Origin of the sequence: Frigidibacter sp. ROC022 (genome assembly GCF_024723735.1) — a bacterium.
In the GTDB taxonomy this organism is placed as follows: Bacteria; Pseudomonadota; Alphaproteobacteria; order Rhodobacterales; family Rhodobacteraceae; genus SLM-1.
Window position 1 is genome coordinate 554,532 of record NZ_JANQDU010000003.1, and the last position, 56,277, is coordinate 610,808.

The 56,277-nt window shown below is 67.8% G+C and carries 53 protein-coding genes (2 of these 53 running past the window's edge); 22 read left to right on the forward strand and 31 right to left on the reverse strand.

The features are described 5' to 3' along the window. The 10 genes from sdhA to NUW50_RS14550 all read right to left on the reverse strand — a co-directional run. Positions 1-1,679, reverse strand: partial view of a succinate dehydrogenase flavoprotein subunit gene (sdhA, locus tag NUW50_RS14505; RefSeq protein WP_258289850.1) — the 5' portion only. The gene continues 130 nt to the left of window position 1, outside the view; only the first 1,679 of its 1,809 coding nucleotides appear in the window; the start codon lies at positions 1,677-1,679; its stop codon lies beyond the left edge, outside the window. A 479-nt stretch (positions 1,680-2,158) separates the two neighbouring features. Then, complete coding sequence (locus NUW50_RS14510; RefSeq protein WP_258289851.1) at positions 2,159-3,193, reverse strand: histone deacetylase family protein; 1,035 nt, start codon at positions 3,191-3,193, stop codon at positions 2,159-2,161. Next, the gene (locus NUW50_RS14515) at positions 3,190-3,672 is read right to left on the reverse strand and encodes a GNAT family N-acetyltransferase (protein WP_258289852.1); all 483 of its coding nucleotides are present in this window, start codon (positions 3,670-3,672) and stop codon (positions 3,190-3,192) included. The genes NUW50_RS14510 and NUW50_RS14515 overlap by 4 nt, the downstream gene beginning before the upstream one ends. Before the next feature lie 3 nt (positions 3,673-3,675). After that, positions 3,676-4,602, reverse strand: a complete 927-nt coding sequence (locus NUW50_RS14520; RefSeq protein WP_258289853.1) for a 3-keto-5-aminohexanoate cleavage protein — start codon at positions 4,600-4,602, stop codon at positions 3,676-3,678. Positions 4,603-4,605: 3 nt separating this feature from the next. Continuing rightward, complete coding sequence (locus NUW50_RS14525) at positions 4,606-5,949, reverse strand: aminotransferase family protein (protein WP_258289854.1); 1,344 nt, start codon at positions 5,947-5,949, stop codon at positions 4,606-4,608. A 12-nt stretch (positions 5,950-5,961) separates the two neighbouring features. Beyond that, on the reverse strand, positions 5,962-6,723 hold the full coding sequence (locus tag NUW50_RS14530; RefSeq protein ID WP_258289855.1) for an amino acid ABC transporter ATP-binding protein: 762 nt from the start codon (positions 6,721-6,723) through the stop codon (positions 5,962-5,964). A 16-nt stretch (positions 6,724-6,739) separates the two neighbouring features. Then, a complete protein-coding gene (locus tag NUW50_RS14535; protein ID WP_258289856.1) occupies positions 6,740-7,396 on the reverse strand; it encodes an amino acid ABC transporter permease in 657 nt (218 codons plus the stop codon). A 30-nt stretch (positions 7,397-7,426) separates the two neighbouring features. Further along, positions 7,427-8,074 carry an amino acid ABC transporter permease gene (locus tag NUW50_RS14540; RefSeq protein WP_258289857.1) on the reverse strand — a complete coding sequence of 216 codons (648 nt, stop codon included), beginning with the start codon at positions 8,072-8,074 and terminating at the stop codon, positions 7,427-7,429. A gap of 12 nt (positions 8,075-8,086) precedes the next feature. Beyond that, entirely contained in the window at positions 8,087-8,878 is a 792-nt protein-coding gene (locus NUW50_RS14545; RefSeq protein WP_258289858.1) for a creatininase family protein, read from the reverse strand. Between the two features lie 79 nt (positions 8,879-8,957). Then, entirely contained in the window at positions 8,958-9,746 is a 789-nt protein-coding gene (locus tag NUW50_RS14550; protein ID WP_258289859.1) for a transporter substrate-binding domain-containing protein, read from the reverse strand. Positions 9,747-9,885: 139 nt separating this feature from the next. On the opposite strand from NUW50_RS14550, the gene NUW50_RS14555 reads away from it, so the two are divergent. Both NUW50_RS14555 and NUW50_RS14560 read left to right on the forward strand, forming a co-directional pair. After that, positions 9,886-10,845, forward strand: a complete 960-nt coding sequence (locus tag NUW50_RS14555) for a LysR family transcriptional regulator (RefSeq protein ID WP_258289860.1) — start codon at positions 9,886-9,888, stop codon at positions 10,843-10,845. A 24-nt stretch (positions 10,846-10,869) separates the two neighbouring features. Beyond that, positions 10,870-12,090 carry a bifunctional alpha/beta hydrolase/OsmC family protein gene (locus NUW50_RS14560; RefSeq protein ID WP_258289861.1) on the forward strand — a complete coding sequence of 407 codons (1,221 nt, stop codon included), beginning with the start codon at positions 10,870-10,872 and terminating at the stop codon, positions 12,088-12,090. Positions 12,091-12,153: 63 nt separating this feature from the next. Here the strand turns inward: NUW50_RS14560 and NUW50_RS14565 are convergent, their stop codons facing one another. The 13 genes from NUW50_RS14565 to NUW50_RS14625 form a co-directional block, all read right to left on the reverse strand. Beyond that, positions 12,154-15,423, reverse strand: a complete 3,270-nt coding sequence (locus tag NUW50_RS14565; RefSeq protein ID WP_258289862.1) for an efflux RND transporter permease subunit — start codon at positions 15,421-15,423, stop codon at positions 12,154-12,156. Beyond that, the gene (locus NUW50_RS14570; RefSeq protein ID WP_258289863.1) at positions 15,416-16,384 is read right to left on the reverse strand and encodes an efflux RND transporter periplasmic adaptor subunit; all 969 of its coding nucleotides are present in this window, start codon (positions 16,382-16,384) and stop codon (positions 15,416-15,418) included. The genes NUW50_RS14565 and NUW50_RS14570 overlap by 8 nt, the downstream gene beginning before the upstream one ends. Continuing rightward, positions 16,384-16,584: a YgaP family membrane protein gene (locus tag NUW50_RS14575; RefSeq protein WP_258289864.1), complete on the reverse strand. Its 201-nt coding sequence runs from the start codon at positions 16,582-16,584 to the stop codon at positions 16,384-16,386. The genes NUW50_RS14570 and NUW50_RS14575 overlap by 1 nt, the downstream gene beginning before the upstream one ends. 155 nt (positions 16,585-16,739) lie before the next feature. Beyond that, entirely contained in the window at positions 16,740-17,156 is a 417-nt protein-coding gene (locus tag NUW50_RS14580; protein ID WP_258289865.1) for a CBS domain-containing protein, read from the reverse strand. Further along, positions 17,153-17,338 (reverse strand): (Na+)-NQR maturation NqrM, encoded by a 186-nt coding sequence (nqrM, locus tag NUW50_RS14585; RefSeq protein WP_258289866.1) that lies wholly within the window; start codon positions 17,336-17,338, stop codon positions 17,153-17,155. The genes NUW50_RS14580 and nqrM overlap by 4 nt, the downstream gene beginning before the upstream one ends. Positions 17,339-17,347: 9 nt before the next feature. After that, a complete protein-coding gene (locus tag NUW50_RS14590; protein WP_258289867.1) occupies positions 17,348-18,328 on the reverse strand; it encodes an FAD:protein FMN transferase in 981 nt (326 codons plus the stop codon). Between the two features lie 3 nt (positions 18,329-18,331). Beyond that, a complete protein-coding gene (nqrF, locus tag NUW50_RS14595; protein ID WP_258289868.1) occupies positions 18,332-19,555 on the reverse strand; it encodes an NADH:ubiquinone reductase (Na(+)-transporting) subunit F in 1,224 nt (407 codons plus the stop codon). Further along, complete coding sequence (gene nqrE / locus NUW50_RS14600; RefSeq protein WP_258289869.1) at positions 19,552-20,154, reverse strand: NADH:ubiquinone reductase (Na(+)-transporting) subunit E; 603 nt, start codon at positions 20,152-20,154, stop codon at positions 19,552-19,554. The genes nqrF and nqrE overlap by 4 nt, the downstream gene beginning before the upstream one ends. Continuing rightward, the gene (locus NUW50_RS14605) at positions 20,151-20,816 is read right to left on the reverse strand and encodes an NADH:ubiquinone reductase (Na(+)-transporting) subunit D (protein WP_258289870.1); all 666 of its coding nucleotides are present in this window, start codon (positions 20,814-20,816) and stop codon (positions 20,151-20,153) included. Before NUW50_RS14605 ends, nqrE begins: the two co-directional genes overlap by 4 nt. After that, positions 20,816-21,616 carry an NADH:ubiquinone reductase (Na(+)-transporting) subunit C gene (nqrC, locus tag NUW50_RS14610; RefSeq protein ID WP_258289871.1) on the reverse strand — a complete coding sequence of 267 codons (801 nt, stop codon included), beginning with the start codon at positions 21,614-21,616 and terminating at the stop codon, positions 20,816-20,818. Before nqrC ends, NUW50_RS14605 begins: the two co-directional genes overlap by 1 nt. Beyond that, positions 21,609-22,442: an RnfABCDGE type electron transport complex subunit D gene (locus tag NUW50_RS14615; protein ID WP_258289872.1), complete on the reverse strand. Its 834-nt coding sequence runs from the start codon at positions 22,440-22,442 to the stop codon at positions 21,609-21,611. Before NUW50_RS14615 ends, nqrC begins: the two co-directional genes overlap by 8 nt. After that, entirely contained in the window at positions 22,439-23,755 is a 1,317-nt protein-coding gene (locus NUW50_RS14620) for a hypothetical protein (protein WP_258289873.1), read from the reverse strand. Before NUW50_RS14620 ends, NUW50_RS14615 begins: the two co-directional genes overlap by 4 nt. Before the next feature lie 22 nt (positions 23,756-23,777). Then, complete coding sequence (locus NUW50_RS14625; protein WP_258289874.1) at positions 23,778-24,872, reverse strand: cytochrome c3 family protein; 1,095 nt, start codon at positions 24,870-24,872, stop codon at positions 23,778-23,780. Positions 24,873-25,511: 639 nt separating this feature from the next. On the opposite strand from NUW50_RS14625, the gene NUW50_RS14630 reads away from it, so the two are divergent. Beyond that, positions 25,512-27,002: a class I adenylate-forming enzyme family protein gene (locus tag NUW50_RS14630; RefSeq protein ID WP_258289875.1), complete on the forward strand. Its 1,491-nt coding sequence runs from the start codon at positions 25,512-25,514 to the stop codon at positions 27,000-27,002. A 157-nt stretch (positions 27,003-27,159) separates the two neighbouring features. Further along, a complete protein-coding gene (locus NUW50_RS14635) occupies positions 27,160-27,789 on the forward strand; it encodes a porin family protein (RefSeq protein WP_258289876.1) in 630 nt (209 codons plus the stop codon). Positions 27,790-27,852: 63 nt separating this feature from the next. On the opposite strand, the gene NUW50_RS14640 is transcribed toward NUW50_RS14635, so the two are convergent. Beyond that, a complete protein-coding gene (locus tag NUW50_RS14640) occupies positions 27,853-29,289 on the reverse strand; it encodes an AMP-binding protein (protein WP_258289877.1) in 1,437 nt (478 codons plus the stop codon). Between the two features lie 147 nt (positions 29,290-29,436). Here NUW50_RS14640 and NUW50_RS14645 point away from each other — a divergent pair, with 147 nt between their 5' ends. Genes NUW50_RS14645 through NUW50_RS14655 form a run of 3 tightly spaced genes read left to right on the forward strand, consistent with a single transcriptional unit; the run spans position 29,437 to position 33,838 of the window. Next, positions 29,437-30,873, forward strand: coding sequence for a class I adenylate-forming enzyme family protein (locus NUW50_RS14645; protein WP_258289878.1), 1,437 nt, complete (start codon positions 29,437-29,439; stop codon positions 30,871-30,873). 28 nt (positions 30,874-30,901) lie between these two features. Next, positions 30,902-31,876 carry a tripartite tricarboxylate transporter substrate-binding protein gene (locus NUW50_RS14650; protein ID WP_258289879.1) on the forward strand — a complete coding sequence of 325 codons (975 nt, stop codon included), beginning with the start codon at positions 30,902-30,904 and terminating at the stop codon, positions 31,874-31,876. Positions 31,877-31,900: 24 nt separating this feature from the next. Beyond that, the gene (locus NUW50_RS14655; protein WP_258289880.1) at positions 31,901-33,838 is read left to right on the forward strand and encodes a tripartite tricarboxylate transporter permease; all 1,938 of its coding nucleotides are present in this window, start codon (positions 31,901-31,903) and stop codon (positions 33,836-33,838) included. Positions 33,839-33,866: 28 nt separating this feature from the next. Here NUW50_RS14655 and NUW50_RS14660 read toward each other — a convergent pair whose 3' ends face one another. From NUW50_RS14660 to NUW50_RS14670, 3 genes are read right to left on the reverse strand one after another with little or no spacing between them, the layout of a single operon-like run. Next, a complete protein-coding gene (locus NUW50_RS14660; RefSeq protein ID WP_258289881.1) occupies positions 33,867-34,568 on the reverse strand; it encodes an RNA polymerase sigma factor in 702 nt (233 codons plus the stop codon). Next, the gene (locus NUW50_RS14665; protein ID WP_258289882.1) at positions 34,565-35,092 is read right to left on the reverse strand and encodes a plastocyanin/azurin family copper-binding protein; all 528 of its coding nucleotides are present in this window, start codon (positions 35,090-35,092) and stop codon (positions 34,565-34,567) included. Before NUW50_RS14665 ends, NUW50_RS14660 begins: the two co-directional genes overlap by 4 nt. Beyond that, positions 35,089-35,508 carry a hypothetical protein gene (locus tag NUW50_RS14670; protein WP_258289883.1) on the reverse strand — a complete coding sequence of 140 codons (420 nt, stop codon included), beginning with the start codon at positions 35,506-35,508 and terminating at the stop codon, positions 35,089-35,091. Before NUW50_RS14670 ends, NUW50_RS14665 begins: the two co-directional genes overlap by 4 nt. Positions 35,509-35,710: 202 nt before the next feature. On the opposite strand from NUW50_RS14670, the gene NUW50_RS14675 reads away from it, so the two are divergent. The 10 genes from NUW50_RS14675 to NUW50_RS14720 all read left to right on the forward strand — a co-directional run bounded on the left by NUW50_RS14675 (position 35,711) and on the right by NUW50_RS14720 (position 46,636). Next, positions 35,711-36,163 (forward strand): RbsD/FucU family protein, encoded by a 453-nt coding sequence (locus NUW50_RS14675; protein WP_258289884.1) that lies wholly within the window; start codon positions 35,711-35,713, stop codon positions 36,161-36,163. Positions 36,164-36,177: 14 nt separating this feature from the next. Further along, a complete protein-coding gene (locus NUW50_RS14680) occupies positions 36,178-37,116 on the forward strand; it encodes a ribokinase (RefSeq protein WP_258289885.1) in 939 nt (312 codons plus the stop codon). 99 nt (positions 37,117-37,215) lie between these two features. Further along, positions 37,216-37,521: an antibiotic biosynthesis monooxygenase family protein gene (locus tag NUW50_RS14685; RefSeq protein ID WP_258289886.1), complete on the forward strand. Its 306-nt coding sequence runs from the start codon at positions 37,216-37,218 to the stop codon at positions 37,519-37,521. A 63-nt stretch (positions 37,522-37,584) separates the two neighbouring features. Further along, positions 37,585-38,757, forward strand: a complete 1,173-nt coding sequence (locus tag NUW50_RS14690) for an RsmB/NOP family class I SAM-dependent RNA methyltransferase (RefSeq protein WP_258289887.1) — start codon at positions 37,585-37,587, stop codon at positions 38,755-38,757. Between the two features lie 156 nt (positions 38,758-38,913). Next, on the forward strand, positions 38,914-41,157 hold the full coding sequence (locus tag NUW50_RS14695; protein WP_258289888.1) for an ATP-binding protein: 2,244 nt from the start codon (positions 38,914-38,916) through the stop codon (positions 41,155-41,157). Positions 41,158-41,371: 214 nt separating this feature from the next. Continuing rightward, on the forward strand, positions 41,372-42,433 hold the full coding sequence (gene recA, locus NUW50_RS14700; protein ID WP_258289889.1) for a recombinase RecA: 1,062 nt from the start codon (positions 41,372-41,374) through the stop codon (positions 42,431-42,433). 180 nt (positions 42,434-42,613) lie between these two features. After that, a complete protein-coding gene (alaS, locus tag NUW50_RS14705) occupies positions 42,614-45,268 on the forward strand; it encodes an alanine--tRNA ligase (RefSeq protein ID WP_258289890.1) in 2,655 nt (884 codons plus the stop codon). Between the two features lie 2 nt (positions 45,269-45,270). Then, on the forward strand, positions 45,271-45,561 hold the full coding sequence (locus NUW50_RS14710; protein ID WP_258289891.1) for a DUF1330 domain-containing protein: 291 nt from the start codon (positions 45,271-45,273) through the stop codon (positions 45,559-45,561). A gap of 2 nt (positions 45,562-45,563) precedes the next feature. After that, a complete protein-coding gene (locus NUW50_RS14715; RefSeq protein WP_258290157.1) occupies positions 45,564-46,046 on the forward strand; it encodes a DUF6314 family protein in 483 nt (160 codons plus the stop codon). After that, positions 46,031-46,636 carry a biotin transporter BioY gene (locus NUW50_RS14720; protein WP_258289892.1) on the forward strand — a complete coding sequence of 202 codons (606 nt, stop codon included), beginning with the start codon at positions 46,031-46,033 and terminating at the stop codon, positions 46,634-46,636. Before NUW50_RS14715 ends, NUW50_RS14720 begins: the two co-directional genes overlap by 16 nt. A gap of 50 nt (positions 46,637-46,686) precedes the next feature. On the opposite strand, the gene NUW50_RS14725 is transcribed toward NUW50_RS14720, so the two are convergent. After that, the gene (locus NUW50_RS14725) at positions 46,687-47,868 is read right to left on the reverse strand and encodes a cytochrome P450 (protein ID WP_258289893.1); all 1,182 of its coding nucleotides are present in this window, start codon (positions 47,866-47,868) and stop codon (positions 46,687-46,689) included. A 59-nt stretch (positions 47,869-47,927) separates the two neighbouring features. Between NUW50_RS14725 and NUW50_RS14730 the strand changes: the two genes are divergently transcribed. From NUW50_RS14730 to NUW50_RS14750, 5 genes are all read left to right on the forward strand, one after another. Then, on the forward strand, positions 47,928-49,655 hold the full coding sequence (locus tag NUW50_RS14730; protein WP_258289894.1) for a sensor histidine kinase: 1,728 nt from the start codon (positions 47,928-47,930) through the stop codon (positions 49,653-49,655). Beyond that, positions 49,652-50,887, forward strand: coding sequence for a sigma-54-dependent transcriptional regulator (locus NUW50_RS14735; protein ID WP_258289895.1), 1,236 nt, complete (start codon positions 49,652-49,654; stop codon positions 50,885-50,887). Before NUW50_RS14730 ends, NUW50_RS14735 begins: the two co-directional genes overlap by 4 nt. 251 nt (positions 50,888-51,138) lie before the next feature. Then, positions 51,139-52,143 carry a TRAP transporter substrate-binding protein gene (locus NUW50_RS14740; RefSeq protein ID WP_275982130.1) on the forward strand — a complete coding sequence of 335 codons (1,005 nt, stop codon included), beginning with the start codon at positions 51,139-51,141 and terminating at the stop codon, positions 52,141-52,143. Positions 52,144-52,218: 75 nt separating this feature from the next. Continuing rightward, the gene (locus NUW50_RS14745) at positions 52,219-52,911 is read left to right on the forward strand and encodes a TRAP transporter small permease (protein WP_258289896.1); all 693 of its coding nucleotides are present in this window, start codon (positions 52,219-52,221) and stop codon (positions 52,909-52,911) included. A 3-nt stretch (positions 52,912-52,914) separates the two neighbouring features. Then, complete coding sequence (locus NUW50_RS14750; RefSeq protein ID WP_258289897.1) at positions 52,915-54,312, forward strand: TRAP transporter large permease; 1,398 nt, start codon at positions 52,915-52,917, stop codon at positions 54,310-54,312. Between the two features lie 72 nt (positions 54,313-54,384). Here NUW50_RS14750 and NUW50_RS14755 read toward each other — a convergent pair whose 3' ends face one another. The 3 genes in view from NUW50_RS14755 to NUW50_RS14765 are tightly spaced (at most 47 nt apart) and all read right to left on the reverse strand, a layout consistent with a single transcriptional unit that may run on beyond the window. Beyond that, a complete protein-coding gene (locus tag NUW50_RS14755) occupies positions 54,385-54,720 on the reverse strand; it encodes a cupin domain-containing protein (RefSeq protein ID WP_258289898.1) in 336 nt (111 codons plus the stop codon). A gap of 47 nt (positions 54,721-54,767) precedes the next feature. Next, positions 54,768-56,273, reverse strand: a complete 1,506-nt coding sequence (gene trpE, locus NUW50_RS14760) for an anthranilate synthase component I (protein WP_258289899.1) — start codon at positions 56,271-56,273, stop codon at positions 54,768-54,770. 1 nt (position 56,274) lies between these two features. Then, positions 56,275-56,277, reverse strand: the 3' portion of a protein-coding gene (locus NUW50_RS14765; RefSeq protein ID WP_258289900.1) for a peptidylprolyl isomerase. Its footprint extends 1,857 nt past the window's final position; 3 of the gene's 1,860 nt are visible here — the last part of the coding sequence; its start codon lies beyond the right edge, outside the window; its stop codon occupies positions 56,275-56,277.

The following is a 56,277-nucleotide window of genomic DNA, read 5'->3' on the forward strand; positions in this document are numbered from 1 at the left end:
GTGTGCTTGCGCCAGTTCTTGTCGTCGCGGTCGGGGAAATCCTCGTGCGCATGGGCGCCCCGGCTCTCCTTGCGGGCCTCGGCGCCGTAGATGATCGGCAGCGCGTTGGCCATCAGGTTCTCGAGTTCGAGCGTTTCCATCAGGTCGCTGTTCCAGACCATCGACCGGTCGGTGACCTTGAGGTCGCTCATGTCGTTCCAGACTTCGGAAATCTCTTCGCAGCCCTGCTTGAGCGAGGCGCTGGTCCGGAACACGGCGGCGTTGGACTGCATCGAGCGCTGCATCTTCAGCCGCACTTCCGCGGTCGGGCTCTGGCCATTGGCGTGCCGGACCTTGTCGAAGCGGTCCAGGATATTGTCGATCTGCGCCGGGGTGGCCTGCGGCGTGGCGGACTGGCGATCGACGACCTCGCCGGCCCGGATCGAGGCAGCGCGGCCCAGCACCACGAGGTCGAGCAGCGAGTTGGTGCCGAGCCGGTTGGCGCCATGCAGCGAGGCCGAGGCCGCCTCGCCACAGGCCATCAGCCCCGGCACCACCGCATCGTGATCCTTGGGCGTCGGGTTCAGCACCTCGCCCCAGTAATTGGTCGGAATCCCGCCCATGTTGTAATGGCAGGTCGGGATCACCGGAATCGGCTCCTTGGTGACATCGACGCCGCAGAAGATGCGCACGGTTTCCGAGATGCCGGGCAGCCGCTCGTGCAGGGTTTCCGCCGGCAGGTGGCTGAGGTTCAGATGGATGTGGTCCTTCAGCGGCCCGACGCCGCGGCCTTCGCGGATTTCCATCGTCATGCAGCGGCTGACGACATCGCGGCTGGCCAGGTCCTTGTAGGTCGGCGCATAGCGTTCCATGAAACGCTCGCCTTCCGAGTTGGTCAGATAGCCGCCTTCGCCCCGCGCGCCCTCGGTGATCAGCGGTCCGACGCCGTAGATGCCGGTCGGGTGGAACTGGACGAACTCCATGTCCTGCATCGGCAATCCGGCGCGGGTGATCAGACCGGCACCGTCGCCGGTGCAGGTATGCGCCGAGGTGCAGGAGAAATAGGCCCGCCCGGCGCCGCCGGTGGCCAGCACGACCATCTTGGCGTTGAACACATGAATCGTGCCGTCGTCGAGCTTCCAGGCCACCACGCCCTGACACTGCCCGTCATCGGACATCAGCAGGTCCAGCGCGAAATACTCGACATAGAACTCGGCGTTGTGCTTCAGGCTCTGGCCGTAGAGCGTATGCAGCATCGCGTGGCCGGTGCGGTCGGCGGCGGCGCAGGCGCGCGAGGTGGGCGGGCCTTCGCCGAATTCCGTCGTATGGCCGCCGAAGGGTCGCTGGTAGATCTTGCCATCCTCGGTGCGGCTGAAGGGCAGGCCGTAGTGTTCGAGCTCGTAGACCGCGCGCGGCGCCTCGCGGGTCACGTATTCGATCGTGTCGTTGTCGCCCAGCCAGTCCGAGCCCTTGATCGTGTCATACATGTGCCATTGCCAGTGGTCGGGGCCCATGTTGGCCAGCGAGGCGGCGATGCCGCCCTGGGCCGCGACGGTATGGCTGCGGGTCGGGAAGACCTTGGTCACGCAGGCGGTGCGCAGACCCTGTTCGGCCATCCCGAGCGTGGCGCGCAGACCGGCGCCACCGGCCCCAACAACGACGACATCATAGTCATGTGTCTCATATTCATATGCAGCCATGACGGAGCTCCTTCTCGGGGTGCGATGCTGGGGAGGGCGAAAGGGTCGGGGCGGACGGCCCGGGTCTGCGGTGCGGAGGCGATGAAAGCGGTCGGTCGCGCGTCGCCATGATCATCCCTCCTGCCGCCGTTGCGCGCCGGGCCTTGGTTGTGCGTGCCGGCCATGGCGCTGTGCCGCCCTTCATCGCCCGGTCTGCCCGGGCGCGCAGGGACATCGGGGCCGCGCCTGCTGGTCGCCTGCCGGCGCCGAATCTGGACGAAATGCCTGTGACGGCGGATCGGCGGTGCGATTGGGGCAGCATGTCATGCGGCTGTGCTGATGTCTCACGCATTAGTTATGAGGTTCTGGAGGTGGCCGCAAGGCGCTTTTCGGCGACCCCGGCGGCGGGCGCAGCGATTTGTCCCGGGACCGGGGCGGGGCGGGCGGCTGCCCGGCAAAGGCAGCCCCCGCGCCGGGGCGTGATGGTGCTGCGGCGTGGGTCAGCCCCGGCCGGCCGCGTCCTGATAACCGGTCAGCACAGCGGTCAGATTTGCCCCGAGGTCGTCGCAGATGTAGCCGCCTTCCTGCACGAAGAGACAGGGCAGCCCGAGCCCGGCGATCCGGGCGCCGATCCGGGCAAAGCCGGCCCTCGTCACCGCCAGCCCCTTGAACGGGTCGCCGATGTAGGCATCCAGTCCGAGCGCCACCACCACCACGTCGGCGCCGAAGGCCCGGACCCGTTCCAGCGCCGTGTCGAGCGTCGCGAGATAGGCGTCGTCCCCGGTGCCGCGCGGCAGCGGCAGGTTCAGGTTGTAGCCCAGCCCGTCGCCGGCGCCGCGTTCATGCGCCTGGCCCCAGAAGAACGGATAGAAGCGTTCGGGGTCGGCATGGATCGAGACGGTCAGCACGTCGCTGCGGCGGTAGAAGATGCCCTGGGTGCCGTTGCCGTGGTGCACGTCCACATCCAGGATCGCAGGGCGCAGCCCCTGGCCGCGCAGGCGTTCGGCCGCGATGCCGGAGTTGTTCAGAAAGCAGAACCCCCCGGCCAGGTCGCCAAAGGCGTGATGTCCGGGCGGGCGGGCCAGTGCATAGGCCGAGGTCTCGCCGGTCAGGATCAGGTCGGCCCCGGTGATGGCGCTCTGCGCCGACCAATAGGCGGCCTCCCAGGTGCCCTCGGCGATCGGGCAGGCGGTGTCGGCCTGATGGAACCCGGCCTGACCGACGGCGGATTTCGGGTAGCTGTCGGTGCGGCTGGCGGGGTGGATGTTGGGAATGACCTCCGCGCCGGCGCCCTCGATCCGCTTCCAGCGGGTGTGGATGTTCTTCAGAAAGGTCAGGTATTCCGGCGAGTGCAGCGCCGCGATCGGGCCCGGCCCGGCATCCTGCGGCGGCTCGACACTGCATCCGGCCTCTCTTGCGCCGGTCAGCAACCGCTCGATCCGCTCGGCCTGTTCCGGGTTCGGCAGGATGGCGCCGTTGGCCATGAAATGGCGCGGCTGGTGCTTCCACTGGCGCTCGTCGAAGATGGCTTTCATCGGGTCTCTCCCAGTCTGTCCAGCGCCGCGCCGGTCAGGATCATGTTGGTGTCGCCGGACTGGGCGGCGAAGCCGAGCCGGTCATAGACGGCGCGGGCGCCCGGGTTGTCGTCATAGACGGTCAGCTTCAGATAGTGCCCGGTCTTGCGGCGCCGGCCTTCGCGCAGGGTCGCGGCCAGAAGCCGCCGCGCAAGACCCTTGCCGCGGACCTCGGGCGCGACCCAGAGATCGCTGACGAACAGCCCCGCGCCGCCGTAGATCGTCGAGAACACCGGCGCCGCCAGGGTGGCGCCCATCGGCCGGTCGCCGCGCCGGGCCAGCAGCGCCAGGAACGCCGCACCCGGATCGCAGAGGGCCTGGGTCAGCAGGTCCGGCCCGGCGCGGTAGCTGTCGTCCAGATCGGCGGCCAGTCGGCGCAGGGCGGAGTCGAGAAGCGGAATGTCGGCCCTTGTGACCGCAGCGATGGCAATTTCGTCCATGGCTCAGATTCCCGTCCGGTCGCCGCCCTTGAGATGCAGCATCGCACGGGCCTCGTCCGGGCTGGCCACGCTGCGGCCCAGCTCTTCGACGATGCGGCGGATCTTTTCAACCTGTTCGGCATTGTTGCGCGCCAGCACCCCGCGCGAGATCATCAGGCTGTCCTCCAGCCCGACGCGAACATGGCCGCCGAGAATGGCCGCCATGGTGATCAGCGGCATCTGGTGCCGCCCCGCCGCCAGCACCGAGAAGGCATAGTCGTCCCCGAACAGCTTGTCGGCAATCAGCTTCATGTGGGTCAGGTTCTCGGGGTCCGGCCCGATCCCGCCCAGCACGCCGAAGACGAACTGGATGAACAGCGGTCCCCGCACCAGCCCGCGATCCACGAAATGGCGCAGCATGTAGAGATGGCTGACGTCGTAGCATTCGAACTCGAACCGGGCGCCGCGCCGGGTGCCCAGCTCGTCCAGGATATGCGCCATGTCGCGCGGCGTGTTCTTGAACACCAGGTCGTCCGAACCTTCCAGGAACGGCTTTTCCCAGTCGTATTTCCATTCGCTGATCCGCTCCGCCGCCGGGTAGAGGGCGAAGTTCATCGTGCCCATGTTCAGCGAGCACATCTCGGGCTCGGCCAGTTTCGGCGCCGCCAGTCGGTCCTCCAGGCTCATCGTCGCGCTGCCGCCGGTCGAGATGTTCAGCACCGCGTCGCAGCGCTGCTTGATCTGCGGCAGGAAGGCCATGAAATGCCCGGTATCCGCCGAGGGGCGGCCGTCTGCCGGATCGCGGGCGTGCAGGTGCAGGATCGCGGCCCCGGCGGCCGAGGCGCCGATGGCATTGTCGGTGATCTCCTCGGCGGTTACCGGCAGATAGGGCGACATCGACGGGGTGTGGATCGAGCCGGTGACGGCGCAGGTGATGATGATCTTCGACATTGGCTATCCCCGCACCGCGCCGGACAGGTGCGGGATTTCGGCCATGTAGCTGGCCAAGGACCGGTCGAGCCGGTCGGTGATGTCGTCAAGCTGCGCCTCGTTCACGATCATCGGCGGGCAGACCAGGAAGTGATCGCCCGCGGTTCCGCCTCGGCTGCGCCGGGAATAGATGATCAGCCCGTTGTCATAGGCGATGTCGACCAGCCTTGAATGGGCATTCAGCTCGGCGGGCAGGGGGGCCTTGCTGTTGCGGTCGGCCATCAGTTCGAAGGCGGTCAGAAGCCCCTTGCCGCGCACGTCCCCGATCAGCGGATAGCGCTGCATCAGGCCGCGCAGCCTTTCGGTCAGCTTGACGCCCATCCGCGCCGCGTTGCCGGTCAGGTCGCGGGACTCGATCTGCTCCAGCACGGCGCAGCCGGCGGCACAGGCCAGCGGGTTGCCGGCATAGGTGAAGCCATGGACGAAGCCGCCTTCGCGCATCACGGCCTCGACGATGTCGTCCCGGGCGATCATCGCGCCCAGGGGCACATAGCCGCCGCCGAAGCCCTTCGAGATCGCGATCAGGTCGGGGGTCACGTCCCAGTGCTCGGCGCCGAAGAAGCGCCCGGTGCGGCCGCCGCCGGTCATCACCTCGTCATGGATCAGCAGGACGCCATGCCGGGTGCAGATGTCCCGAATCCGCTGCATGTATCCGGCGGGGGGCACCAGGGCCCCGGTCGAGGCGCCGCCGACCGGCTCGACGATGAAGGCCAGCACGGTGTCGGGGCCTTCCTCGAGGATCTTCGCCTCCAGCATATCGGCATAGTGCCGCCCGGTCTCCGGGTCGTCGGGATCCAGCCCGTCGAGATAGGCGCGTGGCGCCGGCACCTTGGGCATCCGCTGCATCATCGGATCGAAGGGCGCGGTCATCGGCGCATAGCCGGTGATCGCAAGGGCTCCCAGGGTGCAGCCGTGATAGCCGGGATAGCGCGAGATCACCTTGAACCGCTGCGACTGGCCCCGGGTCAGCGCATATTGCCTGGCCATCTTCAGGGTGCTTTCCACCGCCTCGGACCCGCCCGAGACGAAGAACACCTTGTTCAGACCCTCCGGGGCCAGCGCCGCCGTCATCGCCGCCAGCTTCTCGGAGCTTTCGGTCTGGAAATGCAGCCGGTAGCCGAAGGTGGACCTGTCCATCTGGTCCCGCATCGCCTGCAGCACCGCCGGGTCGGAATGGCCGATGTTGCTGACCATCGCGCCGGACGAGCCGTCGATGTAGCGCTTGCCCTCGGTGTCCCACATGTAGATGCCCTCGGCCCGGTCGAGCATGGGGCGGGGCGATCTGGTCTGATAGAAGAGGTTGGTCATCGGGGCACGCTTTCAGCGACTGAGGTGCTTGCGCAGGAAGTTCCGGGTCCGCTCGTGGGCGGGGTTCTGGAAGATCACCGAGGGCGGGCCTTCCTCGACCACCACGCCCTGATCCATGAACAGCACCCGGTCGCAGACCGAGGCGGCGAAATCCATCTCATGGGTCACGATGATCATCGTCATGTGCTCCTCGGCAAGCTGCTTCATGACCAGGTTCACCTCTTCGACCAGTTCCGGGTCGAGCGCCGATGTCGCCTCGTCGAAGAGCATCACCTTGGGTTTCATCGCCAGGGCTCGGGCGATCGCGACCCGCTGCTTCTGCCCGCCCGACAGCCGCGACGGGTATTCGTCGATCTTCTCGGACAGGCCGACCTTGGCCAGCTGTTCCTCGGCCAGCCTGTCGGCCTCGGCCTCGGACAGGCCCTTGAGCATCCGCGGCGCCAGGGTGATGTTGCCGCGCACCGTCAGGTGCGGGAACAGGTTGAAGTGCTGGAACACCATGCCGATGTTCTGCCGGACGTGATTGACATGGGCCTCGTACTGCCGGTGCGGCAGTTTCTTGTTGACCTGCACGTCCTCCAGCCAGACCTCGCCCGAGCTCAGCGGGTCCAGTTCGTTGATCGCCCGCAGCAGCGTCGATTTGCCCGAACCGGAGGGGCCGATGATCGCGACGATCTGACCGCGCGAGACGGTCAGGTTGATGTCCTTGAGCACTTCCAGAGAGCCGTAGCTCTTGGCGGCGTTCTTGATGGTGACGAAGGCTTGGTCGGTCATCGGAAGGCTCCCGGTCTCATCGCGAGGCGGCAATGCGGCGTTCCAGGCGGCGCAGGCCCGCCTCCAGCGCGAGGTTGACGATGTAGTAGCAGACGGCGGCGGCAAGGTAGAATTCGAAGGGTCGGTAGGTGCGGCTGATCGCCTGCTGCGCGGCCAGCGTCAGTTCCATCACCCCGATCACCGAGACCAGCGCCGAATCCTTGAGCAGGGCGATCATGTTGTTGCCCATCGGCGGGATCACGGCCCGCACCGCCTGCGGGATCACGATCCGCCGCAGGGTCTGGCCGCGCGACAGGCCCAGGGTGCGCGCGCCCTCGTACTGGCCCTTGTCGACGGCCAGGATCGAGGCCTGGATCAGCTCGGAATTGTAGACCGCGAAATGCAGCCCCAGCCCGATCACCCCGGCGACGAAGGCGGGCAGGTCGATGCCGATCTGGATCAGCCCGAAATAGATCAGGAACAGCTGCAGCAGCAGCGGCGTGCCCATGAAGAGAAAGGCGAATCCGCGCACCGGCAGGCGCAGGGTCCAGTGCCCGTAGAGCGCGATGACGGCAAAGACGATGCCGCCGAAGAAACTGAGAATCCCGGCGCAGACGGTGATCGCCACGGTCCAGCCCGCGCCCATCAGGAGGATGCCGAAGTAGTCGGGCAGCACGCTGAAATCAAGCCCCATGGCGGCGGCCCCTCGTGTTGCTGCGGAGGCTCATGCGATCCGCGCCCGGCGGTCCAGCCAGTTGATCCCCTGGCCGACGACGTAGATGATGATCATGTAGAGCACGCCCGACAGCAGGAACATCTCGAACGGCTTGTAGGTCGAGCCGATGAAGCGCTGCGCGGTATAGGTGAGCTCCACGACCGAGATCGGCGCCACCAGCGCGGTGCCCTTGATCAGCGCGTTGATGTTCACGCCCAGGGGCCGGATCATCATTCGCGCCGCCTGCGGCAGCACCACCTTGCGCATCGTTTCCCAGCGGCTCATCCCCAGGGTCCGGGCCGCCTCGGTCTGGCCACGGTCCACGGACTGGATGGCGCCGCGGATGGTCTCGGTCATGTAGGCGCCGATATTGACCCCCAGGGCGATGGTCCCGGCGGCGAAACTGTCCAGCTGGATGCCGATCTGGGGGCCGCCGAAATAGAGGATGAATATCTGGATCAGCGCCGGGGTGCCGCGGATCACGCTGACATAGGTGGCGCCGATGGCGCGGAACAGTCGAAGCCGCGAGAGCCGCGCCGCCGCGCCCAGGGCGCCGCAGACCAGGCCCAGAATGGCGGTCAGCACCGAGAGCTGCACCGTCACCCAGGCGGCTTGCAGGAAGAAGGGATAGACCCGCAGGATCAGTTCGGTGTCCAAGCCCTTGCCCTTTCAGTGATGGTCGTGGCGCGGCAGGATCGGCAGCGCACGGATTTCGCGGATCAGGGCGGTGGTTTCCTCGATCGCCGTCGCCAGGAATTTCTCTCCGGTCCCGGCATCCGCCACGGTCGGGTCGCCCATCGTGCCGTCGGGCGAGATTTCGGACCACCAGCGCATCAGCATCGCGCCGCCGCCGCCGCCCGCCAGGTCGAGATTGAAGAACCGGCTCTTCGGATCATGCAGGTTCTGCGCCTCCGACTTTCCGACATGCACCCGCTCGGGGTGCAGGGACATGTACATCGCCGCCTCGAATTCCCCGGCATGGGCGATGCCGCCGATCGCGGACTTGCGCAGCGCGTTTATCCGCTCCGACATCAGGTTCCAGTACGAGGCCGAGACGCAGATGATCCCGGTCTCGATCACCGTCTTGCGCGCCGCCAGGTCGAGACAGGGGTGGTTCGAGCCATGCGAGTTCAACAGCAGGATGCGGCGGAACCCGTGATGGGCCAGCGATCTGGTGATGTCGGTGACAAAGGCGATCAGTGTCTCGGGCTGAATCCAGATGACGCCGGGAAAGTCCTTGTGATGCTCGTTGAAGCCATAGGGCACCGGCGGCATCACCAGAACCTCGTCGGGCGCAGCCCTTGCCACCCCTTCGGCGACCGCCATGCCCAGCACGGTATCGGTGTCCAGCGGCATATGCGGGCCGTGGTCCTCGGTCGCCGAGACGTTGAGGATGACCACGCGATCCTTGTCGGCGTCGCGCACCTCTTCCCAGGTCAGATGGCCGTAGCTGGTTGTCATTGCAGGTTCCTCGGGCGGCATCCATCCTGCCGGGCGCGGGGCCCGGCAGGCAGATCTCCGTCGGCCGGGCAGGGCCGGTTCAGCGGATGTCGCCGCCGACCCATTCGTTGGCAATCGCCAGATAGGTGCCGTCGGCCATCATGTCGTCCAGCGCCTTCTGCATCGCGGCGGCCAACTCGGGGTTGCCTTCGCGGATCGCGATGCCGGCGCCGATCGGCTCGGCATCCGGGTCGTCGATCATCGCCAGATCGTATTGCCCGGCCTTCATCGCCAGCATGACCGGGATCGAGTCGTTCACGATGGCGTCGACCCGGCCGTTGTCCAGCTCCAGCAGCAGCTCGGGCAGGCCCTTGTAGGTGTTGATGTCATAGCCCTGGGCGCGGGCCCATTCCTCGTGCGTCTCGCCCAGGGTGACGCCGACCTTGGCATCCGCCAGCTGCGCGACGGTGGTGATCGGCGAGCCGGACTTGGTGAAGATCGCCCGCTTGGTGTTGTAATAGGGGCCGACGAAGTCGATCACCTTGTCGCGCTCTTCGGTGATCGACATCGAGCCGACGACCGCATCGTATTTGTTGGCCAGCAGGCCGCCGATGATGCCGTCCCAGGCGGTGGTGATGATCTCCACCTCCAGTCCCATGCGCTTGGCGATCTCGGTGCCGATGGCCGGGTCGAAGCCGACCACCTCGTTCTGTTCGTTCACGAAGTTGAACGGCGGATACTGACCGCTCATCGCGATCTTGAGCACGCCGCGCTCCTGGATGCTGGCCAGTTCATCGGCGAAGGCGGCCATCGGAGCGAGGCTCAGCCCGGCAAGGGCGGCGGTGCCCAGCAAGAGGCCGCGGCGCTGGATGTTCATGGGGTTCTTCATGGCGGTTTCCCTGTTCTTGTCGGCTTGTTTCGCTTCGGACGGCCAGAATCGCGGCCCGAAGACCTTATGCCCGGCAGGTTGCGCCGCGGTGATCCATAGGGCAAATAGATAATGAAAATTCCGACAATAGATCACATCTATGCTTAAGCGATATGAACAACGCTTCCCCTGGACCCTCGACTGGAACCTGCTGCGGACCTTCATGGTCGTGGTCGACGAAGGCGGGATCACCCCCGCGGCGCATTTTCTGGGCCTGAAGCAGCCAACGATCAGCGCCGCGCTGAAACGGCTGGAGGACATTACCGGCCATGTGCTGGTCAACCGTTCGCCCAAGCATTTCAGCCTGACCCCCTGGGGCAGGGTGCTGCATGCCGAGGCCAGCGCGATCTTCGGCACCGTCACGCAATTGCCGGACCTGATGAGCGGTCTCGAGGAAGAGGTCACCGGGCAGATCGCCATCGCCGTCGCCAGCCATGTCGTCTCGCCGCATCTCGACGGGGTGCTGGAACGTTTCAACGCGCGCTATCCGCGGGCCAGTTTCACGATCTCGACCATGGACAGCGCCGAGGTGACGGCGCGGCTGCAGCAGAATCGCGTCACCTTCGGGGTCTGCCTGTTCCAGCGCCCGCCGGACGGGCTCGAGACCCGGATACTCTACCGCGAGTATTTCGGCCTGTTCTGCGGCCCGCCGCACCGGCTGTTCGGCCGCAAGGACATCGACGTTTCGGAACTGCGGGACGAGAACACCGTCTCGTTCCAGACCGATGAACTGGACGGGCCCTTGGCGGGGGTGGCGCAGATGCGGCGCCGGCTGGGGATGCGGTCCGAGCCGAAGGGCCTGTCATCGAGCCTGCACGAGGTGCGCCGGATGATCGTCGCCAATATCGGCATCGGCGCGCTTCCGATGCATGTGGTGCGCCGCGATGTGGAGGCCGGCCTGCTCTGGCAGGTTCCGCCCTACACATCCCTGCCGGCGGTGGATATTCACATGCTGACCAATGCAAGACGCAGCATGAACCGGGCCGAGAAGGCGCTGCTGGCGATGCTCAACGCCGAACTGGACGCCGTGCCCTTGGCGGAGCGCACCTACGGCGCCTAGGGTTCCGGAAACACAGGAGACGACATGCCGACCGAACGCATCGAATTCAAAGGCCATTCCGGCGACATGCTGGCGGCCCGGCTGGACTTGCCCGACGGGCCGGTGCGGACCAGCGCCGTTTTCGCGCATTGCTTTACCTGCTCGAAGGACCTCCACGCCGCCCGCCGCATTGCCGGGCGGCTGGCGGCGCAGGGGATCGCGGTGCTGCGGTTCGATTTCACCGGGCTGGGCCATTCCGGGGGCGAATTCGCCAATACGCATTTCTCCTCGAACGTGGCAGATCTGGTCTGCGCGGCCGACTATCTGGCCGAACGGGGCATGGCGCCGCAGCTCCTGGTCGGCCATTCGCTGGGCGGCTCGGCCGTGATCGCGGCGGCGTCGCGGATCAAGGGCCTGCGGGCGGTGGCCACGATCGGCGCCCCCTTCGATCCGTCGCATGTGTCGAACAACTTCGGCGCCAAGCTGGACGAGATCGCCGAACGCGGCGCCGCCACCGTCACCCTGTCCGGGCGCGAGTTCACGATCCGCAAGGCGTTCCTGGACGACATTGCCGGAACGGCGCTCGGCCCGTCGCTGGCCCATCTCGGCGCCGCGCTGCTGGTGATGCACGCGCCCAGGGACGAGACGGTGGGGATCGACAATGCCAGCGAGATTTTCCGGGCCGCCCGGCATCCGAAGAGCTTCGTGACCCTCGACGGCGCCGATCACCTGATCACCCGGGAAAAGGACGCGATCTATGCCGCCGACATCATCGCGACATGGTCGGCCCGTTATGTCGAGCCGCGCCCGCTGCCGGAGGCGGCCGAGGTGCCCGAGGGCGTGGTCCGGGTGAGCGAGCATGACCCGGGCGGCTTCCGGCAGGACGTGGCGCTTGGCCCGAGGCACCGGATGCTGGCCGATGAACCGGTCGCCGCCGGCGGCACCGATACCGGCCCGAACCCCTATGAATTCCTGTCCGCCGGGCTTGGCGCCTGCACCGCGATGACGATCCGCCTCTATGCCCGCCGCAAGGGGATACCGCTCACCCATGTCTCGGTCGATGTCAGCCATGACCGGGACCATGTGAAGGACTGCGAGGACTGCGAGGAGAGCAAGACCATGGTCGATGTCTTTACGCGTGTGGTCGAGGTGCAGGGCGAACTGACCGGGGAACAGCGCGCCTCGCTGCTGCGGATTGCCGACATGTGCCCGGTGCATCGCACCCTGAAGGCGGCAAGCGTCATCCGGACCGAGCTCAAATCCTGACAGGCCATTGGCATTTCGGCGCCGGTCGCGGGACCGGCGCCGAAGGGTCTTCGGCCCGAAGGCTCAGTCGATCCGGTTGCCCTTGAGCGCCAGGTAGATCGCCGGGATCACCAGCACCGTCAGCAGTGTCGACGAGGCCAGGCCGAAGAGCAGCGAGATCGCCAGCCCCTGGAAGATCGGGTCGCTCAGGATCACCGCGGCGCCGATCATCGCCGCGATCGCGGTCAGCAGGATCGGCTTGAAGCGGATCGACCCGGCCTCCAGCAGAACGTCACGCAAGGCGCGGCCCGGGCATCGGGCGTTCTTGATGAAGTCCACCAGCAGGATCGAGTTCCGCACGATGATCCCGGCCAGCGCGATGAAGCCGATCATCGAGGTCGCGGTGAAGGGCGCGCCCAGCAGCCAGTGGCCGCCGAGAATCCCGATGAAGGTCAGCGGGATCGGGGTGAGGATCACCAGCGGCAGCCGGAACGAGCGGAACTGCGCCACCACCAGGACATAGATGCCCAGCAGCGCCACCATGAAGGCCGCCCCCATGTCCCGGAAGGTGATCCAGGTCACGTCCCATTCGCCGTCCCAGAGCAGCGTCACGACGGATTCGTCGGCCGGCTGCCCGTGCAGGCTGATCTGCGGTTTCGGGAGGTCGCCCCAGTCGGTCGCGTCGATCGCCTCCTGCACCGCCAGCATTCCGTAGAGCGGCGCCTCGAAGGTTCCGGCAAGCTCGGCCGTGACCATCTCGGCCGGGTAGGCATTGTGGCGATAGACCGGGTACGAGGCGATTTCCGACCGCAACCGCACGACATCGCCCAGTTCCACCACGCCGCGATCTCCCGGCAGGGCATTGGCCGGCACCGGCACGCCCAGCACCTCGGGGCTCATCACCCTCTGGCCCTTGGGCCGTTCGATCACGATCGGGATCGGCGCCCGGCCTTCGCCACGATGCGAATAGCCCACGGTGCGGCTCTGGTTCAGCAGCGCCAGCGTATCGAAGATATCGCCTTCCTCGACATGGTAGTATTCCACGTCGTCACCCGAGAGCACCGCCCGGACCCGGCGTGCCGGCTGTCCGAAACTGTCGTCGATATCGACGATAAAGGGAACCGAGGCGAAGATCTCCTTGAGCTTCAGCGCAACCTGGCGGCGGGTTTCGGGATCGGGGCCGTAGATTTCCGCCAGCAGCGTCGCCAGCACCGGCGGGCCGGGCGGGGTCTCGACCACCTTCAGGCTGGTGCCTTCGGGCACCGAGAGTTTCGCCAGCCGCTCGCGCAGGTCGAGCGCGATGTCATGGCTTTCGCGCTCGCGTTCCTCTTTCGAGTCCAGGGCCAGATGCACGTCGCCCAGTTCCGGCGACTGGCGCTGGAAATAGTGCCGCACGAGGCCGTTGAAATCGAAGGGCGCCGCGGTGCCGGAATAGGTCTCGGCCGCGATCACCTCGTGGATTTCCAGCGCCGCGCGGGCAACGTCATGGGCCACCGCATCCGTCGCTTCCAGCGAACTGCCTTCGGGCAGGTCGATCACCACCGAGATCTCCGACTTGTTGTCGAAGGGCAGCAGCTTGACCGTCACGTCCTTGGTGTAGAACAGCAGCGTCGAAGCCACGGTCAGCGCCAGGGTGACCAGCAGGAACAGCCAGGCCGTGAAACGGCTGGCCAGCACCGGCCGGGCAATGGAGCGGTAGAGCAGCCCCAGCTTGCCGCCATGCGCACTCTCGTGATGCGCCACCGGGGCGCGGCCGGCGATCTTGATCATCAGCCAGGGCGTGACGATCACCGCGACGAAGAACGAGAAGATCATCGCCGCGCTGGCATTGGCCGGGATCGGGCTCATGTAGGGGCCCATCAGCCCCGAGACGAAGAGCATCGGCAGAAGCGCCGCGACCACGGTGAGGGTGGCGACGATGGTCGGGTTGCCGACCTCGGAGACCGCGTCGATCGCCGCCTTGGTACGGGCCCGGCCGTCCTTCATTCCCCAGTGCCGGGTGATGTTCTCGATCACCACGATCGCGTCATCGACGAGGATCCCGATCGAGAAGATCAGCGCGAAGAGCGACACCCGGTTCAGCGTGTAGCCCATGGCATTGGCGGCAAAGAGCGTCAGCAGGATCGTCACCGGGATCACCACGGCGACCACGATCGCCTCGCGCCAGCCGATGGCCAGAAGGATCAGCGCCACGATCGACAGTGTGGCGAGCCCGAGGTGGAACAGCAGTTCGTTCGATTTCTCCAGCGCCGTCTTGCCGTAGTCGCGGGTCACATGGATGGCCATGGAATCCGGGATGACGGTGCCCTGCAGCTCGTCGACCGCCGCGAAGATGCTCTGGGTCACAAGCACCGCGTTGGCACCGGCCCGCTTGGCAAAGGCCAGGGTGACGGCGGGCACCCGCTCGACCCCGTCCGGGCCGCGGGTCACGGATGACACCAGGGCGGTCTCGGGGTCCGAGACGAAGGCGACGTCGGCCACGTCACGGACATAGACGGTACGGCCGTCGCGGGTGACCAGCGGCAGGTTGCCGATCTCCTCGGGCGTGGTCAGCGTTTCGCCCGCGACCAGCTGAATCTGCTCGCCGCCGTCGCTGATGGTTCCGGTCGGGAACGACCGGTTGGCCTGACCGACCTTGCCGGCAAGCTGCTGCAGGGTGACACCGTAGAGCGCCAGCTTGTCGGGTTGCGGTGCGATCCGAAGCCGGGTCTCGGCGCCGCCGACGATATAGGACAGTCCGACATCGTCGATCTTGGCGACCTCGACCTGCACCTCCTTTGCCACGCGGGTCAGGTCGGCGGCGCTGATTCCGGTGACTCCGGGCGCCGGGGTGAGGGTGACGGTGGCGACCGCGACATCATTGATGCCGCGTCCCACGATCAGCGGTTCGGGAATGCCGACCGGAATCCGGTCCAGATTGGCGCGCACCTTTTCGTGCACCCGGAGGATCGCCGCATCGGCATCGGTGCCGACCAGAAAGCGGGCGGTGACCATGACCTGGTCGTCCATGCTCCGGGAATAGACATGCTCGACCCCGTCGATGGCGCGGACGATGGTTTCCAGCGGCTCGGTGATCAGCTTGGTGGCGTCCTGGGCCTTCAACCCGTCGGCCTGCACGAGGATGTCGACCATCGGCACCGAGATCTGCGGTTCTTCCTCGCGCGGGAGCACGACCAGCGCCATCAGGCCGACGACGATCGCCGCCAGCAGGAACAGCGGCGTCAGCGGCGAACCGATGAAGGCCCGGGTCAGAAAACCGGCGATGCCCAGCGTGCGCGGGATCGGGTTGGTCGGTTCGGGGACGCAATCGTCGCCATCGGGCGCGGGGGCGGGGGGGCGCGTCGGATCACTCATCGTTCAGCACCAGAACATCGCCGGACCGCAGGCCGGATACGATTTCGACCAGGGGCTGGCCCCCGGCATCGACAGGTCCGCCGGGCACCACGACCCGTTCGATCGGGCCATCGGCGCCTTCGACGGTGAGGAAATCGAGCCCCTCGCGATGGCTCAGCGCCTCGGCGGGCACCGCCAGGGTGCTGCGCTGGCCGACCGCCAGCCGCACCGCGACCCTTGCGCCGGTGAAGCGCGGGTCCAGCCCGGCAACCTCGATATCGGCCTGCACCCGGCCGCCCGCGATCAGCGGGTAGACCTTGGCCAGCCGCCCGGTGGCGGCGTCGGCGCCGTCGCCGATCACGATCGAGTCGCCCTCGTGCAGGCTGTCGGCATAGCGCTCGGGCACCTGGAGGCGCAGGAAGAAACCGCCCGAGCCGACGGTGGCGATCGGTTCGCCCGGCATGATGACCTCTCCGGTCGCGACCGGCACGCTCAGCACGATGCCGTCGGCCGGTGCCAGAACCGAGCCCTCGGCCTGGGTCTGGGTCACCCGGTCGCGATCGGCTCGCAGCGACAGCAACTGGCCGTTGACCACATCGACCTGGGTGCGCAATGCGTCCAGCCGCTGCGCGGTCGAGACGCCTTTCTCGACCAGCGCCTCGCCGCGCGCCAGTTCGGCTTGGGCGTTCTCGAGCTGGGCTTCCGCGGCCTCGATCTGGGCGTCGATGGCGGCCAGCTGATAGGCCAGCTTGTCATCCTCGACCAGCCCGATCGGGACGCCGGCCTGAACCGTGTCGCCCTCGGTCACCTCGAGTTCGCTTATCGTGCCGCCGATACGGGCCCGGGCCGGAACCGTTCGGCGGGCCTCGACGGTGGCATAGACGGATTTCCATTCGGTCACATCGACCGCCTGCACCACCATGGTCTCGGCGAGGGCAGGGGTGGCCAGCAGCCCCAGGGCCAGCAAACTCGCGCGGATCATCAGAATGCCTTTCCTGCGGGAACCCCGAGGGCACGGAAGGCAATCGCCGCCGGGCAGAACCCGGTGAAGGCCGATTGCAGCATGTTGAGCCCGGCAAAACCTGTGAGCAGCAGCCAGTACGGCGACACCAGCCAGGTCAGCAGGGCCGAGGTGAGAACGACGATACCAGCAAAGGCGAGAACAGCACGGTCGAGTGTCATGGTAGTGATCCTGATCCTGATTGTGGTGGTGGCGCGATTCGCCACGTTGGGGTCACCCTATTTGAAAAGACGGTGATGGGTCTGTGACAAGGTCACCGGCCCGCCACGATCGCGTCCCTGTCGCGGGCGGGCTGCCGGTGCCCGGTCCGGTCCGGCTAGCCGCCGCCGGGGATCGCCGACCAGTTCTCGGCCAGCGCCCGCAATACATCGGCGCGGCTGACCTGGCCGACCAGCCGCCCGGCCTCGGTAACCGGAAAACGGCGGTACTCGCTGCCGAGAAACCGCTCGGCCGCGGCCAGCAGGTCCATGCTGCCGTCGATCGTCTCGGGGTCGCGGCTCATGAACTCGGCGACCGAGGCGCCGGGGCTCTGGTGATAGGCGGCATGGAGCGCGGCGCGCAGGCAGTCCTTCTTGGACAGGACGCCGACCAGTGCGCCCTTGTCGTCCACCACGCAGGCCCCGGAAATCCCGTGTTCCAGCAGCAGCGACATTGCCCGCAGGATGTCCATCTCGGGTGTCAGCACGATCAGCTTGCGGGCCATGATGTCGGCGATGCAGGGCAGGTGGGTCATCTCGCGTCCTCCTCCGGGGCGGCGTCGGCGCCGCGTTTCCGGCAGCCCGCGCAGGCTGCCCCCGGCACGCAGGCCAGACCGCCGCAGGACCCCTTGATCGGTGGCCGCCCGAACAGAACGCCCAGCGACAGGCCGAGGAAGGTCAGCGCGATCCCGGCGAAGGTGATGAGGAAGATGGCCATGGCTGTCTCCTATCCGATGATCCGGTCGGCAAAGCCGCCGGTGAAGGTGGCCGCCAGCCCGGCTCCGTCGCGGGCCAGGAACAGCGCCGGGATGCCTTGCGCTTCGGCCAGTTCGGGGCCGGCCTCGGCGCCGAGTGCGAACAGCGCGGTGGCCAGGGCGTCGGCGGTCATGCCCCGCGGCGCGAAGACCGAGACCGAGGTCAGGGCGGTCTCGGCGGGCCGGTGCCGGGCCGGGTCAATGATGTGGCCGTAGCGGTGGCCGCCCGCGACATAGCTGTTGATCTTGTCGCCCGAGGTCGCCAGCGCCTCGCCCGCGAGTTCGACGACATGCAGATGGCCGGCACGCCCCGGGCGCGGGTCCTCGATCCCGACCTTCCAGGGGCGGCCCTGCGGGTGTGCGCCTAGCCCCGCCACCTCGCCGCCGATCTCGATCAGGAAGTCGCGCTGGCCCAGACCCGCCAGGGTCGAAACCGCGCGGTCCAGCGCATGGCCCTTGGCGATGCCGCAAAGGTCGAGGCTTTGCCGCGGGTCGGCCTTGCGGGCCGCGTCGGCGGAAAGCTCCAGCCCGGCAAAGCTGCCCTCGGGCGGCTGATGGATCGGGCCGAAGCCATAGCGCCCGACCAGCCCGCCAAGCGTCGGGTCGAAGGCGCCGCCGGTCAGTGCGGCGATCCGTCGGGCCTCGCGCAGGTTCGCCAGGGTCGCGCCCGAAAGCGGCAGCCAGTCGGCGGTCTCGGTCAGGTTGAACCGGGTGATCTCGCTGTCATGCCGATAGGGCGACATCGCCGCATCCACCGCGCCGACCACGCCGACCATCGCCGCCGCGATCGCGGCACTGTCGGCCTCCGCGGCCAGCCGCACCCGCCAGTCGGCGCCGAAGGCCGGTCCGCTGATCTCGATCAGCTCGCCGCTGTCGGCCCGGGTCTCCCGCGCCGTGGCCATCGCCGCCAGCGCGGCGGCGCCGAAGATGTAATCGCGTCGGGTCAGGCGCATCGCTCAGCCTCCGAAATCGTCGTTGAATATCCGCTCGGGGTCCACGCCCAGAGCGTCCAGCATGTTCAGCACCGCGCGGATCATCAGCGGCGGGCCGCAGAGGAAGTAGTCGCAGTCCTGCGGTGCCGGATGCTCGGCCAGGTAGAGCCGGTGCGCGACCTCGTGGACAAAGCCGGTGGCCCCCTGCCAGTCGTCGCCCGGCGCCGGATCGGACAGTGCGGCGGTCCAGTGGAAATTCGGATGCTCGGCCTGCAGCCGGTCGAATTCCTCCTGGTAGAAAAGGTCCACCTTGCTGCGGGCGCCGTACCAGAAGCTCATCTTGCGGGTGGTCTTCTGGCGCAGGAGCTGGTCCGAGATGATCGCCCGCAGCGGCGCCATGCCGACCCCGCCGCCGATGAAGACCATCTCGCGGTCGTTGTCCTGCGCCGCGATCGAGCCATAGGGACCCTTCACCGGCACTGCGTCGCCCGGCTTCAGGCCGAACAGCCAGGACGAGACCACACCCGGCGGCAGGCCCGGCGGGCTGGGCGGCGGCACCGCCAGCCGGATCAGCAGGGTGATCTGATCGGCCGGCTCCAGCGCGTTGCTGGCGATGGAATAGGCGCGGGCGACGGTCTCGCTGCTCTCGGAGGTCAGCGCGGGCAGGCCCATCTGCTTCCAGGCCTCGACATGTTCCGGTGCGACAGAGACATCGGCAAAGCGCATCCGGTAGGGCGGCGCCTCGGTCATCACGAAGGCACCGGGGGTGAAGCTGAAGTCGCTGCCCTCGGGCAGGGCCAGCACGATCTCGCGGATCAGTGGCGCCACCGAGCGGGTCGAGCGTACGGTGCAGGCATAGCTCTGCGCCGAGAGCAGGCTTTCCGGAACCGAGACCGCCAGGTCGCTGCGCAGGGTGGTCTGGCAGGCCAGCCGCATGCCGGAGGCGATCTCCTGCCGCGACAACAGCGCCTCTTCGGTGGGCAGGGCCGGGCCGCTGCCTTCGGTGATCTTCAGCCGGCACTGGCCGCAGGTGCCGTTGCCGCCGCAGGCGGCCGGCAGGGCGACCCCCGCCTCGGCAAGGGCGTTGATCAGCCGGCTGCCCTTGGGCGCGGTGATCTCGCTGCGCTGGTTGAGCCGGATCGTCACCGTGCCGCGCGGCAGAAGCGCCATCCGTGCCAGCAATACCAGCACCACCAGCATCAGCACGATGCCGACGAAAACCGCGGATCCGAGAAGCGCTTCGGTCATGGCAGTTCCACCAGGGCAAAGCCACCGAAGGCCATCGCGATCAGCCCGGTGGTGATGAAGGCCAGCCCCAGGCCGCGCAGCCCCTCGGGGGCATCGGCATAGCGAAGCCGCTCGCGGATCGCGGCGAAGGTCAGGATCGCCAAAGCCCAGCCGGTGCCGCTGCCCAGGCCCCAGACCAGGCTTTCCGGCAGGGAATAGCGCCGCTCGACCATGAACAGGCTGCCGCCGAGGATGGCGCAGTTGACGGTGATCAGCGGCAGGTAGATGCCCAGGCTGCGGGCCAGCGCCGGCACGAAACGGTCGAGCACCATCTCGAGTATCTGGACCACCGCGGCGATCACGCCGATGAAGCTCATCAGCTTGAGAAAGCTCAGATCGGCCTCGGGAAGCCCGGCCCAGGCCCAGGCGCCTTCGATCAGCAGGCCCTGAAAGATCAGGTGGTTGATCGGCACCGTCAGGGTCTGCACCACGATCATCGCCAGGCCGAGACCAAGCGCCGTATCGACCCGTTTCGACACCGCCAGGAAGGTGCAGATGCCCAGGAAGAAGGTCAGCGCCAGATTGTCCTGGAAGACCGAATGGACGAAGATCTCGATCATCGGCCGGCCTCCCCGGAGTCAGACGACAGGATCGGATAGTCGTCGGCCTCGACCTGCTCGGGCCGCAGGCTGCGGATGATCCAGATCAGCAGGCCGATCAGCACGAAGGCACTGGGCGCCAGAAGCATGAAGCCCAGGGGTTGGAACCAGCCGCCCTCCGAGGCCAGCGGCAGCACCTGCCAGCCGAACAGGCTGCCCGAGCCCAGGGGTTCGCGGATCAGCGCCACGAGCATCAGGATCAGGCTGTAGCCCAGCCCGTTGCCGATGGCATCCAGCAGGCTGGCCCCGACCGGGTTGCGCAGGGCAAAGCTCTCGGCCCGGCCCAGCACCACGCAATTGGTGACGATCAGCCCGACGAAGATCGACAGGCGCTGGCTCATCTCGAAGGCGAAGGCGCGCAGGAACTGGTCGGCGACGATGACCAGCGAGGCGATGATGGTGATCTGCACCACCAGCCGGATCGAGGCCGGCAGGTGGTGGCGGATCAGGCTGATGGCGGTGCTCGACCCGGCCAGCACGGCGATCAGCGCCAGGCTCATGGTCAGCGCGGTGGCGAGCGATGTCGTCACCGCCAGCGCCGAGCAGATGCCGAGGATCTGCAGGGTGATCGGGTTCTCGTCGATCAGCGGCGCGGTCAGGGTGCGCAGACGCGGGTTGGACATCAGAACTCTCCCGCTTTCAGACGGGCCAGGAACGGCCCATAGCCCATGGGACCGACCCAGAACCGCACCAGGTTTCCGACCCCGCCCGAGGAATAGGTGGCGCCGGTGATCGCATCGACCTCGTTCGGCCCCTCGGCGCCGGCGACCACCTTGATGGCGATCGCGCCGCCGGCATCGGTCAGGCTCTTGCCGGCCCAGAGCGCCTGCCATTCCGGCTCGGCGATCCGTGCGCCCAGCCCGGGCGTGTCGCCCTGCTCGTAGATGCTGAGGCCGGCGATCGTGTCCAGGTCGCCCTCCAGCGCCAGATAGGCGCGGATGGTCGATTGATAGCCCTGGCCGTAGACCGGCAGCACCACCAGCGCCAGGCCGTCGGCATTGCGCATCAGATAGACCGGGGCCAGGTTCGGCCGCCGTCCGATCCCGGCGATGTCGGCTTCGGGCGGCAGCGCGATGCTGAGAGCGGCATCACTCTGCGCGGCGATGAAATCGTAATCGGCCGCGGCGATGTCGGGGTCGATCGCGCCGCTGTCGAGATCGACGACCACCTGTTGCAGGCTTTCGGCGCCGGTCTCGCGCAGGATATTCGCCAGGCCGGGCAGGGCGGCGATCATGCCGGCCAGCTGTTCTTCCCGCGCGGCGTCGAGTTGTGCCTGCTGGCGCGGCTTCAGGGCGATCGCGGTGAACGAGACGGTGGTGGCCGAGACCAGGGCGACCAGGAAGGCGACGCCCAGGGTCTTGGTCAGGCTCTCGTTCGGCAGGGCCAGGAAACGGGCCCAGAGGTTGCGGCGCGGCTCAGCCATGCTTGTGCCTCCGGTTGCGGTGGCGAAGGTTCTGCCAGATCGCCAGCTGGTCGAGAAGCGGTGCGAAGATGCTTGCCAGGAGGGCCGCCGAGACCATCGCCTGCAGCGGCATGGTCCCCAGGGTGGCTTCCGCGCTCAGCGCAAAGAGCGCCGCCAGCGCCCCGCCGAGCAGGCCATAGGTCCAGCGTCCGAGCCGGGTCGAGGCGCCGGCGACCGGGTCGCCGATCAGGAAGACCAGCCCCAGCATCAGGGCCGGACTGGTCAGCCCCTGCGCCAGCGCCGCGGGTCCGGCGAGCAGCAGCGCCAGAAGCGCGGCGCCAAGGCCGAAGCCCGCAACCACGCGCCAGGAGAGAAGCCCCAGCCAGATCAGCCCGGCGCCCGCCGGCAGTGCCGCCAGCGCCACCGGCCCGCCCAGGTCCAGCGGTCCGATTCCGGGGAAGGTGATCAGCAGGAAGGACAGGCCGACCACGGCGGGGCTGAGGAAGCCGCGCCCGCGGGCGCCAAAGATCAGCGCCCCCATCACCAGGCCGAAGCTCAGCGCCAGCCCCTGTTGCCAGAGCGGCACCCCGGCCGGGACCAGCAGCGCAAAGACCAGCGCCGACTCGATCCCGTCCCAGCTCATCGCCCGCTGCCGAAGCCGGGCAAAGACCGCCTGCCAGGCCAGGGTCAGCGCCAGGGCCAGCAGCAGCGGTGGCAGCAGCGCCGCGCCGCGGCTCAGCCCCGCCGCCAGCAGCGGCAGCACCAGCGCCAGGCACAGCGCCAGCGTCACCCGATGGGCATCCCACGGGCGGCTGATCCGGGGCAGGGGCGTGTCGGAAAGGCTCATGTTCCGGCCTCCTCGGCCAGACGGTCCAGCATCCGCCGCAGCAGCGCGCCATAATCGCTGCCCGAGACGCAGTGCCAGCTCAGCAGGGCCATGTCCTCCTCCAGCAGTTCCAGGCAGCCCAGCCGCTCGGCACTTTCCACGTCGCCCACCGCCAGCGCCCGCATCAGCGGCACCGGCAGGATGTCGAAGGGGAAGACGCTCTCGAATGTCTCCATCGGCAGCAGCGCGGCGCTGCCGGGGGCGGGGCGCGGCAGGCGGGCCAGCAGCCGTTGCCAGAGCGGCGGCAGCGGTGCGCCCTTGGTGGCCGGGCCGGGCAGGGTGACCTGAAGGTCGTGGCGCCCGAGGTAATCCTGATCCCGCCCGTCGAGGATCGACCCCGACAGGGGCCGCGGATCGCCATCCTCGCGCAGGCCGCGGGTCAGATCGGCCAGTTCGGCGCCCAGAGGTGCCCGGACCAGCCGCGGCTCTGCCAGGTCGGGGCCGGAAAGAGAGACCATCCGCTGCCCCGACACCCGGCCGGTCTCCAGCAGATGACCGATCGCCAGCACCTCCTGATAGCCGATCTGCCAGACCGGATGCTCGGGCGTGGCCGGATGAAGGTGGTGAATCTGCGGCCCGGGCTGTCCCGAGGGATGCGGGCCCGAGACCTCGACCACCACCAGACCCGGCGCCGGGTCGGCGAAATCCGCGGCGGGCGGCTGGCAGAGATAGACCGGGCCTCCGGTCAGCCGGGGCAGGGCGGCGAGCCCGCGCTGGAACCGGTCCAGCTGCCCCGCCAGAACCGCGACCGGATCGGCGCCCCAGGGGCTGGTCTCGGTGGCGCTGACCAGGATCGCGGCGGGGCGGGCCTGCGGATCGGGAACACGGCCGAAGGGGCGGGCACGAAACCCGGCCCAGGCGCCGCTTTGCAACAGGAGATCGCGCAGCGCCTGCGCCTCGCTTGCCGCGGAGCCGTGATCGAACGTCAGCGCCGGTTGCGCCGCGCCGTCCTCCTCGACCGAGATCACCAGCGTTTCCAGTCGCCGCCGCCTGCCGCGCAGGACATGGGCGACGGTTCCGGCCACCGGCGAGGTCAGGACGATTTCGGCGTGATGCCGGTCGCGGCAGATCGCCTGTCCGGCGACCACCCGCTCGCCGACCGTCACCTGCGGGTCGAGCGTCAGGCCCGGATAGTCGCGGGCCAGCAGGGCGACGGAGTCCACGGCGCGGGTCTCGACCGGACCCCGGGCCATGGCGGCGCCGGGGATCAGGTCGCGCCCGCGGCGCAGCATGACCTGCCGCACCGGGCCGGATGCTCGGATGCTCGTATCCATCGGGTCCGCTTTCCTTGTGTCGTCAGGGGCGAACAAGGCCGGTCATGTCCACGTCGGCGACTTCCGCGAGGCTCTCGATGCTGTCGTAGAGAAGCTGGATCGCGTAATGCGCGTTATGCGCGAAGGCGCCGTGATCCTTGGCGACATACTGATAGTTGTAGGCCGCCCGCAGCAGCCGCGGGGTCCAGCTCTGATAGCGGTTCGGGAACACCGCCTCGTCGGCACCGGCCAGGCCGTCGCCGTCCAGGTCGTTGAAGAAATAGGGATAGGCGGCATCGGAATAGGCGACGGGCTTGCCCGTGACTTCGACCGAATAGGTCAGCATCGCCGCCATCAACCGGCCGTGCAGCGCGTCGATCACGGTGCTGATCCCGGCGCTCGTCTCGCCGGTTCCCAGGATGTCCGCCGGCGTGGTGCGGATCGCCCGGAAGTCCTCGGCGCCCTTGTGACAGGTCACGCAGGACTCGAGCTTGACCTCGGTCGTATGCGGGTCGTGGCACGAGGTGCAGCTGTTCAGATCCTTCACATGCATGAACTGGCCGGCATAGTCGCGGCCCTCGTACTGATAGCCGCCCCGCGCCACGCTGCCCATCAGGGTCGCGGCCGCGGCGGCGTAATGGCTGTTGATGAAGCTGAGCTCGGCCGACACCTCGTCGTCGTCCAGACCGGCCAGCGCCTGGCCGACCTGATCGGTCGAGGCGCGGCCCTGGTGACAGACCAGGCAGGCGGTCGAACTGCCCATTCCGGCCACTGTCTCGCCGCTGGGGAACAGCACGGACTCCAGCGTCTTGACCCCGGGGGCATGGCAGGCGCCGCATTCGACCTTGGTGCCGATCGGCACCGGGTGGTCGATCATCCCGGCCTCGGCGGGCGGGGCCGCGACATATTCGGCAAAGCCGGTGGTCGAGTGGCAGACCGCGCAGTCGCCCGGCACCTCGCCTTCGCCGTCCCAGTGCTTGAAGGCCTCGGCACTGCCATCGGCATGCGGCGAGGCCAGCCAGGCCTGCATGATCTCGTCCGGCGTCGGGGCGGTTTGCGCGGCCGCGGTCCCGGTCGAGGCCACTGCGGCAAGAAAGGCCAGGAAGGAGGAGGCCACCCAGGTCTCGAATCTTTGCATCTCTATGCCCTTTTGTTGGATTTCGCGCTGTTGAGAGAATCCTATCACATCAGATTAGCGTTCAAGTTGATCCATGTCATAGGTCCGCCTCGAAAATCGGGCCCGCCGGCGGGAGTTCCCGTCGGCGAGGCTCCCGGACTGACGCGCTCCCCCGGACCGGCCGCGGGGCCGCCGCGAAAGGGCGGGCATCGACGATCATGGGCTTGGGCTGGCGGCGGCGGGCGACGGCACGCCGGGCGAATTGCCGGAGGCAGCGCGGAGCCAATGCTGGAAGGGGCAACAGGCAGATCGGCGCATTGGTCAGCCCGGCCGGGACTCTGGCCCGCGCATGATCGTCCCGGGCGACCCGATGGCCCGTTTCGCGGCGTTCCCGTCCTGTGCAAGGCCCCCGGCGCCGAGGCGGCGGATGACCGTGCCACATGGGTTCGCGCCTCATTGCGAATACCAGCCATGCAGGCACTTCAAGGTTCCGCCACCGGATCGAGGCGGCGGGTCGGTGCGCTTTGCGCGTCCCCCTGGCCCCGGGCCGGCCGCAGCGCCCGCCCGGTCAGCCCTTCCCCCCGGACCTCGCGGGGCGATTGACGCCCGGGGTGGAACAGGTCAACTTCGCCGAAATCTTCGCCATTCCGGGACTCTGACGTGACCAATACAACCGACACGAATATCGGCCTCTACTATCTGCGGGCGGTCGGTTCGGCCCCCGATGCGCCAGCCGTGATCAGCGCTCAGGGCACCGTCAGCCACGGTCAGCTTGCCGAGGCCAGTCTCGCGATGGCCCTCGGGCTGCAGGATCGCGGGATGAAACAGGGCTCCACCCTGGCGATGCGGACCGGGGATCCGGCCGTCGCATTGGCGAGCCTGCTGGCGACGGCGTTGCTCGGGGCCCGCTGGATCTATGCCCATGCCAATCTGGTCGGCAGCGACCGGCTCGACATCGACATGATCCTCGATGACGGCAGCCAGCCGGGCGAGTCGCCTGCGGGCGCGGTGCAGCTGGACCAGAGCTGGTTTGCCCCGAGGGCCCCGGAGGGTGGCGGCCCCCGCCCCTTGCCATTCACGGGGTTTCGCAGCCCCGAGGACATCTGGATGATCAGCCAGACCTCCGGCACCACCGGAACGCCGAAACTGGTGGGGCTGCCCTATCGGGTGATGATGGCCCGTCTCGAAGCCAATGCCGCCCGTCTGGACTGGCGCGGCCTGCGGCTGGCCAGCCTGTTCCCGCCGACATCGCCCTTGTGGCTGACCTATGCGCTGACCGCGCTGCTTCATGGTGGATCGGTGCTGGCCGGGACCCCGCCCGAGAACTGGCCGGAGGCAAAGGCGGGATTCGTCGTGTCCTCGCCCGCGCAGGCCCAGATGGCCCTGGGGGAACTGGTCCTGCCGCGCAAGCTGCCGTTGATCCAGGTGTCCGGAGGGCCGGTGTCCGATGACCATGTCTTGCATCTGCTGCAGTCCTTCGAGGAAGTCTGGGTAGGCTATGGCTCGACCGAGGCGTTCAATGCCATGGCCAATGTCAAGACGCTGGACCCGGATGGCCAGCTTCGGACCCGGACGGTGCTGGCGCCGGATGTGCGGGTAGAGGTGGTCGACGACGCGGACCAGCCGTTGCCGGCGGGGCAGGAGGGGATCGTGCGGGTGACCAATCCCTATGTCGCGCCGGGCTATATCAATGCCCCGTCCGCGACGGCCGGCAGCTTCCGCGATGGCTGGTTCTACCCCGGCGACATCGGCCGGTGGGAACCGGACGGGTCGTTCTCGGTCCTCGGTCGCAACAACGAGCAGTTCAACCTGGGCGGGCAGAAGCTGAACGCGCCGCTGATGGATTTCGCGCTGATGTCGGTGCCGGGCGTGCGCGATGCGATCTGCTTCATGCTGCCGGGTGTCGAAGGGACCGCCGGTCTGCGGGCTTTCCTGAGTGTCTCCCCCGAGGCGGACCAGACCGAGGTTCTGGCCGAGGCACGGGTGGCGCTGATGAAACTTGGCGGCCTGGCCGCGGTGCCGGAGCGAATCCTGTTCCTGGACAGCCTGCCGCGCAATGCGAACGGCAAGGCCGACCGCCGCGCCTGCGTCCGCCTGCTCGAAGAGGGAAGGGCGCGAAATCGGGCAGTTACGCCGCCAAAGGGGCCGTAACAGGCAACCATGGCCAACGGTCTGTTGCGCTCGGGCTACAGTGCCGTGCCAAACCGCAGTTGTGCCGAGAATCTCGTCTCGCTAAGGTGGTCGAGGTAAGTGTAATGTTTCATCTAGATTTTATTTGGACGTCACCAGAACAGGAATGGGGATTCGAATGTCGAAAGCCGAAAAAGCTATGCGGATGATCGGTAGCAGCAGCGTTGTACTTGCCAGTGCGGCCGGCTTTGCGCATGCCCAGGATGTGGACGGCTTCTATGGCGGCGTCGGGGTCGCCATGACGTCGGGTGACGCCGAGGGCAATGGCGGGGCCTTCTACGGGACCTATTCCCTCTCGGGTGGCGCGCTTGGATCGGCCTTTGCCGGTTACAACGTGGTCTCGGGCAGCGGTCTTGTCTTCGGTGGCGAGATTGCGGTCACCCAGGGTGGCTCGATCGAAGTCGGCGGCTTCTACTCCGCGAGCAGCGTCAGCATGGGGCCGATGATCGATCTGAAGGCCCGCGTCGGGAAGGTCTTCGGCTCGACACTGGTTTACGGTGCGCTCGGCTACTCGCTGGGTTCGATCGAAGACTACTATGGCGGCGGCGAGAAGATCGCGAAGCTTGGTGGTGTGAGCCTGGGCGGCGGCTTTGAAACGCCGATCAGCGAAAACGGCTTCATCGGTGGCGATGTCACGATGCGGAAGCTGAAACCGCAGGGCGACAACGACTATGGTGAACCCAGCGAAAACTATATCGACTCGGTCGACTCGACCACGATTTCGGTCCGGATCGGTTTCCGCTTCTGATTGATCGACATATCGGTCGCAACAGGGCCACACCGGAAGGTGTGGCCCTTTTCGTTGGCTTTCTCAGCCTTGCTGGAACATCTGCCGCAGGGCCCCGGCATCGACCTTGCCGGTTTCGGTCAGCGGCAGTTCCGCAAGCTTGAGCGTGCGGATGACCTTGAGCCCGAGGAACCTTTTCAGGGCGGCCGTCAGATCGGTTTCCGAGATGGCTTGCTCGGAGACATAGGCCACGCCAAGCCGCTCCAGACCGCCCTCGTCGGTCAGCACGACGGGTTCGAGGGCCGCGCCCGGGAAGGCTTCTGCCAGCGCCTGCCGCACGGCGGCCAGCGAAAACTTGTTCCCGCCGAAGTTCACGATCTCCTTGGTCCGTCCGACAACGAAATACTGGTCGCCCTCGCGGCGCAGGATGTCGCCGGGGAAGAACCAGCCGTCGATGAAGCCGGTGCCTTCATCGCTCGTCTTGCCCAGATAGCGGTTCGGGAGGCTGCCGGTGACCGGGCGGAACCCGACGATGCCCTCGGTCGCGTCGGGCAGCGGGTTCAGTTCCTCGTCGAAGAACCCGACCTCCAGATCGGTTCGCAGGAACTCTCCGATATAGCTCGGGGAGAAGGTCATCGGGGCCTCGTATATCCAGCGGAAGCAGGGCCCGACCTCGGCCGACCCGTAGCCCAGATGCACCCGGGCCGGGCAGACCTGCGAAAAGGATTCGAGCAGCTGGCGACCCGCCTGCGCACCGCCGATGCGGATGTCTCGCACACTGCCCAGATACTGACCCACCCGCGGCAGTCTCAGCATCGCCTGCAACACGGCGGGCGAGGTTCCGAGCGTATCGACATGATAGAGGTCGATCCAGGGCAGGGCGTTGGCCGAACCCTCTGCCAGCGCCACGACCGAACCGCCGGCCAGCAGGGTCTCGAGCTGCAGCGAGACCGACAGGCCGGAATGGCAGGTCAATGTCGAAAGCAGCCGGCGGGTGGACAGATCGACCTTGCCGCAAAAGGCATTCGCATCGCCGATCCGCGCCCGCTCGGTTTCGGGCGAGCAGATGAACTTGGGCGTGCCGGTGGTGCCCGACGAACGAAAGACAAAGGCCCCGCCGCCGGGCTCCGCGGTGTAGTCGGGCAGCGGCAATGTCCCGAGGGACGCGAACCAGCTCTGCTCGATCACGATCTGCCGTTCCGGTTCGAGGAGGGCGATCGGTTCGGTGCTCAGCATTCTGTCGAAGTCGAGCCCGGCGGCAAGCACCGGCCCGGGCGTCGAGAAGATCACCGTCAGTTGGCGCAGCGACAGCAGCAGGCAGAGCGCGATGCAGAATTCGGGCCGGCGGCTGGTCATGACGATGGTCTGGCCCGGACGCACCCCGCGGGTGGTCAGTTCGACGTCCAGAAGGTGGACCAGATGCAGAATGTCCTCGAAGGACATCTGGCTCTTCTCGGTCAGAAGCGCGATCTTCTGCGGATTGCCCGTGGCGCGTTGCGCAAATCTGGAAATCAGGGTCATCGGACGGGCGCTCCTTGCTGCAATTCCGGGGCGCAGGTTGCCCGAACCTCCCCCATCGTCAACCCCTGCACGGCTTGATTCGGGTCGGTTGCCGGGGTTGTCTCTGCTATGCGGCACAACTAAGGTTAAGTGCAGGCAGAGGGGCACATGGGGCAGAGCTTTTCCGAGGTCTTCGAGGCGGTGTGCCGGGACGACGGGAACAGGATCGCGACGGTCGATCCTGCCGGAATTCCCGTCAGCTTTTCCAACTTTTTTTACACGGTTCTCGCCTTTGCCGAGGCCCTGCAGGGGCATGGCGTGGCGAAGCGGGATCTGGTGGCCGTGCATGTCGATGATGCGATCGTCAGGTCGATGCTGACCCTGGCGCTCCTGCGGCTCGGCGCCACCGCCATGGGCGCAGTCGGGGCCGATGGCAGCCTGGGTTTTTCCCCTGACTGGCATCTGGTCGAGGCCGGGAAGCCCGGCACAGGGGGCGCCGACATCGTCGTCGGGCCCGAGTGGATCCGGTCGCCCACCCGCTTTGTCCCGATTGCCGGGGGCGGCCGGCTGATCCGCAACACCTCCGGCACCACCGGCCTGCCCAAGACGCGCGTCGTGGCGGACGAGGACATCCTCTTCAGGGTGCGGCGCAGCACCAGATTGCGGGGCCAGCCCGAGGGCGCCGTCTTCATCGGCTATGCCCCGAGTTCGACCCCGTTCTTCAATCACATGGCGCGATCCTTGCTGGCCGGGGTGGCGCATATCCATCCGCGTGACGACGATGCGACCTCGCTGCAGCTGATGGATGCGGTCGGGGTGACGACGGCCTATCTGTCGCCCTGGAACTACCGCCGGATGCTGGCGGCGATCGAGGCGGGAGCCGTCCGGCCGCGGGCGCTGCGCCGGATCATCACCGGCGGCGGCGAGGTGGCGCCGGCGGCGGCGATACGGGGCGAAGAACTGTTCGGCGCCGAGGTCTACCTGAGCTACGGCAGCAACGAGACCGGCTCCATCGCCCATGCCCGGCCCGCGGAACGCCCCGACCTGCCGGGCTATCTCGGCAAGCCCTACAGCGACCTGGACCTGCGCTTTCAGAACCCGGACGGCAGCCCCGCCGATCCGGCCGAGGGTGGCGAGCTGTGGCTGATGTCGCCGCCGGAAATCCGGGTGCTGGAATTCCCGTCGGGAAAGCCGGTGGCCGGCTCCGATGGCTGGGTCTGCACCGGCGACATCTGCCGACTGCTCCCCGATGGCAGCCTTCAGTTCCTGGGCCGAAGCTCGGAGCTGCTCAATATCGGCGGCAACAAGGCCGCGCCGCAGCGGTTCGAGGCGCTCGCCCGCGCCGTGCCCGGGGTTTCCGAAGTCGTGGCCTTTCGTCTGCCGGAGCCGGGTGGCGGTGACAGGCTCGGCCTGGCGGTGGTCCCGGGACTGGGTTTCGATGCCGGGACTTTGTCCGACCACATGAGCGCACAGCTCGGAGAGACCTTTCCCTTCGAGATCGTGATCCGCGATTCGCTTCCCGTTTCCGCCGCCGGCAAGACCGACCGTCGCCGGCTCACCGCCGACCATGGCGACCCCTCTTCACAGGTCGCTCCACCCCCCTGAATCCGATTGAAAAGGAATGAATATGCCCATGGCCTCCAGGTTTGTCGTCAGCGCCTTTTGCCTGATGCTCCCCGCATTGTCTGTCAGTGCAGAAGACGTGACGATCCGTGTCGGCTATGGCCCCGGCGGTTCGTACGATTCAATGGCGCGCGTGATCGCCGATCACCTTGGCGACCATCTGCCGGGCTCGCCCAATGTCGTGGTCGAGAACCTGCCCGGCGCCGGCAGCCTGAAACTGGCGAAGCTGGTCATGGAAAGCACCGAGACCGACGGCAGCCAGATCGCGACCATCAGCTCGGCGCTGGCGCTGGCGCCGGTCTTCGATCCCGACAACCGGGCCTATGACCCGCGGCAGGCGCATTATCTGATCAGCATGACAAGCGCGGCTTCCTATTGCATCACCCCCAAGGCCTCGGGGATCGACACGCTCGACGCCTTCCTGACCGGAGAGTTCAAGGTCGGCGCCACCGGCAAGGCCAGCACGACCTATGTCTTCCCCGCGGCGATCAAGAAGGCGCTCGACACGAATTATCAGATCGTCACCGGCTTCGGCAGCGCCACCGAGATCGACCTGGCGATGGAGCGCGGCGACATCCAGGCGCGTTGCGGGATCGGCATGAGCAACCTGTTCAACGGCGACATGCTCGAGCGCTACAACGTGATTACCGAACTGTCGCGCGAACCGAAGCACGAGATCGACGGCGTGCCCTTCCTGCTGGACAGGATCAGCGATCCGGAAACCCACGAGGCGATGAAGCTGGTGCTGTCCTCAAGCTCCATCCACCATCCCTTCGTCGCCCCGCCCGCCACCTCGGAAGAGGCGCTGGACGACCTGCTGGCGGGCTTCGCGGCACTGGCAACCGACGAGGACTTCCTGGCCGATGCCAAGAAGCGCGGGCTGTACCTGTCCATGACCGACGGACCGACCGTCGAAGCCAAGATCGCGGAGTACCTGGCCAGTGATCCGGCGGTCCAGGATCTGGCCCGGGAACTGGTGCAGTAACGCAACCCGGCCCCGGTTCCGCCAATGGATGTCCTGTTTGCCGCCATGGGCGATCTCTTCGTGCCCATGCGCCTGGTCCTCATGTTGTGCGGGGTGGTCTTCGGTCTTGTGATCGGGGTCATCCCGGGACTGGGCGGGCTGTTCGGCCTGACGATCCTGATTCCGCTGACCTATACGCTGGACCCGGTGGCCGCCTTCGCGCTGCTGCTGGGGATGGCCTCGGTCACCACCACCTCCGACACCATCCCGGCGGTGCTGATCGGGGTTCCGGGGACCGTCGGCGCCGCGGCGACGGTGATGGACGGCCATGCGATGGCCAAGCAGGGCAAGTCCGCGCGGGCGCTCGGTGCGGCCTATTCGGCCTCGCTCGTCGGCGGGCTGTTTGGTGCGCTGCTGCTGGCCATGGCCCTGCCGGTGCTGCGGCCGCTGGTGCTGCTGCTGAACTTCGGCGACCTGTTCGCGATCACGGCCTTCGGGCTGACGATGGTGGCCATGCTGTCTGGGCGGGCCCCCCTGAAGGGCATGGTGGCGGCGCTGGCCGGCGCCCTGATCGCATTCGCCGGGCTTGACCCCTATGAAGGCGTCGAGCGCTGGACCCTGGGCCAGATCTACCTCTGGGACGGGGTGCCGACGCCGATCGTCTTTCTGGCGATCTATGCGGTGCCGGAACTGGCTGGGCTGCTGCAGCGCGGGCGGATTCAGGTGGCCGATGCGGTCGAGGATGCCGGCGGCAAGCGCCAGGGGATCGGCGATACGCTGCGCAACCTGCCGCTGGTGCTGCGCAGCGGTGGAATCGGTGCGCTGCTGGGGGCGGTGCCGGGCGTCGGCGTGACGGTGATCGAGTGGATCGCCTATGGCGATGCGGCGCGGCGTCCGGGCAAGGGACCGGTCTTCGGCGAGGGCAATGTTCGCGGGGTCATCGCTCCCGAAAGCGCCAACAATGCCAAGGAGGGTGGCTCGCTGATCCCGACGCTGGCCTTCGGGGTGCCCGGATCGGCCTCGATGGCGCTGCTTCTCGGGGCCTTCATGCTGCACGGGCTGGTGCCCGGCCCCGACCTGCTGCGCGACGAGGCGCCATTCGTGGTCTCGCTGGTCCTGACCATCGCGCTGGCCAATCTGGTCGGCGCCGGTCTCTGCCTGGCTCTGACCCGGCCGCTGTCGCGGCTGGCGCTGGTTCCGGCGCCGGTGCTGGTGCCGGTGGCGCTGGCCTTTGTCGGGCTGGGCGTCTTCCAGACCGGCCGTGACCCGCGCGATTTCATCACGCTTCTGGTCTTCTCGGCCCTGGGGCTGGCGATGAAGCGCTATGGCTGGTCGCGGCCGGCCTTCACCCTGGGACTGGTCCTGGCCCCCAATCTGGAGCGGTTCTTCTTTCTGTCCTGGCAGATTTCGGGCTGGTCCTGGCTGGCGCAACCGCTGGTGATCCTGTTGCTCGGCCTGTCGGCGCTGCTGCTGGGCCGGCAGGTCTATCGCTTCAGCCGCGAAACCCCGGGTGTCGATGTTGCCGAAACCGGCCGTGGCGATGCCGCCCTGGGGCTGCTGCTGGCGCTGCTGGCGGCAGGCGTGCTCGGCATGTGCCTGACCCTGCCGATCGAGGCGGCGATCTTCCCGGCGCTGGTGGCCGGGCTGATGCTGGCGGCGATGCTGGTGATGGCGCCGCGTCTCTGGCGGGCCTGCCGGGTGCGGTTGCCGGGAGAGGCCGCCGGCGTGGGCTCGGACCTGCGGTTCCTGATCGGCGGCGCCGGCGGGCTGGCACTGCTCATCATGGCCCTTGGGCATCTGGCGGGACCGGCCTGCTTCATCCTGCTGTCGGCGCTCTGGCTGCGGCGCCCCGGACCGTTCGGGGCGGTGCTGGCGGCGGCGTTCGCGACGCTCGTGTCCTGGGCGGTCTTCGACCTTCTGGCCCGGCAGTCCTGGCCCGAGCCCTGGATCGGCTCCCTGTTCCAGGGGCTGATGCCGGGCTGAGCCTGCCCGCCGGGCATGGATGGCCGGGCTATGGCCCACTCCGCTTTTTCAATTCGGCGACGACGCGGTCGGCCATGGTCGCGCAGCGGGCGCCGTCGAAGGGGAACACCGATTCAAACCCGCCGTCGATCCGGCTTTCCAGAGCCCTGCGCAGACGCCGACGGGCGCGGAACAGCCGCGTCTTCACCGTGATCGGGTTCAGCGACAGGTCCTCGGCGATCTCCCGCAGCTTCAGGCCCTCGGTCTCGTGCAGCAGGAACGGCAGGCGCAGCTCGGGCGGCAGTTCGGCAATCGCGGTCTCCAGCAGGTGCCGGATCTGCGACCGGCCCAGCGAGCCTTCCGCCGTTTCGGCGTTGCGCCCGGGAAAAGCCAGGATCTGCGGGCTCTCGGTCTCGGTCACGGTGTCGTATCCCTCTTGTGGGCGGGCACGGCGCGCCAGCATCCGGGCGTTGTTGATGGTGATCCGGGTGATCCAGGTCGAGAACCGTGCCCGGTTCTCGAATTCCGCAAGCCGGGTGAAGGCGGCGAGATAGCTGTCCTGCACCACTTCCTCGGCTTCGGCATCGCTCGCGACGATGCCGCGGGCGATGCGGAACAGCCGCGGGTTCAGGCGACGGATCAGCTCGCGCACCGCCGGTTCATCTCCCTCGCGCGCCGCCGCGACAAGCTCGGCCTCGGGAACCGCGCCGGGGGCAGGGGCGGCGGTGGACAGGGCTGGCACTGCGTTCATCGCGATTCCCCCTCGATCCGGCCACGGCTGAGGATCTCCGCGACGGGTGGAAGCGTTTCCAGCACCTCGGGCGAGACGTCTTCGGTGTCGGTCGCGGCATCTTCCCAGCCCGGATCGCCGGGCCGGCCCACGACGATGCGCCCGGCCATGCCGGCCATTTCGTGCGGGATGCAATAGTAATCATAAACCCCGGGTACATCGAGCACCACCTCGAAGCTTTCCTCGGGCAGGAGGAAATCGCTGTCCCAGGCCGTTGCCGCAGAGGGGATCCGCCGGGCACGGTCGTAGTTGTCCGGATGATAGGCGGTGGCGGTGTGGCTGTTGCCGGGATCGCGGTTGACGAAGCGCAGGGTGGTGCCCGGCGCCACCGCCAGGCCGCGCGGGGCGAACCAGATCCGCTCGCCGCGCGCGGTGCCGCGCATCTCGATGACCTCCACCGGGGCGGCCCGCAGGGCGGGGGCGGCAAGGAGGGCGGCGCCAAGGCCACCCCCCAATGCCAGGAACTGACGGCGGGCGACGCTCATTTCGCCAGACGTCCCTTGGCGTCTGCATCATGGTACAGCACGACATGGGCGTGCGGCTTCTCGACCCCCGGATGACCGGCGTTGTAGTAGATGTCGACGCTGCTGACCGTGTGCAGACCGATCCCCAGCCCGTCAAAGACGGTGCCGTTCTGCAGATCGTCCAGCGGCGTCATGTAGACCGTGGCCGAGAGCATGCCGTCATGGTCATAGGCCAGGAAGGGCCCGGCGGGCAGGGTGTCGGGATCGACGAAGAGGGTGCCCAGACCCGGCAGGAAGGCCGGCAGCGGCAGCACGTCGCTGACCTGCACATAGGGCGCGCCGGGGGGCGCGGCCTTCAGGGCTTCGGTGTCATGCGCCAGGACCGGGCTGGTGGCGAGCCAGGCCGTCGCAGCCAGCAGGGAGAGGTAGAATTTCATGGGTTGTCCTTTCCGGTTGATCAGAGTGCCGGTTTCCGGCGCTCGACCCATTGGATGCGGCAGCGCGAAGAAGGTTCTCGGGGTTCCCCAAAAAAAACTTGACCTCTTCCGGTGCAGCCCGGTCGCTGCCCCTTCCGTCCCGCCCCGAAATCCGCCAAACCTGACCCGTTGCCCTTGGGGCAGGGATCAGGGAGGACCGCCAATGCTGAAAGGAATCGACCCGCGCCTGAGCGCCGAGGTGCTGCACGCGCTCTGTGCCATGGGACATGGCGATACCGTCGTGCTCTGCGACACCAACTTCCCCGCCACCTCGGTCGCCGCCGAGACCACCTGGGGCAGCCTGTTGACCATGGAGAACCTGAGCAGTGCCGAAGCTGCCGAGGCGGTGCTCTCGGTCTTGCCGCTCGATACATTCGTCGATGATTTCGCCGCCAGGATGGAAGTTGTCGGCGCAGCCGCCGAAATTCCGCCGCCGCAGGTCGAGGTCCAGGCCGCGATCGACGCCGCCGAGGGCCGGCCGCGGCCGATGGTCTCGATCGAGCGCTTTGCCTTCTACGAGGCCGCCAAGCAGGCCTTCGCGGTGATCCAGACCGGCGAGCGGCGGTTCTACGGCTGCATGATCTTCCGCAAGGGCGTGATCGCGCCGGACAGCTGAGCAGGGGGAACGGCATGGCTTCGGTCGTCATTCTGGGGATTTTCGTCGCCGACACCGCCTATCGTGCGCCGCGGCTGCCGAAGATCGGCGAGACGCTGCTGGGGCAGGGGTTCGCGCTCGGGCCGGGGGGCAAGGGCTCGAACCAGGCGGTGGCGGCGGGGCTGGCGTCCGGGGCGGATGGTCCCGAAGTGCATTTCATCACCCGCACCGGCGAGGACGATTTCGCCCGGCTGGCCGATCAGGTCTGGGCCCGGGCCGGGGTCCGGCCCGCCGTCACCCGCGATCCGCAGGCCTATACCGGGGCCGCCTTCATCTTCGTCTCGACCGAGACCGGCGACAACGCGATCATCGTGGCGCCGGGCGCGGCGGCCGATCTCGGCCCCCGGGATGCCGAGGCGCAGGCCGGGCTGATCGGCGGCGCCACGGTCTTTGTCACCCAACTCGAACAGCCGCTGCCCGCCGCCCGCCGGGCGCTGGAACTGGCCCGGGCCGGGGGCGCGGTGACGATCCTCAACCCGGCCCCCGCCGCGGCGCTGCCCGAGGGGTTTCTGGCGCTTTGCGACTGGGTCACCCCGAACGAGACCGAAGCCGAGGCCCTGACCGGCATCGCGGTAACCGATCTCGCCAGCGCCGAAGCCGCGGCACGGGCGTTGATCGGGCAGGGGGCCGGGGGCGCGGTGATGACGCTGGGCGCCCAGGGGGTGCTGCTCGTCGATGCCTCCGGTGCGCGGCATATCCCGGCCTTCAGCGCCGGCGCGGTGGCCGACACGACAGGCGCCGGAGACGCGTTCAACGGCAGTTTCGCCCTGGCGCTGGCCGAGGGCCGCCCGCCCGCCGAGGCCGCCCGTTTCGGCTGTGCGGCGGCAGGGATTTCGGTGACCCGGCCCGGCGCCGCGGCCGCGATGCCCGACCGGGCCGAGATCGACGCGCTGCTGCGCGGTTCGGCTGGTTGACAGCTGGCAACGGCGAAAATCGGCGCGGCGGGCGTTCCGGTCGGCGGCGAAAGCATCTAGGGATTGGCCGACACGAGGCCCAGGAGAAAGGCGCGAGATATGATTATCGAAATGGTGACGATCCGGATCAAGCCGGACACGGCGGCGGCGTTCGAGGCCGGGGTCTCGAAGGCGCGGGCGGTGTTCCGCCGGGCTCCGGGCTGTCTGGGGATGGAGCTTGGCGCCTGCATCGAGGAACCGGGGCTCTACCAGCTGCTGATCCGCTGGGAAACGCTGGAGGCGCATATGGAGGGCTTCCGCAAGTCGCCGCTGCTGCAGGAATGGCGCGATCTGGTGCAGGACTGCTTTGCCGTGCCGCCTTCGGCGCTGCATTACGCGATCCCGATGGACGCCGAGCTGTTCTGAGCCGACCGGGTCGCGCCGGCGCCTTGCATTGACAATTCGCCGCCCCGGAGCTTTGAGCGCGCCATGACCCCTGCTGCCCGCCTTTCCGCCGCCATCGAGGTGCTTGACCGCATTCTTGCGGGCGCCGCGCCGGAACCCGCCCTGACCGGCTGGGGCCGGGCTAATCGCTATGCCGGGTCGGGCGACCGGCACGCGGTGCGCGACCGGGTCTATCAGGCCCTGCGCCGGCGCCGCTCCGCCGCATGGGTCGGCGGCGCCGAGACCGGGCGCGGGCTGGTGCTGGGGCTGTTGCGGCTTGCGGGCGAGGCCCCCGAGACGCTGTTCACCGGCGATCGTTTCGCGCCGCCGCCGCTTTCCCCCGGCGAGGCCGGGCAGCCGCTGGACAGCGCGCCGGACCCGGTGCGGCTGGATGTGCCGGACTGGCTCTGGCCGCAGCTGAGCGACGATCTGGGGGATGATCTGGTGCCGGTGCTGGAAGCCTGCCAGAGCCGCGCCCCGGTCTGGCTGCGGGTGAACCGGAGCCGGGCCAGTATTGCCGAGGCCGCCGCCAGCCTCGCCGCCGAGGGGATCGCCACCCGGCCGCATGATGACTTTGACTGTGCTCTTGAAGTAATTGAAAATACACGAAAAGTGTCCAGATCGATAGCCCTGTCCGAAGGTCTGGTCGAATTGCAGGATGCCGCCAGCCAGGCGGTGACGCTGAGCCTTGGCGATCTCGCCGGGCTCGACGTGCTGGACTATTGCGCCGGGGCCGGCGGCAAGGCGCTGCATCTGGCCGACCTGGGCGCCAAGGTCACCGCGCATGACGTGGCCCCGGGGCGGATGCGCGATCTGGAGCCGCGCGCCGCCCGCGCCGGCCTGTCGATTGCCCGGGCCGCCACCGCGGCGCTGCCGGGGCTGGGGCCCTGGCCGCTGGTGCTGGTCGATGCGCCCTGTTCCGGCTCGGGCACCTGGCGCCGCGACCCGATGGCGAAATGGGCGCTGACCCCCGAGCGGCTGGCCGAGCTGGGCCGGGTGCAGGCCGAGGTGCTCGACGCCGCCGCGGCACTGACCGCGCCGGGCGGCAGGCTGGCCTTTGTCACCTGCTCGATCCTGTCCGCCGAGACCCGCGCCCCGGTTGAATCGTTCCTGTCGCGCAGCCCGGGCTGGCAGAGCCGGCTGCGCCGGACTTTCCTGCCCGGACCAGCCGGAGACGGGTTTTCCGTTGAAATCCTTGCGCGGGCACAGCAGGCTTGATGCAACTCCTGGTGGCGGGCGGAGATCGCTTAAGCGACGGTTAACGATATTCGTCCTCCATGGACCAAGGCTCGAATCACACCTTGGGGGGCATCGGTGACACCAACCGCGCTATCGCCGCATTCGCTGACACGCGCCGCCGTCCGGCTGAACCCCATGGCCATTCCGCTGCTCCTGGTCTCGGTCGGCGCGATTGCCGCCGGGGCCTATCTGCCTGACCGGTATGTCGGCCTGGTCTCGGTCGAATCCGGGGCGGTGCTGCTGGGGGTGACGCTGGTGGTCCGCTATCTGGCGCGGCGCTATCTGCGGGCCCGCAAGAACCTGTTCGATACCGTGGCCGGGTTCCTGGAACATGATGCCTCGCCCAGTTTCACCACCGACAGCGAAGGCCGGATCGGCTATCGCAATCCGGCGGCGGTGCAGCGGTTCGGCGGGGCCGACGGGCAGACGCTTGTCGCGGCACTGGGCGATACCTTCGCATCGCCGTCGGCGGTGCTCTACCGGTTGCAGAGCCGGGCCCAGGGCAAGGGCGCGGCGCGCGAGGATGTGGTGATGCGGCGCGGCCATATCCGGCTGTCGGTGCATCGGCTGGGGCCGGACGGCTTCCTGTGGCGGCTCGAGGATCTGGTCGAGCGGGGCAGCGTCAAGGCGCCCGAGTCGATCGGCCTGCCGATGCTGACGGCCTCCAAGTCCGGCGCCGTGCTCTACATGAACGACGCGATGCGGCGGCTGGCCGGCGGGCGCGAGACGACGCTGGACCGGGTGTTCAACGATCTGCCGCTGCGCCCCGGCCAGGTGCATGAGGTGGCCACTGCCGAAGGCGGCCGGCTGCGCTGTCGGGTGGCGGAATTCTCGGGCCCGACCGGACGGCGCGAGATCTACCTGTTCCCGGCCGAGGCCGAGGATGACGCCTCAAACTGGTCGCTGGCCGACGACTTCCCGGTGCCGATGCTGAAGCTGACCGCCGAAGGGCGGGTGCTGATCGCCAACCGCCGCGCCCGCGACCTGCTGGGGCCGGGGACGCCCGAGGGCCGGTCGATGTCGGAACTGGTCGAGGGGCTGGGCCGCTCGATCACCGACTGGATGGGCGAGGCCGCCCGCGGCCAGGGCCAGAAACAGCCGGAAGTGGTGCGGGTCCGGCGCGATGACCGCGAGCTCTACCTGCAGGTCCGCCTCGGCCGGGTCGAGACCCCGAAAGGGGCCGAACTGGTGGCGGTGCTGAACGATGCAACCGAGCTGAAGACGCTTGAGGCGCAATTCGTACAAAGCCAGAAGATGCAGGCCATCGGCCAGCTGGCGGGCGGGGTGGCGCATGATTTCAACAATCTTCTGACAGCGATTTCAGGGCATTGCGACCTGTTGTTGCTGCGTCATGACGCCACCGACAGCGACTATGCCGACCTGATCCAGATCAGCCAGAACGCCAATCGGGCGGCGGCTCTGGTCGGGCAGCTGCTGGCCTTCTCGCGCAAGCAGAACCTGCAACCGCAGGTCCTGAACCTGCGCGACGTTCTGGCCGATCATGCGCATCTTCTGAACCGGCTGGTGGGCGAGAAGGTGCGGCTGGAACTGGACCCGGCCGACGGGTTGCCGACGATCCGGGCCGACAAGCGGCAGTTCGAACAGGTGATGATGAACCTCGTGGTGAATGCCCGCGACGCGATGCCTTCCGGCGGCACGGTGCGGATCACCGCCGAGGCGCGGACCCTCACCGAAGAGATGAGCCGCGACCGTGCCACGGTGCCGGCGGGGGACTATGTGGTGATCCGGGTCGCCGACGAGGGCACGGGCATCCCGCCCGACAAGGTCTCGAAGATCTTCGAGCCGTTCTACACGACCAAGAAGACCGGTGACGGAACCGGGCTGGGCCTGTCCACCGCCTACGGGATCGTCAAGCAGTCGGGCGGCTTCATCTTTGTCGACTCGGCCCTGGGCAAGGGCACCGAGTTCTCGCTCTATCTGCCGGTCTTTCATGCGGCCCCCGATGTGGCCGAACCGGCCGCCGAGACGCTGCCGAAGCCCACCCATCCGCAGAAGGGCGGGGTGGTGCTGCTGGTCGAGGACGAGGCGCCGGTGCGGGCCTTTGCCAGCCGGGCGCTGCGGCTGCGCGGCTTTACCGTGATCGAGGCCGCCAATGCCGAAGAGGCGCTGCAGATCCTGGAAGACCCCGACCTGGTGATCGACGTCTTCGTCACCGATGTGGTGATGCCGGGGCTGGACGGCCCGACATGGGTGGCGCAGGCGCTGGAGGACCGGCCCGGGGTGCGGGTGGTCTTCGTCTCGGGCTATGCCGAGGATTCGGTGGCCGAGCATCAGGCCCGGATCCCCAATGCCGTGTTCCTCCCCAAGCCGTTCTCGCTCAGCGAACTGACGAACACGGTCACGCAGCAATTGCACTGAGGCGCGCTCCCGCCGGCCGGCAGGGCCGCAGAGTCCGCCGGGCAGGGGCATGCGGTAACGCACTGTTAATCATTCCGTCGCAGGCTGGGGTCGCAAGTTTATGGTTGAAATGTTCCGGTTTTGTGCTCATAAGGAGATCAGAACATAAGCGGAACAATCGCGCAGGTGGTGGTGGACCCGACCGCCGGGGTGTGGAACAAGGACAGGTGAAATCATGGCAGAGATTCTGGAAATGAACGACAAGCGCACGGTCGAGAAGCAGAAGGCCCTCGATTCGGCCCTGGCCCAGATCGAACGGCAGTTCGGCAAAGGGTCGATCATGCGGCTCGGGGCCGACAATCCGGTGGCCGAGATCGCCGCCACCTCGACCGGCTCGCTCGGGCTCGACATCGCCCTGGGCATCGGCGGGCTGCCGAATGGCCGGATCATCGAGATCTACGGGCCGGAAAGCTCGGGCAAGACGACGCTGACCCTGCATTGCATCGCCGAAGAGCAGAAGAAGGGCGGCGTCTGCGCCTTTGTCGATGCCGAACACGCGCTCGACCCGCTCTATGCCCGCAAGCTGGGGGTGAATCTGGACGAACTGCTGATCTCGCAGCCCGACACTGGCGAACAGGCGCTGGAGATCGTCGATACGCTGGTGCGCTCGGGGGCGGTCAGCATGGTGGTGGTCGATTCGGTCGCGGCCCTGACCCCGAAGTCTGAACTCGAAGGCGACATGGGCGACATGCAGATGGGCAGCCAGGCCCGGCTGATGAGTCAGGCGATGCGCAAGCTGACCGGCTCGATCAACCGTTCGAAATGCATGGTGATCTTCATCAACCAGATCCGGATGAAGATCGGCGTGATGTTCGGCTCGCCCGAGACCACGACCGGCGGCAATGCGTTGAAATTCTACTCCTCGGTCCGGCTCGACATCCGCCGGACCGGCTCGATCAAGGACCGCGACGAGGTCATCGGCAACTCCACCAGGGTCAAGGTGGTGAAGAACAAGGTGGCGCCGCCGTTCAAGCAGGTCGAATTCGACATCATGTATGGCGAAGGGATTTCCAAGACCGGCGAGATACTGGACCTCGGCGTCAAGGCCGGCGTGGTCGAGAAATCCGGTGCCTGGTATTCCTATGGCGACGAACGCATCGGCCAGGGCCGCGAGAATGCCAAGGCGTTCCTCAAGGAAAACCCGGAGATTTCGAACGACATCGAGGACAAGATCCGGGCCAGCCACGGGCTCGACCTCACCGTCGATCCGGAGGATGGCGAGGTCATGGAAGGCTGACCCGGCCGCCGGGCGGGACGCCCCCGGCGCCTTGGCCGGAAACGGAACACAGCGGCAGCGGCGCCCCGGGCGCCGCTTTCCTGTTCGCAGCCCCGGTTCACCCCGGCCATTCCGCCTCTGCCAGTGGACAGCCGGGGGAGCAGGCGATACAGGAACCCGACCTGAACCGGGACCGAAGACATGACCAGCCTGAACGATATCCGCCGCACGTTCCTCGACTATTTCATCCGTCAGGGGCATACGGAAGTTGCCTCGTCCCCCCTGGTCCCGCGCAACGACCCGACCCTGATGTTCACCAACGCGGGCATGGTCCAGTTCAAGAACCTCTTCACCGGCGCCGAGCACCGCGACTACAGCCGCGCCGTCACCTCGCAGAAATGCGTCCGGGCCGGCGGCAAGCACAACGATCTCGACAATGTCGGCTACACGGCCCGGCACCTGACCTTCTTCGAGATGCTCGGCAATTTCTCCTTCGGCGACTATTTCAAGGATCAGGCGATCCCCTTCTCCTGGGAACTGCTGACCAAGGGCTTCGACCTGCCGCCGGAACGGCTCAGCGTCACCGTCTATCATACCGATGACGAGGCCGCGACGCTGTGGAAGAAGGTCTCGGGCCTGCCGGACGAGCGGATCATCCGGATCCCCACCAATGACAATTTCTGGATGATGGGGCCGACCGGTCCCTGCGGCCCCTGCACCGAGATCTTCTATGACTACGGCCCGGATGTCGCCGGTGGCCCGCCGGGCAGCCCGGACGAGGACGGCGATCGCTATGTCGAGATCTGGAACAATGTCTTCATGCAGTTCGAGCAGTTCGAGGACGGCAGCCGCAAGCCTCTGCCGAACCCGTCGATCGACACCGGCATGGGGCTGGAGCGGATCGGCTCGGTGCTGCAGGGCAAGCAGGACGTGTTCGACACCGATACGCTGCGGGCGCTGGTCGAGGCCAGCGCACTGGCGACCGGGACCGACCCGGACGGGCCGCAGAAGTTCCACCACCGGGTGATCGCCGACCATCTGCGCTCCTCCTCCTTCCTGATCGCCGACGGGGTGATGCCGTCGAACGAGGGCCGCGGCTATGTGCTGCGCCGGATCATGCGCCGCGCCATGCGGCATGCGCATCAGACCGGGGCGAGCGAACCGGTGATGCACCGGCTTGTCGGCAGCCTGGTGCAGGAGATGGGCGCTGCCTATGGCGAACTGGGCCGGGCGCGCAGCCTGATCGAGGAAACGCTGAAATCCGAGGAGACCCGCTTCAAGCAGACGCTGGAACGCGGGTTGCGGCTGCTGGACGACGAACTGGCCAAGCTGCCCGAGGGCTCGAAACTGCCGGGCGAGGCTGCCTTCAAGCTCTATGACACCTACGGCTTCCCGTTGGACCTGACCGAGGACGCGCTGCGCGAGAAGGGCCGCTCGGTGGATATCGAGGGCTTCAATGCCGCGATGGCCGAGCAGAAGGCCAAGGCGCGGGCCAGCTGGGCAGGCTCGGGCGAGACCAGGGAAGCGGCGATCTGGTTCGATCTGGCCGAAAGCCGGGGCCATACCGAGTTTCTGGGCTATGACACCGAACAGGCCGAGGGCCAGCTTCTGGCGCTGGTCCGCGACGGCGCCGAACTGTACGATGCCGGCAAGGGTGACAAGGTCCAGCTGATGCTGAACCAGACACCGTTCTATGCCGAGGCCGGCGGGCAGGTCGGCGACACCGGCACCCTGGTGACAGAGACCGGGCGTGCGAAGATCACCGACGTGCAGAAGTCGGCCGGTGTCTTCGTGCATTTCGCCGAGGTGACGGAGGGCAGGATCGCCAAGGGCCAGGCCGCGGTGCTTGAGGTCGATCACGCGCGGCGCGGCGCGATCCGGGCCAATCACTCGGCCACCCACCTGCTGAACGAGGCGCTGCGCGAAACGCTGGGCGACCATGTGGCGCAGCGCGGCTCGCTGAACGCGCCGGACCGGCTGCGCTTCGATTTCGCGCATTCCAAGGCGGTCTCGCCGGAAGAACTGGCGCGGGTCGAGGGGCTGGTGAACAAGTTCATCCGGCAGAATGCGCCGGTCGAGACCCGGATCATGACCCCGGACGAGGCGCGGGCGATCGGGGCGCAGGCGCTGTTCGGCGAGAAATACGGCGACGAGGTGCGCGTGGTCGCGATGGGCCGCGCCGACACCGGCAAGGGGGCCGATGGCAAGACCTGGTCGCTGGAACTGTGCGGCGGCACCCATGTCGGGCGACTGGGCGAGATCGGCGCCTTCGTGGTGCTGGGCGATCAGGCCTCGTCCTCGGGCGTGCGGCGGATCGAGGCGCTGACCGGTCAGGCGGCGCTGGACCATCTGACCGGCGAGGCCGGGCGGCTGGCCGAGGTCGCCGCGGCGCTGAAGGCGCCGGCGGCCGAGGTGCCGGAGCGTGTGAAGGCGCTGATGGAGGAACGTCGCGCCCTGCAGAACGAGGTTGCACAACTGCGCCGCGAACTGGCGATGGGCGGCGGCGAAGGGGCTGCGCCCGAGGCTAAATCCATCAATGGAATCAAATTTCTCGCGCAGGTTCTTCAAGGTGTTTCCGGGCGTGATCTGCCGCCGCTGATCGACGCGCACAAGGACCGGCTGGGCTCTGGCGCGGTGCTGCTGATTGCCGAGTCCGATGGCAAGGCGGCGGTCGCGGCGGGCGTCACGGCGGATCTGACCGACCGGATCAGCGCCGTTGACCTGACCCGCGCGGCGGTCGAGGCTCTGGGCGGCAAGGGCGGCGGTGGCCGTCCCGACATGGCGCAGGGCGGTGCCCGCGATACCTCGAATGCGCCGCAAGCGATTGCGGCGGCCGAAAAACTGCTGGAGGGCTGAGAATGACCGCTTTGTGGATCGCCAATGTTCATGTGACGGACCCGGAATCCTATCTGAAATACGCCAAGCTTGCCGGCGGCGCGATCGAGGCTTTCGGCGGCAAGTTCCTTGCCCGCTCGGGCCAGCATGTGCAGCTTGAGGGGCGCGACAGGGCCCGCAACGTGGTGGCACGCTTTCCCAGCCTTCAGGCGGCGGTCGATTGCTACAACTCGCCCGAGTATCAGGCGGCGCTGGTCCATGCCAAGAACGCAGCCGAGCGCGATCTGGTGGTGGTCGAGGAGCTTGAAGACTGAGGCTGTCCGCGTTCCAGGGCCGCTGGCTGTTCCGGCGTCAGGTCTGTGATTCCAACGGGGTCGTGACCGCCCGGGCCGAGGGGACGCTGAGCTTCACGCCGGACCGGGACGGTCTTGAGGCCATGGAAATCTCGGACCTGCGGCTGCCGGGGCAGGCGCCGATCCGCGGCGAGCGGCGGACGCTCTGGCGCCAGGACGGGGCCGGGATCGCGGTGTTCTTCGGCGATGGCCGTCCGTTTCACCGCTTCGACCCCTCGGCCGAACAGCCAGGTGCCCGGCACGATTGCGCGCCGGACCTCTACCGTGTCATCTATGACTTCAGCGCCTGGCCGATCTGGAGCAGCTGCTGGCGGGTGACCGGACCGCGCAAGGACTATGTCATGCGCAGCCGGCACGCACGCGACAGCGCCGCCCTTGCGTCAGACGGCGAAAGCGGGCAGGACAAGAAAAACCGACAGGAGACTTGGGAATGGCCGGAACAATGAACGTCGTGCTGACCGAGACATTCGGTGCCCGCAGCGGGGCCGGATTGCGGACCAAGCAGGCCGCGCTGGTGATCGCGGGAATCGCCGCGATGATCATCGCCGCGAAGATCAGGGTGCCGTTCTGGCCGGTGCCGGCGACGATGCAGACCTTCGTGGTGCTCTCGGTGGGGGCCGCCTACGGGATGCGGCTGGGCCTGGTGACGATGCTCGGCTACCTGCTGATCGGGGCCCTGGGCTTTGACGTCTTCACCTCCTCTTCCGCCGAAAGCCACGGGCTGTCCTACATGATGGGCGCGACCGGCGGCTATCTGGTCGGCTTCGTGGTGGCGGCGGGCGTCATGGGCTGGCTGGCCCGGCGTGGCTGGGACCGCAGCTTTGGCTGGATGGCGCTGGCGATGCTGATCGGCAACGCGATCGTCTATGCCTTCGGGATGCCCTGGATGTTCCACCTGTTCGGCGAAACCAAGGGCGCGGCCTGGGTCTGGCAATGGGGCATGACCAATTTCCTGACCTTCGACGCCGCGAAACTGGCGCTGGCGGCGGTGCTGTTCCCGGCGATCTGGAAGGCCGTCGGTTCGGCCCGCAGCTGAGACCGATCCATGCGACCTTGCGCGGAGGGCTTCGGCCCTCCGTTTGCGTTTCAGCCCTGCACCATCAGCCGTTCCAGCCCGTGGAAATGGTAGAGGTTGGCGTAGACCGGCGGTTCGGTGATCCGCAGCTCGGGCAGCCGGGCAAAGAGGATGGGCAGGGCGCTGCGCAGTTCCAGCCGGGCCAGTGGCGCGCCGACGCAGAAATGGATCCCGACCCCGAAGCTGGCATTCGCCTTCACCCCCCGGTCGGGGTCGAAGCGGTCGGGATCGGGCCAGAGCGCGGGGTCGCGATTGGCCGAGGCCAGCAGGCAGGCGACCCGGTCCCCGGGGGCGAAACGATGGCCGAAAGCCTCGACATCCTCATAGGCCCAGCGGGCGAAGAAATGCAGCGGCGGGTCGTAACGCAGGATTTCCTCGACCGTGGCGCCGACCCGGTCGGGTGACAGCGCCAGCGTCGAGGTCCGGTGTTCCAGCAGCGCCTTGACCCCGTTGCCCAGCGTGTGAACCGTCGCTTCGTGTCCGGCATTGAGCAGGAGGATGCAGGTCGAGATCAACTCGTCCTCGCTCAGCGCCTCGGGGCCGGGGGTCAGCAGTTCCGAGATCAGGTCGTCGGCCGGCGCCCGGCGGCGTTGCGCGGTATAGTCGCGGATGAAGGCGGCAAACTCGGCGGCGGCGGTATTGGCCGCCTCTTCCATGGCCCCGGTGCGGCGCGCCTGATACATGCCGACCATGGCATTCGACCAGGCCAGCAACTGCTCGGCCATGCTTTCCGGCACCCCCAGCAGGCGGGCAATGGTGATGACCGGCAGCGGCTTGGCCAGCGCCTCGATCAGGTCGAAGGGCCCGCCCGTGTCGATGGCGCGGGTCAGGCACTCATGGGTCAGCGCCTCGATCCCGTCGGTCAGCCGGGCGATCCGGCGCGAGGTGAAGGCCCGCAGCACGGCACCGCGCAGCTTGGTGTGCCGGGGCGGTTCCAGTTCCAGCATCGAATGCGCCTCGATGGCATAGAAGGCGGCGGTATGGGGGGCGATCTCCGGCGCGTGGTCCGGCGGTGCTTCGCGGCCGAAACGGCGGTCGCGCAGAAAGGCGTTCACCGCCCGCGCCGAGGTGGCGCAGGGCAGGTCATAGTCATCCCACCAGACCAGATCGCCGGCGGCGCGGGCCCGGGCGTAGAAGGCATAGGGGTTCTGCACGAAGGCGGGTTCGGTCGGGCTTTGGGACAGGTGCTGCATGGGCGGAGACTGAAAGCAAGGCTCTGGCTTTTGCAAGCCCGTCGCGCAATGCTGAGGCGATGAGAGCCGATCCGATCCGTCGAGCCGGGATCCTGGCGCTGTTCCTGCTGGCCACCGCCGCCTTTGCCGGGGGCGTGGCTTGGGTCGGCTTGCGGGCGGCGCTGGAGCAGCTGGAGGAACGTGGCCGCGCCGATCTGGCACTGGCCTCGGACCGGCTGCAAAGCCAGCTGCAGGGCTTTCGCGAACTGGCGGTGCTGATGGCCGATCACCCGGTCCTGGTGCCGCTTGCGCTGCAGGGCCGGGAGGATGCCGAGGCGACGCGGCTGCTGCGCGAGACCGCCGACAAGACCGGTGCCTGGCAGATCGACCTGGTGGGCGGGGACGGCCGCCTGCTGGCCTCTTCGGGCGGCGCGACGGCGCTGACCGGGCCGGATGAGTTCTTCCGCGCCATGACCGGGGCCCTGGGGCAGGGCCGCGTCACCGGGCCGCCGCGGGTCTATGTCTTCGCGGCGCCGGTGTTTCGCCCCGGCGGCGCCGCGGCGGGGGCCGTCATGGTGGCGGTGGATGCGGCGGCGATCGAAGGCTCCTGGCCGGCCGATCCCTCGCCGGTGTTCTTCTCGGATGCCGAGGGGCTGATCTTCATCGCCAACCGCCCGGAACTGGTGGGCCGCAGCCGGGACGGGGACTTTCCCGCCCATGCGATCACCTGGTTCGGGACGCATGAACTCTGGTCCTCGACGGCCCGGTTCCTGCCCGCCCGCGCCCTGCATCTGACCCAGGACCTGCCGGTGATCGGCCTGACCGGAGAGCTGTTGCTCGACACCGCCCCGGCGGTGACGCTGGCGCTGTGGCAGGGGGCGGTGGCGGGTGCGCTCTGCCTGGCCTTCGGGGCGCTGCTGTTCCTGGCCTCCGAGCGGCGCAAGCACCTGGCCATGCAGCTGCTGGCCGAGGAACGCTCGAAGGCCCAGCTCGAAGCCCGTGTCACCGAGCGGACCCGCGAATTGTCGGAAGCCAACGAGAGCCTGCGGCTCGAGGTGGCGGAACGGCAGGCGGCCGAGGTGCGGCTGAAGCGGGCGCAGGAAGACCTTATCCAGGCCGGCAAGCTTTCGGCCCTGGGCCGGATTTCGGCCGGGATCAGCCATGAGCTGAACCAGCCCCTGATGGCGATCCGCAGCTTTGCCGAGAATGCGGTGCTCTATCTCGAACGTGGCGACAGCGCCAAGGCCGGCGAGAACCTGGAGCGGATCGCGGAACTGGCGCGGCGGATGGGGCGGATCATCAAGAACCTCCGCGCCTTCGCCCGGGCCGAGCCGGCGGCGATCCGGGCGGTGGACCTGACGGCGGTGCTGACGGCGGTGCTGGAACTGACCGAGGTGCGGATGCGCACGGTGGGTGTGACGCTCGACTGGCAGGCGCCCGGACCGGTCTGGGTGCGCGGCGGCGAGGTCCGGTTGCAGCAGGTGGCGATGAACCTCGTTTCGAATGCCATCGAGGCGATGGAGGCGCAGGGCGGCGGCACGCTGAGCCTGCGGGTGGATCAGGGGCCGGGGCCGGTCTGCCTGACCATCGCCGATACCGGGCCGGGGATCGCCGATCCGGGCCGGGTGTTCGACCCGTTCTATTCGACCAAGGATGTCGGCCCGACCGAGGGCATGGGCCTGGGCCTGTCGATCAGCTACGGCCTGATCCAGAGCTTCGGCGGCAGGATCCGGGGCCGCAACCGGCCCGAAGGCGGGGCCGAGTTCACCGTCGAATTGCAACCGGCAGAAGCGGAGCAGGCAGCATGACCCGGATGGTTCTGGTGGTGGATGACGATCCCGCGGTGCGCGAGGCGATCGGCCAGACGCTCGACCTGGCCGGGCTGACGCCGTTGCTGGCGGGGTCCTTCGTGGAGGCCAAGGACCACATTCATGCGGATTTCGACGGGGTGATCCTGTCGGACATCCGGATGCCGGGGCGCGACGGGTTCCATCTGCTGGCCTATGCGCAGGAGGTCGATTGCGACCTGCCGGTGATCCTGCTCACCGGCGAAGGCGACGTGCCGCAGGCGGTGCGGGGGATGTCCTCGGGCGCCTTCGATTTCCTGGAAAAGCCCTGCGCGCCCAAGGACCTCGTCGCCGTGGTCGAGAAGGCCCGCAAGACCCGGGCGCTGGTGCTGGAGAACCGGCGCCTGCGGCGCCAGATCGAGTCCGGGGATGCCGCGGAACGGATGCTGGTCGGCGATTCCCCGGCGGCGCAGGAACTGCGGGCGCGGGCCCGGGCGGCGGCGCGTTCGGGGGCCGAGGTGCTGGTCTCGGGACCGCCCGGCGGTGGCACCGCCAAGGTGGCCGAGGTGATCCACCTGCTGTCCGGGGCCGCGGCGCGCAGCTTTGCCAAGTATTCCGCCGCCGCGCTTTTGCCCGAGACGCTGGACGCCGCCTTCGAACAGGCCCAGGGCGGGACGCTGTTCATCGACGAGGTGGCGGCGCTGTCGCCACCGACCCAGTTTGCGCTGCTGGCGGCGTTGGAAAGCCAGCCCGGCGCCCGGGTCATCGCCGGCACCTATCGCGATCTCGGGGCCGAGGCCGAGGCGGGCCGCTTCAACCCCGATCTGTTCTACCGGCTCGACCTGCTCCGGGTCCGGATTCCGGCCCTGTCCGAGCGGCCGGGGGATATCCCGATCCTGTTCCGCCATTTCGTCGCGACCGCCTGCGAACAGGCGGCGCTGCCCGAACCCGAGATCACGCCGCAGGTCATCGCCCGGCTGATGGCGCAGGACTGGCCCGGCAATTCGCGGTCGCTGATGAATGCGGCGATGCGCTTTGCCATGGGCTTGCCCGACGCGCCGACCCCGGACGACCGGCTGGGCCTGGCCGAGCAGATGGCCCAGATCGAGCGCAGCCTGCTGGTCGCGGCACTGCAACGGGCCGGCGGGCATGCCAGCGCGGCGGCCGAGGCGCTGCGGCTGCCGCGCAAGACCTTCTATGACAAGCTGGCCCGCTACGGGCTGCGGGCCGATACCTTCCGCGATTCTGACTGAGCCGGCATGGGCCCGCCGGGGTTGTGCGGATTTTCGCACAACCCGTGTCACTTCTGTGCGGTGTGCCGCCCGCTCTGCCCGCGCGGCCTGCCAGGTTACTTCAAGAATGCAGCGCAAGCCTTTGAAATAACTGGGCACGAGTCCAGGATGTCGCAGCCTTTCACAATTCCTTGATGGTTGCGCGACTTGCCCTATCCCTGTCGCAGAACCGTCCGCAGGGGCGGCTTCGCAAATTGTCTGGGAGGACTATCATGAAGTTTCTGTCCACTACCGTTGCCGCCGTGGCCCTGCTGTCGGGCGCTGCCATGGCAGACCCGATGGGCTGCGACGACGGTGAGATCGTCATCAAGTTCAGCCATGTCACCAACACCGACAAGCACCCCAAGGGACTCGCGGCCGAGCTGCTGAAAACCCGGGTGAATGCCGAAATGGACGGCAAGGCCTGCATGGAGGTGTTCCCGAACTCGACCCTCTACACCGACGAGAAGGTGCTGGAGGCGATGCTGCAGGGCGACGTGCAGATGGCGGCGCCCTCGCTGTCGCTGTTCGAACCGATCACCAAGCAGTTCCGCCTGTTCGACCTGCCGTTCATGTTCAAGGACATTGCCGCGGTGGATCGGTTCCAGGCCTCGGAAACCGGCCAGAAGATGCTGACCGGCATGACCCGGCGCGGGATCCTGGGGCTGGGCTACTGGCATAACGGGATGAAGCAGATCTCGGCCAACAAGCCGCTGCTGCTGCCGGAAGACGCCAAGGGCCTGAAGTTCCGGGTGCAGCCCTCGGACGTGCTGGTGGCGCAGATGCAGGCCCTGGGCGCAACCGCCCAGCCGATGGCCTTCGCCGAAGTCTATGGCGCGCTTCAGACCGGCGTCGTCGACGGGCAGGAGAACACCTGGTCGAACATCTACGGCCAGAAGTTCTTTGAGGTGCAGGACGGCATCACCGAGACCAACCACGGCATCATCGACTACATGGTCGTGACCTCGGCCGACTGGTGGGACGGGCTCGACCCTGAGGTGCGTGACCAGCTGCACACCATCGTCCTGGAAGTGACCGCCGAGCGCAACGCCGCCGTCACCAAGGTCGATCTGGAAGCCCGTCAGGCGATCCTCGATGCCGGCAGCAAGATCGTCGAGCTGACGCCCGAGCAGCGCGCTGCCTGGGTCGAGGCGATGAAGCCGGTCTGGGCCCAGTTCGAAGATGAAGTGGGGGCCGAGAACATCGCCGCCGCGCAGGCCGCCAACGACGCGATGTGAATTTCGCCGGTTTCACGGTATAAGAACCGGGACGGCCCTGCGGGGCCGTTCCCATACCTGGGAGGGGGAGGGAACATGTCGGGCAATCCAAGATATGAGCCGAAAGGCCGCCTCGGACGCCTGGTGCACGGGTTCGAGGAGGGCATGATCGCCTTTCTTCTGGGCATGATGACGATCCTGACCTTCGTCAACGTGGTCCTGCGCTATGTGTTCAACGGCCTGAACATCTGGAGCCTGGAGGTCGTCTCGATCCTCTTTGCCTGGCTGGTGCTGTTCGGCATCGCCTATGGTTTCAAGGTGACGATGCATCTGGGCGTCGATGCGATGCTGAACATCCTTTCGCCCGGGCCACGGCGGCTGATGGGGATGCTCTCGGCGCTGGTCTGCGTGTTCTACGCGCTGCTGATCCTGAAAGGCGCCTGGGACTATTGGGCGCCCTTCGCGGCGCTGCCCGAAACCACCGGCCGCTGGTTCCCCACCGGCTTCGACCCCAATACCCGCGACCGGGCCTTCTTCGAGACCGATCAGGTGCCGATGCTGTCCTGGCTGCGCTGGCTGGAAGGGGCGATCAACCAGGGCGAGACCTATTCCAAGCTGCCGCGCGTGGTGCCCTACGTGATCCTGCCGCTGTCGGCGCTGCTGATCCTGTGGCGGATCATCGAGGCCACGGCGCGGATATTCGCCGGTCGGCAGGAGAACCTGATCGTCAGCCATGAAGCCGAAGACGCGGTCGAAGACGTGGCCGCCCATCGCGACGCGGAGATCTAGGCCATGGAAGTCGTCCTTCTCTTCGTCATGGTGGTGGCGCTGCTGTTGATCGGGGTGCCGATCGCCGTGGCCCTGGGGCTGTCCTCCATCGGCTTCCTGCTGATGTATTCCGACACTTCGCTGGCCTCGATCGCGGCGCAGCTCTACAACGCCATGGCCGGGCATCCGACGCTGCTGGCGATCCCCTTCTTCGTGCTGGCCTCGGCCTTCATGTCCACCGGCGGCGTGGCGCGGCGGATCATCCGCTTCTCGATCGCCTGCGTCGGCCACCTGCGCGGCGGGCTGGCGATTGCCGGGGTCTTCGCCTGCATGCTGTTCGCGGCCCTGTCGGGCTCGTCCCCGGCGACCGTGGTGGCCATCGGCTCGATCGTCATCGCGGCGATGAAGACGGCCGGCTATACCAAGGAATTCGCCGCCGGCGTGATCTGCAACGCCGGCACGCTGGGCATCCTGATCCCGCCCTCGATCGTCATGGTCGTCTATGCCTCGGCCACCGATGTCTCGGTCGGGCGGATGTTCTTGGCCGGGGTGATCCCCGGCATGCTGGCCGGCGCCATGCTGATGACCACGATCTATGTCATGGCCCGGGTCAAGAACATGCCCAAGGGCGAGTGGCTTGGCTGGGGCGAGGTCGGGGCCTCCTTCGCGGATGCCTTCTGGGGGCTGATGCTGATCGTCATCATCATGGTCGGCATCTACGGCGTGCCGGGGCTGACGGCGGCGATCTTCACCCCGACCGAGGCGGCGGCGGTGGCGGCGATCTATGCCTTCCTGATCGCCAGCTTCGTCTATCGCGACATGGGGCCGCTGGCGGCGCGGGACGGCGACAGCGCGCTGGCGCCGCTCTGGTCGCGGCCCTGGGCGCTGGTCACTGTGTTCTTCCATGCCGACACCCGCCAGACCCTGGTCGAGGCCGGGCGGCTGACCATCATGCTGATGTTCATCATCGCCAATGCGCTGATCCTGAAACATGTCCTGACCGACGAGCAGGTGCCGCAGCATGTCGCGGGCGCGATGCTGCAATGGGGGCTGGGGCCGATCATGTTCCTGGTCGTGGTCAACGTGATCCTGCTGATCGGCGGCCAGTTCATGGAGCCTTCGGGGCTGATCGTGATCGTGGCGCCGCTGGTCTTCCCGATCGCGATCCAGTTGGGCATCGACCCGATCCATCTGGGCGTCATCATGGTGGTGAACATGGAGATCGGGATGATCACCCCGCCGGTGGGGCTGAATCTCTTCGTCACCTCGGGCGTGGCGGGGATGTCGATGATGGCCGTGGTCCGGGCGGCGCTGCCCTTCCTGGGCATCCTCTTCGTTTTCCTGCTGCTGGTGACCTATGTGCCCTTCATCTCTACCTGGCTGCCGACCATGTGGATGGGGCCGGAGATCATCGTGAAATAGGGCCGGGGACGGCCGCCGGGGGGCTGTCTGCCCCCCGGACCCCCCGAGGATATTTCCAAGGTAAAGCCGGGATCAGGGCCGCAGCGGGTAGCGGTCGGGCTCTTCGAAGACGTCGATGGCGCGGGCGCCGGCCTTGATGCGCACCGAATGCTCGACCCCCGCCGGAATGTCCCATGTGTCGCCGGGGCGCATGGTGCGGGGCGTTCCGGCGATGCTGATCTCGGCCTCGCCCGCGACCAGCGTGCCCCATTGCGCCAGATGGCTGTGCGGCGGCAGTTCGACATCCTCGTGAAACGAGAAGAACACCACCAGCCCCCGGTCCGAGCGGATCGCCCGGGCCGAGACCGCGGATTCGGGGAAGGGGATGGCGATGCGGGGCAGCGCGTCGATGAAGGCGGGAAAGTCCATGGCGTCCTTCCTGTGGGCCGGAGAGGCGGCGGGCGCGGCCGGTCCGGTCAGTTCCCCGAGCGGGTGAACAGCCCGGCATCCGCCGCGGCCCGGCGAATGGCGCGGGCCTTGTTCACGGTTTCCTCGAACTCGGCATCCGGGTCGCTGTCATAGACCACGCCGCCGCCGGCCTGGATGTAGAGCGTCTCGTCCTTCAGCACCGCGGTGCGCAGCGCGATGCACATGTCCATGTCGCCGCCCGAGGAGAAATAGCCGACCGCGCCGCCATAGACGCCGCGCTTTTCGGGTTCCAGCTCGTCGATGATCTCCATCGCCCGGACCTTGGGCGCGCCCGAGACGGTGCCGGCGGGCATCCCGGCCAGCAGCGCCGACAGCGCATCATGTTCGGGGGCCAGCTCTCCGACCACGTTGGAGACGATGTGCATGACATGGGAATAGCGTTCGACGATGAATTTCTCGGTCGGATGCACGGTGCCGATCCGCGCCACCCGGCCGACATCGTTGCGGCCGAGGTCGAGCAGCATCAGATGCTCGGCCAGTTCCTTCTTGTCGGCCAGCAGGTCCTTCTCATGCGCCTTGTCGGCCTCGGGCGTCAGCCCGCGCGGGCGGGTGCCGGCGATCGGCCGGACGGTGATCTCGCCGCCGAAGACCCGCACCAGGATTTCCGGCGAGGCGCCGATGACCTGGAAACCGCCGAAGTTGAAGAAGAACATGAAGGGCGAGGGATTGGTGCGCCGCAGGCTGCGGTAGAGCGCGAAGGGCGGCAGCGGAAACTCCATCGCCCAGCGTTGCGAGGGCACGACCTGGAAGATGTCGCCGGCGCGGATATAGTCCTTGGCCTTCTCGACGGCTGCCTTGTAGCCCTCGCGGGTGAAATTCGAACGCGGTTCGCTGTCGGGCATGGCCTCGCCCAGATCGCGGCTGCTGTCGGTGGTGCCGCGTTCCAGGTCGCGCACCGCGTCCATCACCCGCTCTGCGGCCTGGGCATAGGCGGCGCGGGCGCTCAGCCCCGAGGACTGGAAGGCCGGCGCCACCACCGTCACGTCGCCGCGGACCCCGTCCAGAACCGCCACGACCGAGGGCCGCAGCATCACCGCATCGGGCAGGCCGAGCTTGTCGGGCGGGCAGTCGGGCAGATGCTCGACCAGCCGGATCATGTCATAGCCGAGAAAGCCGAACAGCCCCGCCGCGGCCTGCGGCAGGCCCTCGGGAAGCACGATCCGGCTTTCGGCGATCAGCGCCCGGAGTGCATCCAGCGGCGGCCCCGGCACCGGTTCGAACGCCTCGGCGTCATAGCGGGCCTGACGGTTCAGCCGGCTGGTCTCGCCGCGGCATTCCCAGATCAGGTCGGGTTTCATTCCGACGATCGAATAGCGGCCCCGCACCTCGCCGCCGGTGACGCTTTCCAGCATGAAGCTGTTGGTCTGCGCCGCCGCCAGTTTCAGCATCAGCGAGACCGGCGTGTCCAGATCGGCGGCCAGGCGGGTGTGGACCACCTGGTTTTCGCCGCGCGCCCATGCGGCCTCGAAACTCGGGAAATCGGGCGCCAGCATGTTA

Coding starts and splice junctions, on each gene's coding strand:
- NUW50_RS14635 (WP_258289876.1), top strand. CDS start 27,160: ATGTCGAAAGCCGAAAAAGCTATGCGGATGATCGGTAGCAGCAGCGTT.
- nqrE (WP_258289869.1), bottom strand. CDS start 20,154: ATGATCGAGATCTTCGTCCATTCGGTCTTCCAGGACAATCTGGCGCTG.
- NUW50_RS14755 (WP_258289898.1), bottom strand. CDS start 54,720: ATGGACTTTCCCGCCTTCATCGACGCGCTGCCCCGCATCGCCATCCCC.
- NUW50_RS14530 (WP_258289855.1), bottom strand. CDS start 6,723: ATGACCGACCAAGCCTTCGTCACCATCAAGAACGCCGCCAAGAGCTAC.
- NUW50_RS14645 (WP_258289878.1), top strand. CDS start 29,437: ATGGGGCAGAGCTTTTCCGAGGTCTTCGAGGCGGTGTGCCGGGACGAC.
- NUW50_RS14580 (WP_258289865.1), bottom strand. CDS start 17,156: ATGACCCACCTGCCCTGCATCGCCGACATCATGGCCCGCAAGCTGATC.
- NUW50_RS14730 (WP_258289894.1), top strand. CDS start 47,928: ATGAGAGCCGATCCGATCCGTCGAGCCGGGATCCTGGCGCTGTTCCTG.
- NUW50_RS14550 (WP_258289859.1), bottom strand. CDS start 9,746: ATGAAGAACCCCATGAACATCCAGCGCCGCGGCCTCTTGCTGGGCACC.
- NUW50_RS14655 (WP_258289880.1), top strand. CDS start 31,901: ATGGATGTCCTGTTTGCCGCCATGGGCGATCTCTTCGTGCCCATGCGC.
- NUW50_RS14590 (WP_258289867.1), bottom strand. CDS start 18,328: ATGCGCCTGACCCGACGCGATTACATCTTCGGCGCCGCCGCGCTGGCG.
- NUW50_RS14510 (WP_258289851.1), bottom strand. CDS start 3,193: ATGAAAGCCATCTTCGACGAGCGCCAGTGGAAGCACCAGCCGCGCCAT.
- NUW50_RS14620 (WP_258289873.1), bottom strand. CDS start 23,755: ATGGATACGAGCATCCGAGCATCCGGCCCGGTGCGGCAGGTCATGCTG.
- NUW50_RS14750 (WP_258289897.1), top strand. CDS start 52,915: ATGGAAGTCGTCCTTCTCTTCGTCATGGTGGTGGCGCTGCTGTTGATC.
- NUW50_RS14515 (WP_258289852.1), bottom strand. CDS start 3,672: ATGGACGAAATTGCCATCGCTGCGGTCACAAGGGCCGACATTCCGCTT.
- NUW50_RS14680 (WP_258289885.1), top strand. CDS start 36,178: ATGGCTTCGGTCGTCATTCTGGGGATTTTCGTCGCCGACACCGCCTAT.
- nqrM (WP_258289866.1), bottom strand. CDS start 17,338: ATGGCCATCTTCCTCATCACCTTCGCCGGGATCGCGCTGACCTTCCTC.
- alaS (WP_258289890.1), top strand. CDS start 42,614: ATGACCAGCCTGAACGATATCCGCCGCACGTTCCTCGACTATTTCATC.
- NUW50_RS14725 (WP_258289893.1), bottom strand. CDS start 47,868: ATGCAGCACCTGTCCCAAAGCCCGACCGAACCCGCCTTCGTGCAGAAC.
- NUW50_RS14650 (WP_258289879.1), top strand. CDS start 30,902: ATGGCCTCCAGGTTTGTCGTCAGCGCCTTTTGCCTGATGCTCCCCGCA.
- NUW50_RS14555 (WP_258289860.1), top strand. CDS start 9,886: ATGCTTAAGCGATATGAACAACGCTTCCCCTGGACCCTCGACTGGAAC.
- NUW50_RS14570 (WP_258289863.1), bottom strand. CDS start 16,384: ATGATCCGCGCGAGTTTGCTGGCCCTGGGGCTGCTGGCCACCCCTGCC.
- NUW50_RS14535 (WP_258289856.1), bottom strand. CDS start 7,396: ATGGGGCTTGATTTCAGCGTGCTGCCCGACTACTTCGGCATCCTCCTG.
- NUW50_RS14665 (WP_258289882.1), bottom strand. CDS start 35,092: ATGAGCGTCGCCCGCCGTCAGTTCCTGGCATTGGGGGGTGGCCTTGGC.
- NUW50_RS14575 (WP_258289864.1), bottom strand. CDS start 16,584: ATGACACTCGACCGTGCTGTTCTCGCCTTTGCTGGTATCGTCGTTCTC.
- NUW50_RS14735 (WP_258289895.1), top strand. CDS start 49,652: ATGACCCGGATGGTTCTGGTGGTGGATGACGATCCCGCGGTGCGCGAG.
- NUW50_RS14670 (WP_258289883.1), bottom strand. CDS start 35,508: ATGAAATTCTACCTCTCCCTGCTGGCTGCGACGGCCTGGCTCGCCACC.
- NUW50_RS14660 (WP_258289881.1), bottom strand. CDS start 34,568: ATGAACGCAGTGCCAGCCCTGTCCACCGCCGCCCCTGCCCCCGGCGCG.
- NUW50_RS14685 (WP_258289886.1), top strand. CDS start 37,216: ATGATTATCGAAATGGTGACGATCCGGATCAAGCCGGACACGGCGGCG.
- NUW50_RS14545 (WP_258289858.1), bottom strand. CDS start 8,878: ATGACAACCAGCTACGGCCATCTGACCTGGGAAGAGGTGCGCGACGCC.
- NUW50_RS14740 (WP_275982130.1), top strand. CDS start 51,139: ATGAAGTTTCTGTCCACTACCGTTGCCGCCGTGGCCCTGCTGTCGGGC.
- NUW50_RS14520 (WP_258289853.1), bottom strand. CDS start 4,602: ATGTCGAAGATCATCATCACCTGCGCCGTCACCGGCTCGATCCACACC.
- nqrC (WP_258289871.1), bottom strand. CDS start 21,616: ATGGCTGAGCCGCGCCGCAACCTCTGGGCCCGTTTCCTGGCCCTGCCG.
- NUW50_RS14745 (WP_258289896.1), top strand. CDS start 52,219: ATGTCGGGCAATCCAAGATATGAGCCGAAAGGCCGCCTCGGACGCCTG.
- trpE (WP_258289899.1), bottom strand. CDS start 56,273: ATGCTGGCGCCCGATTTCCCGAGTTTCGAGGCCGCATGGGCGCGCGGC.
- NUW50_RS14640 (WP_258289877.1), bottom strand. CDS start 29,289: ATGACCCTGATTTCCAGATTTGCGCAACGCGCCACGGGCAATCCGCAG.
- NUW50_RS14690 (WP_258289887.1), top strand. CDS start 37,585: ATGACCCCTGCTGCCCGCCTTTCCGCCGCCATCGAGGTGCTTGACCGC.
- NUW50_RS14625 (WP_258289874.1), bottom strand. CDS start 24,872: ATGCAAAGATTCGAGACCTGGGTGGCCTCCTCCTTCCTGGCCTTTCTT.
- NUW50_RS14615 (WP_258289872.1), bottom strand. CDS start 22,442: ATGAGCCTTTCCGACACGCCCCTGCCCCGGATCAGCCGCCCGTGGGAT.
- NUW50_RS14710 (WP_258289891.1), top strand. CDS start 45,271: ATGACCGCTTTGTGGATCGCCAATGTTCATGTGACGGACCCGGAATCC.
- NUW50_RS14695 (WP_258289888.1), top strand. CDS start 38,914: ATGGCCATTCCGCTGCTCCTGGTCTCGGTCGGCGCGATTGCCGCCGGG.
- NUW50_RS14675 (WP_258289884.1), top strand. CDS start 35,711: ATGCTGAAAGGAATCGACCCGCGCCTGAGCGCCGAGGTGCTGCACGCG.
- NUW50_RS14720 (WP_258289892.1), top strand. CDS start 46,031: ATGGCCGGAACAATGAACGTCGTGCTGACCGAGACATTCGGTGCCCGC.
- NUW50_RS14605 (WP_258289870.1), bottom strand. CDS start 20,816: ATGTCCAACCCGCGTCTGCGCACCCTGACCGCGCCGCTGATCGACGAG.
- nqrF (WP_258289868.1), bottom strand. CDS start 19,555: ATGACCGAAGCGCTTCTCGGATCCGCGGTTTTCGTCGGCATCGTGCTG.
- NUW50_RS14560 (WP_258289861.1), top strand. CDS start 10,870: ATGCCGACCGAACGCATCGAATTCAAAGGCCATTCCGGCGACATGCTG.
- NUW50_RS14565 (WP_258289862.1), bottom strand. CDS start 15,423: ATGAGTGATCCGACGCGCCCCCCCGCCCCCGCGCCCGATGGCGACGAT.
- NUW50_RS14525 (WP_258289854.1), bottom strand. CDS start 5,949: ATGACCAACCTCTTCTATCAGACCAGATCGCCCCGCCCCATGCTCGAC.
- recA (WP_258289889.1), top strand. CDS start 41,372: ATGGCAGAGATTCTGGAAATGAACGACAAGCGCACGGTCGAGAAGCAG.